Annotated in this window: 30 protein-coding genes and 1 tRNA gene (2 of these 31 only partly in view); 16 read left to right on the top strand and 15 right to left on the bottom strand. The window is 41.9% G+C overall.

What is annotated here, in order from left to right:
- Positions 1-2288, bottom strand: the 5' portion of a protein-coding gene (locus AACM45_RS16475) for an outer membrane beta-barrel family protein (protein WP_339144102.1). The gene continues 133 nt to the left of window position 1, outside the view; 2288 of the gene's 2421 nt are visible here — the first part of the coding sequence; it begins with the start codon at positions 2286-2288; its stop codon lies beyond the left edge, outside the window.
- A gap of 101 nt (positions 2289-2389) precedes the next feature.
- Here AACM45_RS16475 and lepA point away from each other — a divergent pair, with 101 nt between their 5' ends.
- Positions 2390-4186 (top strand): translation elongation factor 4, encoded by a 1797-nt coding sequence (lepA, locus tag AACM45_RS16470; protein ID WP_339144100.1) that lies wholly within the window; start codon positions 2390-2392, stop codon positions 4184-4186.
- A gap of 5 nt (positions 4187-4191) precedes the next feature.
- Here lepA and AACM45_RS16465 read toward each other — a convergent pair whose 3' ends face one another.
- Both AACM45_RS16465 and AACM45_RS16460 read right to left on the bottom strand, forming a co-directional pair.
- Positions 4192-6024 carry a cation:proton antiporter gene (locus AACM45_RS16465; protein ID WP_339144099.1) on the bottom strand — a complete coding sequence of 611 codons (1833 nt, stop codon included), beginning with the start codon at positions 6022-6024 and terminating at the stop codon, positions 4192-4194.
- Between the two features lie 40 nt (positions 6025-6064).
- Positions 6065-8269: an amino acid permease gene (locus AACM45_RS16460; RefSeq protein WP_339144098.1), complete on the bottom strand. Its 2205-nt coding sequence runs from the start codon at positions 8267-8269 to the stop codon at positions 6065-6067.
- 208 nt (positions 8270-8477) lie between these two features.
- Here AACM45_RS16460 and AACM45_RS16455 point away from each other — a divergent pair, with 208 nt between their 5' ends.
- From AACM45_RS16455 to AACM45_RS16405, 11 genes are all read left to right on the top strand, one after another.
- Positions 8478-9341: an MBL fold metallo-hydrolase gene (locus AACM45_RS16455; RefSeq protein ID WP_339144097.1), complete on the top strand. Its 864-nt coding sequence runs from the start codon at positions 8478-8480 to the stop codon at positions 9339-9341.
- A gap of 27 nt (positions 9342-9368) precedes the next feature.
- Positions 9369-11018: a S8 family peptidase gene (locus AACM45_RS16450; RefSeq protein WP_339144096.1), complete on the top strand. Its 1650-nt coding sequence runs from the start codon at positions 9369-9371 to the stop codon at positions 11016-11018.
- Positions 11018-12871, top strand: a complete 1854-nt coding sequence (locus AACM45_RS16445; RefSeq protein WP_339144095.1) for a M1 family metallopeptidase — start codon at positions 11018-11020, stop codon at positions 12869-12871. The genes AACM45_RS16450 and AACM45_RS16445 overlap by 1 nt, the downstream gene beginning before the upstream one ends.
- 70 nt (positions 12872-12941) lie before the next feature.
- Entirely contained in the window at positions 12942-13328 is a 387-nt protein-coding gene (rnpA, locus tag AACM45_RS16440; protein ID WP_339144094.1) for a ribonuclease P protein component, read from the top strand.
- Positions 13312-14937, top strand: a complete 1626-nt coding sequence (locus tag AACM45_RS16435; RefSeq protein ID WP_339144196.1) for a S41 family peptidase — start codon at positions 13312-13314, stop codon at positions 14935-14937. The genes rnpA and AACM45_RS16435 overlap by 17 nt, the downstream gene beginning before the upstream one ends.
- A 255-nt stretch (positions 14938-15192) precedes the next feature.
- Entirely contained in the window at positions 15193-16434 is a 1242-nt protein-coding gene (locus AACM45_RS16430) for a hypothetical protein (RefSeq protein WP_339144093.1), read from the top strand.
- 221 nt (positions 16435-16655) lie between these two features.
- Positions 16656-20681 (top strand): chemotaxis protein CheB, encoded by a 4026-nt coding sequence (locus tag AACM45_RS16425; RefSeq protein WP_339144092.1) that lies wholly within the window; start codon positions 16656-16658, stop codon positions 20679-20681.
- A complete protein-coding gene (locus tag AACM45_RS16420) occupies positions 20671-21072 on the top strand; it encodes a response regulator (protein WP_339144091.1) in 402 nt (133 codons plus the stop codon). Before AACM45_RS16425 ends, AACM45_RS16420 begins: the two co-directional genes overlap by 11 nt.
- A 127-nt stretch (positions 21073-21199) precedes the next feature.
- The gene (locus tag AACM45_RS16415; RefSeq protein WP_339144090.1) at positions 21200-23038 is read left to right on the top strand and encodes a PAS domain S-box protein; all 1839 of its coding nucleotides are present in this window, start codon (positions 21200-21202) and stop codon (positions 23036-23038) included.
- A 103-nt stretch (positions 23039-23141) separates the two neighbouring features.
- Complete coding sequence (locus AACM45_RS16410) at positions 23142-24371, top strand: DNA cytosine methyltransferase (RefSeq protein WP_339144089.1); 1230 nt, start codon at positions 23142-23144, stop codon at positions 24369-24371.
- Positions 24368-24970, top strand: a complete 603-nt coding sequence (locus AACM45_RS16405; RefSeq protein WP_339144087.1) for a hypothetical protein — start codon at positions 24368-24370, stop codon at positions 24968-24970. The genes AACM45_RS16410 and AACM45_RS16405 overlap by 4 nt, the downstream gene beginning before the upstream one ends.
- Here AACM45_RS16405 and AACM45_RS16400 read toward each other — a convergent pair.
- Both AACM45_RS16400 and AACM45_RS16395 read right to left on the bottom strand, forming a co-directional pair.
- Positions 24954-25400 carry a GNAT family N-acetyltransferase gene (locus tag AACM45_RS16400; protein WP_339144086.1) on the bottom strand — a complete coding sequence of 149 codons (447 nt, stop codon included), beginning with the start codon at positions 25398-25400 and terminating at the stop codon, positions 24954-24956. The two genes, AACM45_RS16405 and AACM45_RS16400, sit on opposite strands and share 17 nt — an antisense overlap.
- A gap of 198 nt (positions 25401-25598) precedes the next feature.
- The gene (locus AACM45_RS16395; RefSeq protein WP_339144084.1) at positions 25599-26030 is read right to left on the bottom strand and encodes an RpiB/LacA/LacB family sugar-phosphate isomerase; all 432 of its coding nucleotides are present in this window, start codon (positions 26028-26030) and stop codon (positions 25599-25601) included.
- A 565-nt stretch (positions 26031-26595) separates the two neighbouring features.
- On the opposite strand from AACM45_RS16395, the gene rnr reads away from it, so the two are divergent.
- The 3 genes from rnr to AACM45_RS16380 are packed head-to-tail and all read left to right on the top strand — an operon-like array spanning position 26596 to position 30205.
- Positions 26596-28785, top strand: a complete 2190-nt coding sequence (gene rnr, locus AACM45_RS16390) for a ribonuclease R (RefSeq protein ID WP_339144082.1) — start codon at positions 26596-26598, stop codon at positions 28783-28785.
- Positions 28786-28840: 55 nt separating this feature from the next.
- Positions 28841-29527 (top strand): head GIN domain-containing protein, encoded by a 687-nt coding sequence (locus AACM45_RS16385; protein ID WP_339144080.1) that lies wholly within the window; start codon positions 28841-28843, stop codon positions 29525-29527.
- A 3-nt stretch (positions 29528-29530) separates the two neighbouring features.
- A complete protein-coding gene (locus AACM45_RS16380; RefSeq protein WP_339144079.1) occupies positions 29531-30205 on the top strand; it encodes a LysE family translocator in 675 nt (224 codons plus the stop codon).
- A gap of 279 nt (positions 30206-30484) precedes the next feature.
- On the opposite strand, the gene AACM45_RS16375 is transcribed toward AACM45_RS16380, so the two are convergent.
- The 6 genes from AACM45_RS16375 to AACM45_RS16350 all read right to left on the bottom strand — a co-directional run bounded on the left by AACM45_RS16375 (position 30485) and on the right by AACM45_RS16350 (position 51389).
- Positions 30485-30555: transfer RNA gene (locus AACM45_RS16375), tRNA-Cys, on the bottom strand.
- Positions 30556-30609: 54 nt separating this feature from the next.
- The gene (gene folB, locus AACM45_RS16370) at positions 30610-30966 is read right to left on the bottom strand and encodes a dihydroneopterin aldolase (RefSeq protein ID WP_339144077.1); all 357 of its coding nucleotides are present in this window, start codon (positions 30964-30966) and stop codon (positions 30610-30612) included.
- A 45-nt stretch (positions 30967-31011) separates the two neighbouring features.
- A complete protein-coding gene (locus AACM45_RS16365) occupies positions 31012-31959 on the bottom strand; it encodes a PorP/SprF family type IX secretion system membrane protein (protein ID WP_339144076.1) in 948 nt (315 codons plus the stop codon).
- Positions 31960-31980: 21 nt separating this feature from the next.
- Complete coding sequence (locus tag AACM45_RS16360) at positions 31981-46572, bottom strand: T9SS type B sorting domain-containing protein (RefSeq protein ID WP_339144075.1); 14592 nt, start codon at positions 46570-46572, stop codon at positions 31981-31983.
- 385 nt (positions 46573-46957) lie between these two features.
- A complete protein-coding gene (locus tag AACM45_RS16355; RefSeq protein WP_339144074.1) occupies positions 46958-49132 on the bottom strand; it encodes a PorP/SprF family type IX secretion system membrane protein in 2175 nt (724 codons plus the stop codon).
- Positions 49133-49136: 4 nt separating this feature from the next.
- Positions 49137-51389 carry a T9SS type B sorting domain-containing protein gene (locus tag AACM45_RS16350; protein ID WP_339144073.1) on the bottom strand — a complete coding sequence of 751 codons (2253 nt, stop codon included), beginning with the start codon at positions 51387-51389 and terminating at the stop codon, positions 49137-49139.
- A 260-nt stretch (positions 51390-51649) separates the two neighbouring features.
- On the opposite strand from AACM45_RS16350, the gene AACM45_RS16345 reads away from it, so the two are divergent.
- On the top strand, positions 51650-53335 hold the full coding sequence (locus tag AACM45_RS16345; protein WP_339144071.1) for a glutamine--tRNA ligase/YqeY domain fusion protein: 1686 nt from the start codon (positions 51650-51652) through the stop codon (positions 53333-53335).
- A 166-nt stretch (positions 53336-53501) separates the two neighbouring features.
- Here the strand turns inward: AACM45_RS16345 and AACM45_RS16340 are convergent, their stop codons facing one another.
- From AACM45_RS16340 to AACM45_RS16325, 4 genes are all read right to left on the bottom strand, one after another.
- Entirely contained in the window at positions 53502-54638 is a 1137-nt protein-coding gene (locus AACM45_RS16340) for an FG-GAP repeat domain-containing protein (RefSeq protein WP_339144070.1), read from the bottom strand.
- Positions 54628-55557, bottom strand: a complete 930-nt coding sequence (locus AACM45_RS16335; protein ID WP_339144069.1) for an SPFH domain-containing protein — start codon at positions 55555-55557, stop codon at positions 54628-54630. The genes AACM45_RS16340 and AACM45_RS16335 overlap by 11 nt, the downstream gene beginning before the upstream one ends.
- Positions 55558-55930: 373 nt before the next feature.
- Entirely contained in the window at positions 55931-56746 is an 816-nt protein-coding gene (locus tag AACM45_RS16330; protein WP_339144068.1) for a DUF2911 domain-containing protein, read from the bottom strand.
- 47 nt (positions 56747-56793) lie between these two features.
- On the bottom strand, positions 56794-57671 hold the 3' portion of the coding sequence (locus tag AACM45_RS16325) for an AraC family transcriptional regulator (protein ID WP_339144067.1). Its footprint extends 223 nt past the window's final position; 878 of the gene's 1101 nt are visible here — the last part of the coding sequence; the start codon falls outside the window, past its right edge; the stop codon is at positions 56794-56796.

Here is a 57671-nt window from a genome sequence, read left to right as displayed (position 1 = left end):
TTGTCTTGGTTTAGGTATCTTGAAGTGTAGGTGCCGTTGGCCTCCCCCAAAAGGTCTTCGGCACTAATCGATACCACCGCCCTATTGTTCCATAATGATTTTCGAAGGCCAAATGTCAGATTGGTAATCGGTGATTGTACGAATGATCCGAACAAATATTTAGATAGATGGCTAAATGTAAGCTCCCCAGTTAAGCTGCCGTCGTTTGAGAGTGTCAAATAATTAGCGAGATATACATAAAATCCTTCAATGGAATTAGTGACCTCTTGGTTGCCGCTTTGAACAGCTACAAAGGTTTCATCTTCATAAAAAACCGAGGTGTAGGCATACAAAAACCATGGGTTCAGAATACTTTTGCTAACGGTAAAATCCAAACCGTATGAGGTACTTCCCAACACGTTTTGTGGTAATCGGATTAAGGTCAAAGCTTCATTGTCTTGAAACAACAATGGGCTGATATAATTGCCGTTGTCTCGATAATAAAAATCAAAAAAATACTCACTGTTTAACGTGTAATTGATGTTGAAGTTATTCGAAAAGTTGGGTTGCAAGGTCGGGTTGCCTTCGGTAAAATCATTCTCATTGGAAAACACTCGAAATGGATTGAGATCGTTATATTTTGGTCTTTCAACTTTGCGCCCATAATCAAAAGCGAAACTATGTTTCTCATTGGGGGAATACAAGATATATACACTTGGAAAAGGTTCGAAGAACTCTTGTATATTGGTTTGTCCCAATGTTAAAGAAGTGCCCAAGGCGTCGGTGTACTCGCCTCTGACCCCTAATTTCATAGACCATTTTTCCCAATTCTTGACATAACTGACATAAGCGGCGTAAACTCTTTCATCATATTCAAAATCATCTGCCAAAGCCTCACTTACACTTTCGTCAGATCCTTGAAAGTTTGAAAAATCAATACTACTCCCTGAGGTCACAGATGAGATTTTTGCCCCTGTTTCAAAAGAGGCATCACCCAAAGGTGTGGCAAAATCAAGTTGACCGGTAATGACATCTATGTTTTGGAAAGCGTCGGTCTGAAAACCAAAATCCCTAATAAAGTTCCCTGTCTCATTAAAATATGTCGAGAGAATGTTCTGTCTTGTGGTCTCGTCATATTTGGTATAATGCCCATTTAAGGAAAGTTTTGCCCCTGGTTTCTTTAGTTTATGCACGTATGATAAATCGAAGGCGAGGTTGTTGTTATCCCTTAAACCTGTATTATCTGTAATAAACGTAGAGTCTAACTCGTTTTGGGCATTTCTTATTTCCGTAGCGACGAGCTGGTTCCAATCTTGGTTCTGATTGAATAATAAATTCGTAGTCAGGTTAATTTCATTTTGGTCATCAAAGTCATAATTCAAAGTAGTATTGATATTGTGGGCATCTGAATTACGCACCAATTGATCATCGGTATCCCAACGTGAAAAGATAGTGTTGGTACCATCAATAAAGTTCACCTCTTTATCAGTCTGAAAATCACGTTTCTTAGGATTGTACGTGTAATTGGCAAACACATTTAATTTTTCCGTTTTATAGTACTGGCTTGTTCCAAAAGAATATTTGGGGAAAACTGCCTGGGTATAGGTGGCGTTGACACTTCCTTTATAGCCCGGAACGATATTTTTACTGGTTATGATGTTTAAAATAGGGCCGGACTCCGCATCATAACGCGCCGGTGGATTGGGCATCACCTCCACTGATTTAATATTGACGCCTGATAGGCCTTCCAGCAGATCCCGCACCTCTTGCCCTGTCAATTGTACTTTGCGGTCATTTAAGTAAACACTAGCGTTCTGACCCCTGATTTGAAGCTCTTCTTGGTTGACGATGACTCCTGGCGTACCTTTCAAAATGTCCCAAGAACTCCCTTGTGATACGACCGTATTCTCGACCTGAAAAACCAGCCGGTCGGCCAATCGTTGTACGGTTGGTTTTTTTGCAGTGACCACGACCTCGTCCAAACTTTCTGCCTTGTTGGGTATTATCAATGCACCAAGCTTTACGCTTTTCTTAATGTCGAGGGCCAAGGGTTTAGATCCCCGCCCAATATAACTGGCCTGTACTAAATACAAATTCGGTTCAACATCCTCTAATTTGAAAAATCCGTTATCATCGGCAGAAGTGCCCTTTACAAAGGTCGAGTCTATTGAGCTAAGCAATAAAATATTCGCAAATGGTATCACCTCATTATCGCTGTTGATAACCTTACCAGATATCTCAAAGCTTTGGGCAGATACCCCTAAAAGGGAGAAAAAGGCCACAAAAATAGCAAGTAGTGCGTTCTTCATGGGGGTGTTTGGGTTCTAGGTCAAATCTAAGAAAATAATTTAGACCGCTTCTTTTGCATTTCTTGAGGCACCATGGCAAAAGAACTATATTTGCAGTCTCTATGAAAAAGATTCGGAATTTTTCCATTATCGCCCATATTGACCATGGTAAAAGCACCTTGGCAGACAGGCTTTTAGATTTTACGGGCTCTGTGACCGAGCGTGAAAAACAAGATCAATTACTTGATAGTATGGATTTGGAACGTGAGCGTGGTATTACCATCAAGAGCCACGCCATTCAAATGGAGTATGTTCATGAAGGGGAGACCTATGTACTTAACCTAATCGACACCCCGGGCCATGTTGATTTTTCATATGAGGTCTCACGATCAATCGCAGCTTGCGAAGGTGCACTATTAGTGGTAGATGCGGCACAAAGTATACAGGCACAGACCATTTCTAACCTTTACTTGGCTTTAGAAAATGATTTGGAAATCATTCCGGTGCTTAACAAAGTCGATCTGCCAAGTGCAAACCCAGAAGAGGTAACCGATGATATTGTAGATTTATTGGGATGTGATCCCGAAGAGGTTATACCTGCCAGCGCCAAAACGGGTATTGGCATCGAGGAAATCTTAACCGCGGTCATTGAAAGGATTCCGGCACCAGACGGAAATAAAGATGAGCCTTTACAGGCTTTGGTGTTTGATTCGGTATACAATCCATTTCGAGGGGTCGAGACCTATTTTAGGATTATCAATGGGGAAATCAAAAAAGGGCAAAAAATCAAGTTTGTTGCTACGAATAAAGACTATTCGGCAGATGAGATAGGCACCTTAAAGCTTACCCAGCATCCGAAACAAATCATCTCAACCGGTGATGTGGGCTATTTGATTACTGGTATAAAAGATGCTAGGGAAGTAAAAGTAGGGGATACCATTACCGATGCCCATAACCCCACACAAAATGCCATTGAAGGTTTCGAAGATGTCAAGCCGATGGTTTTCGCAGGGATTTACCCCGTAGATACCGAAGATTTTGAAGAACTGCGTTCTTCAATGGAAAAACTACAATTGAACGATGCTTCTTTGGTTTTTACCCCCGAAAGTAGTGCGGCCCTAGGTTTTGGTTTCCGATGTGGGTTTTTGGGGATGCTTCACATGGAAATCATTCAAGAGCGTTTAGAACGTGAATTTAACATGACGGTCATAACAACGGTACCCAACGTAAGTTACCACGCGTTCACGACAAAAAATCCTGATGAGATCGTCATTGTGAACAATCCCTCAGACTTGCCCGATCCATCTACCCTTGATCACGTTGAAGAGCCTTATATCAAGGCCACCATAATTACAAAATCAGATTTTGTAGGCAATGTAATGTCACTATGTATCGAAAAGCGGGGGCAAATTACCAACCAGACCTATTTGACCACACAACGCGTAGAACTGACATTTGATATGCCTTTGGCGGAAATTGTCTTTGATTTTTATGATCGTTTGAAAACCGTGTCAAAGGGCTACGCTTCTTTTGATTACGCCCCTATTGGTATGCGAACCTCTAAGTTGGTACGTGTTGATATTCTATTGAACGCACAACCTGTTGATGCACTTTCCGCTTTGGTACATTTTGACAACGCCCAGCATATCGGGAAGAAAATGTGCGAAAAACTGAAGGAGCTGATACCAAGGCAGCAATTCGATATTCCCATTCAAGCAGCGATCGGTGCCAAGATTATTTCTAGGGAGACCATCAAAGCTTTACGAAAAGATGTTACGGCAAAATGTTATGGTGGTGATATCTCTAGAAAAAGAAAATTATTGGAAAAACAGAAAAAGGGCAAAAAACGAATGCGCCAAGTGGGTAATGTGGAGATTCCGCAACAGGCCTTTATGGCCGTTTTAAAGTTGAACGATTAGTAGTATTACTCATCGTCTTCATCAAACATTTTACCAAGGTATACTAGTTTATACCCATCGCTGTTAGGATCAAAATCCTTACTATTGGCGGGCATAATCTCGATACTTCCATCTGGGGATTTTGTGAATATGGGAACGATATCACTATCTTTTTGAGTAATTTCAATAAGTTCATCGAAATGTTTTTTATCCTTTAGTTCCACTTCGTGGATTGCAGGATATTTACGGGCGGCATCCGTTAATTTGACGAAATCGTCGGTATGTGAAAAAAGACCTTCTTCGGGATTATTTTCCGGGTCGTTCATTTCGTCGGTATTCACGATTCTGAAGGCACCGTTCTCACCAAACTGTTTTTGAAATTTGTCGATGGCAAATTTATTGATATCTGAATTTCCTGTGAGTGCCATAAGGTATCCCATATCGTTCAGTTCAATATTATCGGTTAAAGAATCAGCGTATATATTGGCCGTCATTGCCTCAATGCCCAATTTTTTCGCCTTATCAATGTTCGTTTGATTATTGTCTATTAACACCACATGACGCTTGTTTTTCTTCAAATAATTGGCAATCAAACGTGAGACTTTTGAAGCTCCGATAATCAACACGCCTTCCGATTTGGTCAAGAAAACCCCGACCACCTTTGCGAATATACGTGCCGTGGTAGCGTTGAGCAGTACCGTGCCCAGAACAATCATAAATACGAGGGGCGTTATATATTCGGCGCCAGGTTCACCCTTGGCCAATAGTTTGGATCCGAAAAGCGAGGCAATACCCGCAGCTACAATACCCCGAGGGCCTACCCAGCCAATGAACATTCTTTCATTCAGCTTCAACCCCGACCCCTGTGTACTCAAGAAAACACCTAATGGCCTAATTAAAAACACCACAATGGCAAAGAGTGCCACGGTCTGCCAGTTATATAACAATTCTAAATCGCTGATGTCGATATTGGCGGCCAAAAGAATAAAAAGAATGGAGATGAGAAGAACGCTTAAAGACTCTTTGAAATACAGTAGCTCTTTTAGGTTGGGTAGGTTCATATTACCCAAGACCATTCCCATGACCACAACGGCCAAAAGCCCTGATTCGTGTGCAAAAACATCCGACTCTACAAACACCAATAACACGACGGAAAGGGAGACCACGTTCATCAGATAATGCGGAATCAGGTTTTTCTTGATTGCGAAAGCCAGTGCGTGCGCGAATGTAAAGCCAAAGGTGGTGCCAAACAGGAGGATCTTTCCGAATTCAATCAATGCCGTTTGGGTAAAGGCACTACCCTCCCCTACACTGATAAACTCAAAGACCAAAACGGCTACCAATGCCCCGATTGGGTCTATTAAAATACCTTCCCATTTCAATACCGTTGAGACATCCTTCTTCAAGGGGATGTTTCGCAAAATAGGGGTTATTACAGTTGGCCCAGTGACAATGATCAATGCCGAGAATAAAAAGGAAATCTGCCAAGAAAGTCCAAAAATATAGTGAGCGGCCACTCCGGCACCAAAAAACGTAACTACCGAACCTACGGTTATCAACTTCGTGATTACCGGCCCTACGTTTTTGATTTCGGCACGTTTCAAGGTCAACCCGCCTTCAAAAAGGATGATACTTATGGCAAGTGAGACGAAATAATAGAGTCCTTCCCCAGGAAAAAGTCCTTTCGTACCATTCCAAATCGGTTCAATAAGTTTTGTTCCATCCTCGGTGTATAATGTAGCGATTGGGCCTACTAAAAGCCCAATCAAAATCAACGGTAAGATAGCAGGCAACTTTAACCGCCAGGCCACCCATTGTGCTATAATTCCTAAAATGATTATTCCCGCTAGTTCAAGCATCAATTTGAGTTTTCGTAAAAATAGTAATTAAAATGGTCGGCTAATGGTCTTTCATGGTCAATCGTAGCACAGAACAAGCCGATCTTTCGGTAAATTTATCCTTACCCGTACCAAACAAAACGCTGATCCAATTGTCTTTTTGTGGTGTACCGAGAATAAGCAGGTCAAAACTTGCCGAGGCCTTTGAGATCGCGGCAATCGGGTCATCATCTTTTTGAATGATCACCATGCTCGATGTATTCACCCCTAGTAAGCGTTTTTTTGAATTTGATTCCATTTCATTGATTGTTTCCCATTCGGTATTATTGGGTACAACATGTAATAACGTCAATGAGGCGTTATAGAATCTACATATTCTATCGGCTACATTAATAAAATTTTGGTCACTCCTGCCGGGCCGTAGTGCCAATAGTACCTTGCCAATATAGCGAACCCCGTCATCTTTGAACAATGCGAAATTTGAGTTGATGTGGGTCAATAACCATCCAATCGGGTTGCTTACCAAGATTCCATTATGCGCCCTGCCGTTCCAACCCATTACCAACCAATCACAATGGGTTTGATTGCTAAGTTCATGAATCGTATCGGATATCTCGTGGGTCACCGCAGCTTCAAAATCCACATCGATATGCTGTGACATTGCCAAACGGGCAACCCTTCGCTCTAAAGATGCAATCCTAGGGTTTTCTTCGACCATGGCATCTAAAAACGTTTGGTTTGGTACTTCAGTAACGTTGACCACTTGAATTTTTTCCTTCTTATTGATCGCTGCACCGATTTCGACCAACATTTCAGGCGATCTTTCATTGCCTAAAAGGGGTACGACCACACCGGCATCCGATGCCAGTTTTCCATCTAAGTTTTGCATCATTTTAGGTTGGTTGCTACGATACACGATTTTTTTATCCCTTTTTCTTTTATATAAGAGATACAGTGCCGGGCGGTGCCCGTACTTTCTTAATATCCCTGTTCGTGTAGCGTTCTTGCCAAAGAAGAAATAAATGACAACACCAAGAACAAAGATGCCGACAATGGCCAACATCGGGCCTGAACCTAAAAGGATGAGCAATGCGATACCACTCAAAATTCCGAACAATTGAACAAAAGGGTAAAGCGGTGAACGATATGGGGGTTTGTACCATTGTGCTGATGTTTCCCTCAGAACGATTACGCATACGTTTACCAATATGAACATCATTACCATAAACGCACTGGCGAGTTTTGCAATTTTCTCTACCTCTAAAAAGAGGATGACCATTGCCATTAAAAAACAAGTCATTACGATGGTTACCACTGGAGTCAAATACTTACTGTGGATAGTGCCCATAAACTCTGGCAGCAACTTATCTATGGCCATTGCAAACGGGAACCTTGAAGCTGCAAGAACCCCGGAATTTGCCATGGATATGAGGGTTATTACCCCAATAAGGGCGGCGATATACCCAACATAGCTTCCCCCTAATATTCTGGCAATGGTATAAATTGGTTTGATGTCGGTCTGCAGTGCTGAAAGGGGAATATTGCCTACCAAAACAAAGGCAACGGAAACATAGATTATGGTCATAATGAATAAGGACAAGATCATCGCCCTAGGCAGATTTTTACCCGGATTTTTGATTTCTCCTGCAATTGCGGCCACTTTGGTTACCCCGGCATATGAAATATAAACGAAGGCAACCGTTGAAAACAATCCCATATTGCCATCGGTCAGAAAGGGTTCTAACAGGTCTGATGAGGTTTTCGGAAGACCGAAAAGCAAAATAAGGGCTAGGGTCACCAAGCTTAGGCTAACAATGAAAATCTGAACTTTACCGACCTTCTTCACGCCCATGATATTCAAAAACAAAATCAGCGATAAGAACAGAACGGCGACATATTTCGTTAAACCAGCATCAATACTTACCAAAATGGAAAGGTAGGCCCCAAAGCCGACCAAAGCAAAAGCACTTTTGAAAAGCAACGAAAGCCATAGCCCAAAGCCTGCGATGGTACCAAATAAAGGTCCAAAGGCACGTTCGATATACACATAGGTTCCCCCTGAAGATGGCATTGCCGTTGCCAGTTCGGACTTTGATAATGCAGCCGGCAAAATGCAGATCGCGGCCAAAAGATAAGCTACCCAAACAGAAGAGCCCGTTTTTGCCGCAGCCAGACCGGGCAACACAAAAATACCGCTTCCCAACATACCGCCAATACTTATGGCAATCACTGAGGTTAATGATAAACTACGCTCTAATTTTTTCAAGTTGGTTTGATCTGAATGCTAAAAATAGGTTTTTTGAACCAATATCCTACACGGCTTCCATTCTACCCATTGATTATGATTTTATAACCCGTTCCCCACATATTGCATGGGTAGATTAGCCGATTTCTGTTAAAAAACGACTAATAATCCAGTGCTTTTGAAGCAATTACAATACGCTTTTCTTATTTTGTGCGTCATTTTGTTTTAGATGACCCTTTACCCCGTAGAAACAGGAAACTTTAAGTTGGATGGTGGCGCCATGTTTGGTGTTGTTCCAAAAACGATTTGGTCAAAGACAAATCCTGCCGATAGTAATAATCTAATTGATATTGGGGCAAGAAGCCTTCTTATTGAAGATGGAAGTCGTCTCATTCTTATCGATACCGGTCTTGGCAACAAACAATCTGAAAAATTCTTTGGCTACTATCACCAATGGGGTGATGCCACCCTAGACGGTTCTTTGAAAAAACTGGGGTTTCATCGTGATGACATTACCGATGTGTTTATGACACACCTGCACTTTGACCATTGCGGAGGTAGCGTGCAGTGGAACAAAGACCGAACCGGTTATGAGCCTGCTTTTAAGAATGCATTGTTTTGGACGAATGAAGCCCATTGGAAATGGGCTACCGAACCTAATGCCAGGGAAAAAGCCTCTTTTTTAAAAGAGAACCTGTTGCCAATGCAAGAAAGCGGACAGCTTCGATTTATCGAAAGACAGGGGCAAAGCTTTCTAAAAAATTCAATTTTAGGGTTCGACATCCTTTTTGTCGATGGCCATACCGATAAACAAATGATTCCACATATCGATTACAAGGGCAAGACCTTAGTCTTTATGGCTGATTTACTGCCCACGGTAGGCCATATTCCCTTGGCATATGTCATCGGCTATGATACCAGACCTTTGATAACATTGGAAGAAAAAGCCTTGTTTCTAGACACAGCAGTAGCAAATGATTTTGTGCTCTTTTTAGAACATGATGCCCATAATGAGCTCTGTACCTTACAAAACACTGAAAAAGGGGTTAGATTCAACAAAACATACACCTTCAATGAAATCTTCAATACATAACTAAAATTACATTCTTAAATACGTTCTATGATACTCACCTATTCAAAGTCTTTTTTCAAATTATGCGCAAGCAGCGTTTTCTTAGTAGGTTGCGGAGCCACAACATTGGTCTCAACTCCAGTAGAAAACATAGATGCCATACCGCTCAAAATCGTTGAGCTTAGTGAAGAAGAAAAAAAGGCATGGGGTCATGCTGATTTAGTGACAGACACCATACCCGGAATGAGTGTTGACAAAGCTTACGATGAAATTCTAAAAAACAAACGTGGCGAAACGGTCGTCGTTGCGGTACTCGACTCTGGTATGGATTTGACCCATGAGGATCTCAATGGTGTCTTGTGGACCAACGATGATGAAAAGCCCGGTAATGGAAAAGATGACGACAATAATGGCTATGTTGATGATATCCATGGCTATAATTTTTTGGGGGAATCATATAACGAGCAGCTCGAGCTTGCCAGAATGCTTCGCTTAAATGTCGGTAGTGCCTCAGATAGGGCAAAAGCCCAATTACAGTTAGACAAAGACTACCCCGAGGCATTGCAAAATAAAAATCGATACGAACAGTACCTTCAAATAAGCACTGCTGCTGATAAAGCCGTTAAAAAAGAGCTAGGTAAAGACGCTTATACCAAAGAAGAGCTAATGGGCCTCAAACCCCAAAGCGAAGAAATGCAACAGTATGTTTCCATAATCAAACAATTGTATCAATTCGATGACAATATTGATGACATCATAGCAGGGTTCGAAGATGGGGTAAAACATTTTAGTGATCAACTGAACTACAACTTGAACAAGGATTTTAATGGTCGTGAAGTCGTAGGTGACAATCCCTATGATTTTAATAGTAGGGGATATGGTAATGGCAATCCTAAAAATCGTTTTGAAGACGAAAGCCACGGTACACATGTGGCTGGTATCATCGCCGCTGAACGCAACAATGGTATCGGCATCAATGGTGTGGCCAAAAACGTTGAATTGATGAGTGTACGTGCGGTACCTAATGGTGATGAGTATGATAAGGACATCGCTTTAGGAATACGATATGCGGTCGATAATGGGGCCAAAATCATCAATTGTAGTTTTGGTAAGTCTTTCTCCCCTAATGCCGAATGGGTGTATGAGGCCATAAAATATGCCGAGGCAAAAGACGTATTGATTGTTCATGCCGCCGGAAATGATGGTAATGATTTAGATGATAAAGAGAACACCAATTTTCCCAATGACCATGAGTACAGCGGTTCAGAGTTCGCTGAGAATGTAATTACGGTAGGGGCCCTGGCTCCATCATATGGTTCCAAAATGGTTGCCGGCTTTTCGAACTATGGCAATGCCAATGTTGATGTTTTCGCACCTGGTGACCAAATCTACTCTACAATGCCAAACAATTCATATGAGTTTCAGGGTGGCACCTCAATGGCAGCTCCCGCAGTAGCGGGCGTCGCTGCATTGGTTCGTTCTTATTACCCGAATCTATCCGCAGCGCAGGTAAAAAAAGTACTGATGCAGTCTGGGTTACAATCAAAGACAAACGTAATCTTGGCAGGTGATGCCTCAAACTCAAAACCGTTTACACAAGTATCGAAGTCAGGTAAAATGGTGAATGCCTTTAATGCATTACTTTTGGCCGAAAGCATTTCGAAAGGAAAAATGACCTTAGATCATAACGCAGAATAATGATAAAGCTAGTTAAGAAAATCGTTTTTGCCCTATTGTGTGGGCTTACAAGTCTAATCGCCCAAAACAACGCCGGTTATTGGCAACAGCACGTTGATTATACCATGGATGTTGCCATGGATGTCAAAACGTACCAGTATTCAGGCACACAAAAACTGGTCTACACCAATAACTCATCTGAAACCCTGAACAGGGTATACTACCATCTATATTACAATGCCTTTCAGCCAGGTAGCGAAATGGATGTTCGGTTGCAAACCATAAAAGATGGTGATAAACGTATGTTGGTAGATGGCAAAAGTAGAATCGCATCCCTTTCAGAAAGTGAAATGGGTTATTTGCATGCAACCGCATTGACCCAAGATGGAATGCCCGTAAAATTCAATGAGGAGGAAACCATTCTTGTGGTCGATTTGGCCAAACCGATTCCACCCGGCGGAAAAACAACCCTTAACATGGATTTCAAAGGACAAGTGCCATTACAAATTCGACGATCCGGACGTGACAGTAGTGAAGGTGTTGCCCTCTCAATGAGTCAATGGTACCCCAAAATGGCAGAATATGATTTTGAGGGATGGCACTCCAATCCATACATCGCCCGAGAATTTCATGGTGTTTGGGGCGACTTTGATGTGAAATTGACCCTTGACAAAGACTACACTGTCGGTGGAACTGGCTACTTGCAAAATCCGAATGAAATTGGTCATGGGTATGAAGCCCCTGGCACCAAGATCAAAACAAAGGGAAAAACATTGACTTGGCATTTCAAGGCGCCCAATGTGCATGACTTTATGTGGGCGGCGGACCCCGAATATGTTCATGATATTGTTGAAATGGAGAATGGTCCAGCTTTACATTTTTTCTACAAAAACAAGCCTGAGCTCGCTGAAAATTGGAAAAACCTTCAGCCAAAAACCAAAGCAGCAATGGAGTTCTTTAGCAAGAATATCGGCAAGTACCCTTATGAGCAATATTCCGTGGTTCAAGGGGGTGACGGCGGCATGGAGTACGCCATGAGCACTTTAATAACAGGCGACAGAAAATTTGGTAGCCTAGTAGGTGTTATGGTGCATGAAATGGCACACTCTTGGTTTCAACATATTCTAGCTACCAATGAGTCAAAACACTCTTGGATGGATGAGGGCTTCACCACTTTTATTAGCAGCTTATGTATGGACCAGATCATGGATCAAAATAAAGAGAATCCTTTTGAAGGTTCTTACAAAGGCTATTACGCCCTTGTCAATTCAGGTAAAGAGCAACCACAGACAACGCATGCAGATAGGTATGACCTTAATTTTGCCTATGGTATCGCTGCGTACAGTAAGGGATCCATATTCTTATCGCAACTTGGTTACGTCATAGGCCAAGACAAATTGATGGAAACAATACGAAAATATTATGACGATTTTAAATTCAAGCATCCCGTGCCGAATGATATCAAACGAACGGCTGAAAAGGTTTCCGGAATTGAGTTGGATTGGTATTTGACCGATTGGACGCAAACGACCAATACCATCGATTATGGCATTCAAAAAATAACCGAAAAAAACGGAAAGACAACCATAACCCTTGAACGTATTGGTCTTATGCCAATGCCCTTGGACATCTTAGTAGTTGATGCGAACGGAAATCAAGAAACCTATTACGTTCCCCTACGAATGATGCGAGGTGAAAAGGAAAACCCTTACCCGAACCTCAAAAGAACCGTTGTTGACGATTGGGCTTGGGCTTATCCGACCTATGACTTGGTCATTGACAAACCTCTTGATGAAATTACGGGCGTCTTGATCGATCCCTCTAAATTAATGGCAGACGTAGATCAAGGGAATAATGTCTACCAACAAAATTAAGCCAAGGGTTAAAACACATCAAAGAATTCACTGTATGTCACTATACGGTGCATTCTTTAACTGATATCAAATGGATTTTTCCCTGGCAAAGAAAGAACGCCTCAAAAGTAAAAAGCACATTGAAAAACTATTTGCTGAGGGAACGCACGTGTCGAATTTTCCTTTAAAATTGGTATACCTGAACACTCATTTTGCAGACAGGGCTTCTTTAAAAGCGATGGTGATAGCCCCCAAAAAAAACTTTAAAAGTGCTGTTAGTCGAAACCGCATCAAAAGGGTGCTCCGCGAGGCCTATCGCCTAAACAAACACGTTGTTTTTAACAACATTGAGGGACATTATGCGTTGGCTATTTTATATCTTGGTAAAGAAATGCCCGATTACGAAATGGCAAACCATAAAATGCAAGGGCTTTTAAAAAGATTCAATGAAGAAGTATCGAATGAGAAAACTAGCTAAAAAACGGCTGTTCATACCTGTTTTTGCCATGGTGTTCCTGTTGGTGGGCACCAGTTTTAAAAGTGATTTTTTTGAGATTGCCAAACAAATTGAAATTTTTACCACACTTTTCAAAGAACTCAACATGAACTATGTTGATGAGACCAATCCGGCTGAACTTATGGATTCGGCCATTAAAAACATGCTCAATGAATTAGATCCCTATACCCGGTTCTTGAACGAACAGGATGTAGAGGAATATAAGATCAAAAATGCCGGGGAATATTCCGGTATTGGAGCCCTTGTCCGTTCTTATGATGACCGCCTTTTGATTATTGAACCCTACAAAGGTTACCCGGCCGACAAAGCAGGCTTAAAGGCTGGCGATGAAATCATTCAAATTGGCGATATCAAGGTTTCCGATTTTGATGATAATGCCAGTGAACTTTTAAAAGGAGCCAATGAGACCAAGGTAGACATTACCTTTAAAAGGCAAGGGCAAACCAAGAACGCTACTATTAAAAGAGAAGGTGTTGAAGTAGACGCCGTACCTTATTACAGTATGGTCGATGACAAAACCGGCTATGTCGTACTCTCTAGGTTCAATAGAAAGGCATCTGCCCAAACTAAGGCAGCAATGCAGGATCTCAAGGGCCAAGGTGCCGAACGGCTAATCTTAGATCTTCGAGGTAATCCTGGAGGGTTGCTCTCAGAGGCCATAAATGTGACCAATCTTTTCGTGCCTAAGGGAGAGTTGATCGTCACTACCAAATCAAAGGTAAAAAAATTCAATCAAGAGTACAAAACCAAAAAACAACCTGAAGATTTAAATATTCCACTTGTGGTCTTGGTAAATGGAAGCAGTGCCTCAGCCAGCGAAATCGTATCGGGTGGTTTACAAGATTTAGATAGGGCGGTGGTCATGGGGGCGCGAAGTTTTGGGAAGGGTTTGGTGCAAAGACCCCTAAAACTGACCTATGGTACCCAGCTCAAAGTAACAATTTCAAGGTATTTTACCCCTTCTGGAAGGTGCATTCAATCTTTGGATTACTGGAACAGGGATGAAGAGGGAAATGCGGTTCGCAATAAAGACTTCAACAAGTTCAAGACTAGAAATGGTCGGATGGTTGAAGATGGTGGGGGTGTTATGCCAGATATCGAAATTGCCTCGGCAAAGTCCAATTCGCTCACGGATGCCTTGGTAAATGGTAACATCATATTCGATTTTGCAACGTACTTTTATTATAAGAACCAATTTGAAAGCACCGCTGAATTTTCGTTTACCAATACTGATTATAACGAATTTAAAAACTTTGTTTCCAGCAAAGATTTTACGTTTCAAACCGAGACCGAAAAACTTTTGGAAGAAGTATTGAACAAAGATGATAGCCTTTTAGGGGGCAATGTTCAAAATAAATACAAAGATTTACTACTGGCCGTTAATCAAGGTAAAATTGAAGCTTTGGATTCTTTCAAAGCTGAAATCTCAAAAAAATTGGAAGATGAGATTATTAAGCGCTACTTCTATCGTGATGGCCTGTATGACTATAATCTAAAACACGATGACGCTATTTTGTCAGCCGTAGCATTACTCGCTGATCAAAACAAGTATCAAGCCATTTTAAAATAATATCCAGCCACTTTTTTTACCTTTTTAGAATTCGAGTTGATACTGGTTTTCCAAAAGGGACTATAAAGAAGCATGCGAGGGCATTGTTATGCCATTTCTTTATTGGTTAACGTCAGAATTTAGAGTACTTTAAACCCTCGAAAAATGAGATAATATTAGTATTGTGGAGGTCAGGCAGTCGGAAGTTTACCGAATCCCGAACCTTAAAGATATCAAGAACGCTAAAGTTTTTTTCAATACCTATTCGAATTAAAAATGCAGTTACCCAAAAAAAGCAGAGTGCATATTTTCAAGAAAATAAAAAGGCTACCGACCAGGCTTCGATTTGTTTGTAAAACTTTTATATTATTCTTTTACAGTCTGGTTGCTAACGCACAAGAACCCCTTGAACTTGGTAAGATCATTGATTCGGTCGCAGTGACCAACACAAAAGATCAAACCTATGCTATTTATTTACCTACATCTTTCGATAAAGATGCCCTAAGTTCCATCGTTTTCGTTTTCGAACCTGCAGCACGTGGTGTGATCGGTGTGAAGCCTTTTGTAGAGGCATCTGAAGAATTCGGCCATATCATCGTTTGTTCGAACAACTCTAAAAATGGACCTATGGAGAAGAGCTTTGAAATTGCCAATGCACTCTTCAACCATATTTTCAGCACCTACGACATCAAAGAAAATGAGATGTACGTTTCGGGATTTTCGGGCGGTGCACGACTGGCCACGGCAATCGCCTCATTAACCAATCAATTTACCGGGGTTATTGCCTGTGGGGCAGGGTTTTCTTCGGTGCCTTCACATACACCATCTACACAAAATTTCAAATATGTCGGTCTTTGTGGTAATGAGGATATGAATTACAGGGAAATGAGGAACAATAAAGTTTATCTCAATAGGATTAAATTTGAACATACGCTAGTAACCTTCGATGGGGACCACAGCTGGCCACCTCAAGCACAAATAACAAAAGCCTTTCGTTGGTGCTATGTCCAAAAAGAGAAAGACCCCAATCTTCTTTTGCCCTATTTGCAAAAAGCCATTTTCGAGACAAGGGAATTGGTGAAGAATGACCATTTCTTACTTGCCGATGAGAATTACGAGAGAATTTTGGGCACGTATAAGACTTTTTTCACGCTAGACTCCATCACTACGGAACACTCACAGCTAAGAAAATCCAAATCATATAAAAAAGCCTCTAAATCTTTGGCCTCATCATTGGAAAAAGAGGAGGGTGTTATGGGTAAGCTGAGGGAACGGCTCAAAAAAGATTTTGCTTCCCCCAAAAAAGCCGATCTTGGATGGTGGGAAAAGGAAATAGCCAATCTTGATGAAGACCAAAAGGATATATCCGAACAGCAACGTAAGATGTTCGCTAGGGTTAAGTTCGGTATTTTCGTCGATATTTATTATCGAAGCCAACCTGATTTTTATAGCTCCAATGAAAGTCAATTGGCCCTTAGCAAAAAGCTACTGTCCATTATTAAGCCGAAGGAGGAGTAATCAAGTTGATGTAACATCGGTTTCCACATTATCAAAAAGCACCCTAGCCGCCCAACCAAAAAACACTTAAGATACCCTTTAAAACGGTACGCACCCTCAAAACAACCCCGAAGATACTGCAGATATGGGGCCGTTAAATAAATATAGGTTTTTACTTACTTTTTTAACATTTATTCCTATTTTTAAAATGATTTATTTTCTTCTAATCCTACAATTTCTAAATGTCTGAAAAACAAGAACCAACCGACCACAATACCGTAGTTTCCAAAAATAAATTTTTAAATTCCTTTTCTATTATTGGTGTTGGGGCAAGTGCTGGTGGATTAGAGGCATTAAAGGCGTTTTTTGATCAGGTCCCCAGTGATTGTAGACATAGTTTTGTCATCGTACAGCACTTGAGTCCTGACTATAAGAGCCTGATGGCCGAACTTCTTTCGAAAAATTCCGCATTGCCCATTCATGAGGTTACTGATAAGACCGAAGTAAAAGGGGGTACGGTCTATTTAATACCCCCCAAAAAAAATATGACCATTGAAAATGGGTTTCTTAAATTATCAAACAAGCCCCAGACGAAAGAATTAAACCTTCCAATCGATATTTTTTTCCGATCACTGGCAAAAGAATGCACTGAGAAAGCCATTGGCATTATTCTAAGCGGAACCGGAAGTGATGGTACCAGTGGTGCCGGTAGCATTAAAGAAAGTGGTGGTATGGTCATGGTTCAAAGTCCTGTACAGGCCAAATTTGACGGTATGCCCCAAAGTGCAATAAATACGGGGCTGATTGATTATGTATTACCTGTTGAAGAACTTCCGGGTGAATTGCTCAATTTTATCGAGCATCCTAATACCGCTGGATCTTTGGAAGAGAAAATCATGCGGGAGGAAACGGTGCTCGTAAAAGTTTTGAACCATGTGAACAATCTGACCAATATGGACTTTGAATACTACAAACGTCCTACCCTAATCCGTAGAATCGCGAGGCGAATGGGGGTCAACAAGCTCAATACACTCTCCGATTATAAAAATTTCTTATACGAAAACCCAAGTGAATGCCATGTGCTCGCTCGTGAGTTCTTGATAGGGGTCACCAACTTTTTCAGGGACCCAGAGGTATGGGAAATCCTGAGGGAAGATTTGATTCCGAAAATCATTGCGGATAAATCACAAGATGAGATCATCAAAATTTGGTGCGTAGGTTCCAGCACTGGTCAAGAGGCCTATAGCATGGCCATTTTGATCAATGAAGAACTTCAAAAACAGGGAAAGAACAATACGGTCAAAATTTTCGCAACGGATATTGAGAAAACACATTTGGATATTGGGAGTAGGGGTGTATATCCTGAAAGTATCATAGCCAATGTATCAAAAGAGCGTATTTCGGCCAACTTCATTAAAAAAGGCGACGAATACCAGATTCGTGAACACATTCGGCGTATGGTCATTTTCAGCCAGCACAACGTGCTGAAAGACCCCCCCTTCAATAAAATGGATATTGCTGTATGTAGAAACCTGCTCATCTATATGCAGCCCGTGGCCCAAAAAAAGGTTATTGGCGTACTTCAGTATTCACTGAAATTAAACGGCGTTCTAGTACTGGGTAGTAGTGAAAGCGTTGGTGAATATAAGAAGGTCTTGATTGAAATTGACCGAAAGGCAAAACTGTTCAGAAACGGTAAGCTTGCAAAAACATTGGGGTTAGAGCCTTTGAACTATCCTGAAATGTCAAAATCGACGAAATCACCATCGCTAAGCGCACAAAAGAAAATCGTAGAGTCAAAGATGGCCGAAATCATGAATGCTACCTTAGCAGAAGAGCTTGATATCGCCACGGTCTTTATCGATGATCAATACAATATCCTCAATGCGTACGGAGAATTTAGAAAGTACATTAGCCTACCCGATAAGGGATTTAGTATCAATTTATTGAAAATGGTGCCCGACCATGTTTCTACGATTATCAGTAGGGCGGCAAAAAAACTCAGAAAAAGTGACAAAGACGAAAAGCACCGCTACAATGCCATTCGATTAAAGACCGAAGATGTAGATACGGTCATCGACCTTTTGGTTTCCTCATTTTCATTTACCCCATCTCGTGATCCCCTGCATTTTTTGCTTGTTTTCATTCCGAATAAAATTGAGAACAACGGCAAACCCGTTCTTGAGGAGTTCAACCTCGATTCAAACAATTTCCATATTGCAGAGCTTGAGTCAGAACTTAAAGAAGCCAAGCACAACATGCAAAACCTGGTACAAGAAATTGAAACCAGCAACGAAGAACTTCAGGCTACCAATGAAGAATTGTTGGCCGCCAACGAAGAACTACAGAGTACAAACGAAGAATTGCAGAGTGTCAACGAAGAACTTCACACCGTAAATGCAGAACTTCAGCAGAAAGTCGAAGACTTGGCCTCTGTCAATGCCGATATGGACAACCTGCTGAAGAGCACTGATATCGGCACCATATTCTTAGATCGAAATATGTACATCAGAAAGTTTACGCCCAAAATCAGGCAGTATTTCAATCTAATGGACAGTGATATCAGAAGGCCAATAGACCATTTCACCTCAACGTTCAAAGATGCGGGCAAGAACATTGTCGCCATTGCCCAAGAGGTCTTGAATTCAGGAAAACACGTTCAAAAAGAAGTGCAAGACATCCATGGTAACTGGTTCTTACAAAAAACGATTCCTTTTTATAACATCAACCAAACCATCGATGGTGTTGTTATGAGTTTCGTTGATATCAATGAACTCAAAGATGTTGAAAACGCTTTAAGGATAAACGAAGAAGAATTCAGAAGCCTTTACGACAATGCTCCCGATATGTTCTTGAGCCTAGACGAATCGGGCAATATAACCTCTTGCAATAAAGAGCTTGTACAGAAATTGGAATATAGGTCACATGAAGAAATAATTGGAAAGAATATTTTAGAGGTCGCTACCGGATTCTCGCAAGAAGAATTGGATTACGATATGGGCGAACTTTCAAAAGGAAACGAACTGCGCAACTTGACCCGTTGTGTGATTACAAAGAAAAAGAAAAAGGTGCCTATACGTGTAAATGCAAAACCCTTTCTCAATGCTGACGGCAGTTTTAACAGTGTCATTGCAAGTTGGCGCGATATCTCAGAACTAGAAAAGGCCGAACGTGCCCTTACCGATAAAAATATGGCTTTCGAACAAGTGCTCGAAGGCACCATGGCGGGCTATTGGGATTGGATGATACAAGAAGATACGGAATATCTTAGCCCAACATTCAAGAAAATGTTCGGGTACGAAGATCATGAAATGGAGAATTCACCAGAAGCCTGGCAAAAAATCATACACCAAGATGATTTGCCCATGGTTCTTGAAATTTTCGAGAAACATGTAGCGACAAAGGGTCAGTTTCCCTACGATTGCGAAGTAAGGTATTATCACAAAAACGGGCATCTGGTATGGGTTTGGTGCAAAGGAAAAGTCATAGAATGGAGCAGTGATGGAAAGCCCGTAAGAATGGTGGGTAGCCACGTGGATATTACAAAACTTAAGGAAATACAGGAAAACTTGAGCCAAAGCAATCAAGAGTTGGAACGTTTTGCCTATGTAGCCAGTCATGACCTGCAAGAGCCCCTTCGAACCATTAAAGATTTTACCGTGTTGTTGCGTGAAGAGTTTTCAGGTGCCATCAACAAGAATGCCGAAACCTATATCAATTTTGTGGTACAGGCATCGAATCGAATGGGTGCCTTGGTAAAAGGTATTCTTGAATACTCTAAAATCGGCAAAAAATCAGGTTTCGAAATGGTAGACTTGAACCAAGTTGTAGAAGATGCCAAAAAAGACCTGATGTTTCGAATAAAGGAGTCAAACGCGACCGTATTGGTTTCTAAACTTCCATCCATAATGGGAAGCCCAATAGAGCTACATTCCCTGTTCTTGAATTTAATCGGCAATGCACTTAAGTTCACTGCCGATAGAAAAGAGCCAGTGGTGACGATATCTTCGAAAAACAACAAAGGTCAGCTGCAGATAAGTGTACAAGACAATGGTATTGGTATCGCCAAAGAAAATCAAAATAAAATATTCGAGGTTTTCAAGCGATTGCACAATTTAGATGACTACGAGGGAACCGGCATTGGACTTGCACACTGCAAGAAAATCGTACAACTGCATGGAGGCACTATCTGGGTTGATTCGGTCATCGGTGAGGGCAGTACTTTTCACTTCACTTTAAACACAAAACCTAGGACAAATGCTCAATAAAATCATTTTGGTGGATGACAATGCCGCAACAAACTTCATTCATAAAAAGTTTTTGGAAAAGGCCAAGGGATCAAGGGAGGTCGTCTCATTTCAAATGGGTCAGAACGCCATAGACTACCTTTCCGATTGTGATAATACCATTCCTGAACTGCTCTTTGTTGATATAAATATGCCTACCATGGATGCTTGGGAGTTTTTAGAACATTTCAAGACTATAGAGCGACCTGAAAAAGACAAGGCGAAAATAATTCTATTGACCACCTCACTAAGCCCCCAAGATGAAATAAAAATTACCGAACGCACCGAGGTTGAGAACGTAATGACCAAACCTCTTGATGTTGCGTCGATCCAAGGTGTTCTTAAAAGATATTTTCCATTACTTTCCCGATGAACTACACGGTTGGAAAATCTTCACAACAAAAACAGCTGAGCTTTACCACAATATCCTAACAATTCACAACAAAATTAATTTTGTAGTATTATTCCTACTATAAATTGGACCAAAATTCAGTTATAGTATGGAAAAACTTATTCAAAAACAGCCCTTAGCCTCTCGTTGGATACATCAGTTACCTTCTTCAAGTGTTTTGTTGGACAACAACTTGAATCTTATCGATGCGTCAACCACATGGTTTAAAACTTTTGGTTTTGACCGAAGTAAGACAATCGGAAAACCCTTCTTGAAACTTTTCGCAAGGTTTGACGAAAGCTGGCAAGACAGTTTCGACTACGCCCTCGAGGGATTAAATGATATTCAAATAATAGATACCCATATAGGTGAAAACGGGGCCGAACAAGATTTCATCTGGAATATCAACCCATGGAAAGATGGCTATGGGAAAAGTATAGGGGTTATCTTAAATGTCAAGGACGTCAGTGAAAAAACCGCCCTCGAAATAGAGCTTAAAAACACCCAAAAACTTTTAAAGGAAAAAGGGGCCATTGCCAAAATCGGAAGTTGGGAATATAATGTCAACAACCAAAAAATGTATTGGTCAAAAGAATTAAAAGAGATTTTTCAGATAGACCATCTTGAGGCCGCCAGCTATAAAAAATCAGTTGCTTTCTTCAAAAAGGGCCATGATAGAAACACCATAACCACACTCTTTCATACGGCCTTGGAAATGGGCAAACCTTGGAATAAAAACCTAAAGCTCACCACAAAAAAGGGCGATACCATATGGGTAAATACCATAGGTAGACCAAAATTCAAAAATGGTAAATGTGTTCGGATAATCGGTACCATTCAAAACATCAATGATTCGTATTCACCTGAAATAAGTACACCGGCAAAAAACGAAGTATCCCAAGATTCGTGGGCTGCTTTTGAGAACTTGCCTATCGGAGTGGTCAAAATTGATTTTCGTTCTGGTGAAGTTCTAGACCTCAACAATGAAATACTAAATGTGCTCGGTTTTCAAAAGCATATGCTCTTGAACCGTAACATTGCCAAATTTCTTTGGTTCTCAGAAGATGAGCAAAAACAATGGTACAAGTCCATTCTAATCAACAAAGCCTTCAATGGACTCGAAAAGCAAGTGTTTTTTGAAGACTTAGACCAAAAATTAGTGTTTCGTTTTAATGGCACCCTTTTACCTGATAATAGCCTATTGGTCAGTTGTGAGAACATTACCTCTTATCAAAACAAAGAAGGCCAGATAAAGGCAGAATTGGATTTGGCAAACGCCGAATTGGACAGGCTGACCCATTTTACCCATATGGTTTCCCATAACCTAAAGGCGCATGCTACCAATCAAGACTTGTTATTGAACTTTCTCAGCGATGAGAAAAATGAGGCAGAACGAAAAAATTTGCTGACCATTCTTTTTAAATCCTCTGAAAATCTGACCAGCAGTATCAAAGGCTTGAGAGAACTTGTAACGATCCGTCATAAGATAAACGAACAAAAAGTGCCCGTACTGTTGAACGATATCATTTATCGAACTTTAGAAAATAACAATGGCCTTGTAAAACAGCACGGGGTCAAGATACATAATGAGGTATCAGAAAAGTTTACCGTGAGGGCGGTACCAGTGTACCTCGAAAATATCGTTTCGAGTTTATTGGTCAACGCCATAAAATTCAAGAACAGCAATAAACAGCCTGTTGTTTTTGTATCGACCCAAGTAGTGGATGACTACTATATTTTCTCCATAGAGGACAACGGTATTGGTATTGATCTCAATAAAAAAGGCGATAAGATCTTTCAGCTATACAAGACGCTTCAAAACATGGACAGTTCAAGCGGTATGGGCCTTTATCTAGCCAAATATCAGATTGAGTTGATGGGTGGTAAGATAACCGTTGATAGCACTTTGGATAAGGGTAGCATTTTCAGGGTTTATTTACCTATCTAGAAAGAAAACGAGTTAAACCAGTAACTTACTTGATAATGGTGTCCGCTTATTTTAGGCGGACATTTTTTTGTTTGGTACTAACGTAATTCACTACTTTTAAATCATGACAAAATTAAGGGTCTGTGAACTTTTTGCCGGTGTAGGGGGGTTTCGTTTAGGCTTGGAAAAAACAAATGGTTTTAAGGTAATATGGAGTAATCAATGGGAGCCTTCGACAAAAACCCAACATGCCTCTAAGGTCTATGAGGCTCGATTTGGTGCTGACCAACATAGCAATCGAGACATTCAACAGGTACCGACCGCGCAAATACCAGACCACGATGTCTTAGTAGGCGGATTCCCCTGTCAAGACTATTCCGTGGCTACTACGCTGAAAAACTCAAAAGGGCTTATCGGAAAGAAAGGGGTGCTTTGGTGGTCTATACATCGTATTCTCAAAGAAAAAACCAATAAACCCAAGTATCTTATCCTAGAGAACGTAGATCGTTTGTTGAAATCACCGGTTACGCAACGAGGGCGCGACTTTGCCATTATGCTTAATACTTTGAACAGTCTGGGTTATGCTGTTGAATGGCGGGTCATCAATGCCGCGGATTACGGAATGCCACAGCGAAGACGACGTATCTTCTTTATTGCCTATCACCACCAAACGAATAGTTTTCAAAAAATACAAAGCGAATCACCTAAAGACTGGGTTTTGAAAAAAGGTGTTTTCGCTTCGGCTTTTCCGGTTTCTGAAACCATCCAGAACCTAACATCATTTGAATTGGACAAGGATCTGTTGAAGATTTCAGAGACGTTCAACAAAAATCAAAACAACGCACCCTTCGAGAATACGGGTCTCTGTATAAATGGAACCGTAACCACGTTGAAGAGCAATCCCGAATATGGGGGTGAACGTATTATTTTATCAGATATCCTACAAAATGGCGAAGTACCCGAAGATTTCTATATTCCCACCAAAGACCTACCTAAATGGGAGTATCTAAAAGGCGGTAAAAAAGAGGTCAGAACCACAAAACAAGGTTTTCAATATAATTATTCTGAAGGCAGCATGGTCTTTCCAGATGCACACGAAAAACCTTCAAGAACCATAATTACCGGTGAGGGCGGCAAATCCCCATCCCGATTTAAACATGTGGTAAGCACTCCGAAAGGTCTTCGAAGGCTTACCCCTATTGAATTGGAACGCCTCAATATGTTCCCCGACGATCATACCAAACTTGATGGCATATCGAATACAAAAAGGGCTTTTTTTATGGGTAATGCCCTAGTGGTCGGTATTGTAGAAAAAACAGGGCGGGCATTACTGAGGCAAATCGAAGAAAGTTGAAGAAAAGCACTTTCAAGAGCGATTTAAGAAAAGAACAGCGGCTTTCTGAATTTGTTGATGCCATTTATTCAAAATTTCTAAAGAATTATCATTTCGAACGCATTTCAAATATCAAGCAGCAATTAATAGGTGTAGATGTCAACTTTATCCATAAAGTTTCAGGACATACCTACCATATAGACGAAAAGGCCCAATTGGATTATCTGAATGAAGACCTGCCCACATTTGCGTTTGAACTTTCATATTTAAAAAGGGATAAAGAAAAAATAGGATGGTTGTTCGATACAAAGAAAAGAACGGATTTTTATGCATTGGTAACGGCCCTATTTGAAGATGAAGGGGAGTTCTCTTCTTGCAAGGTCACTTTAGTCAACCGACAGAAGTTGATTGGTATGCTTTTGGATTTTGGGTTTAACGCCAAAAAATTCCAAAATTACAGATCACTAAATGGGCATGGTAAAATGGAGCTAGAAGGCCTCCATCCAAAAACACAGGGTTATTTATACCATTCCAAAAACAACAAAGCAGAACAACCCTTAAACTTAATATTGAAACTTGACTGGCTGATTGAAAAAAAGATCGCTAGGCGTTTGATTTGAACATCCGAATATGCGGAATGCCATCTTCTAGATATTCTTTCCCTGTTTTCTTAAAACCTAAATCACTATAAAACCGAAGTAAATAAGTCTGGGCGGATAATTCTATCCCCTTTTCTTGAAGTGTCTTAGAAATGTAATCTAGGCTTGCTTCCATAATGGTTCTTCCATATCCATATTCTCTTTCACTCTTCTTGACAACTACCCTTCCTATAGCCGTGTTCTTGAAATAATCCCCCGCTTTGAATATCCTAGTATAAGCGACCACCTCCCCTTTCTTCGAGCCAATAATGTGTATCGCTTTTTGATCTTTTGCATCAATATCTTGATAAACACAGTTTTGTTCCACCACAAAAACCTCACTTCGTAACCGCAAGATGGCATACAGTTCAGAAGTCGTCAACTCATCGAAGTGTTTAATGCTTACCTCCATTTATTGATCTCGTACAATTATATCTGTTATCCCCTTCTTAAAATTCTGCTTGAGTATTATTATTGCCATAAAATTGGTACACATTATTATATCAACAAATTCATAAATGGTATTAAAACCAAATACACCAATGCTACATTTTAAATAATAATGGTTATACAAGCCCTTTCAATGGAAAACGACCTAAATTTAAACCGATTAAGAGCATGGTATCTTCTCTATACGTCTTTCATGGCGTCCGCCCTCAAATGAAGTATTCAAAAAGGTATCCACCATTTCCAATGCTTGTGGCAGGGCAATGAATCGGGCTGGTAAGCTTAGAATATTCGCATCATTATGTGCTCGTGCCAAAGCCGTGATTTCCTTTGTCCAACACAACGCCCCTCGTATCAACTGATGTTTGTTAATGGTCATATTCGCCCCATTACCACTACCACAGACCACAATTCCATAATCGACATTACCTTGGGCGACATCATTGGCTACCGGATGCACAAAATCAGGATAATCCACACTATCCGTTCCATTGGTACCGTAATTAACCACGGTGATTTCCTTTGATTTTAAAAACCCAACTATAGCAAGCTTATACTCCGTGCCTGCGTGATCATTTCCAATTGCTATTTTCATGATATTTCTATTGAGATAGGTTGGCGCAAAGGTAAGACACTTTTATTTTCACGCTGTTCATAAATAGAATTTAAAAAACATACCTTCCTTTAAATCAAGTTATTAAAAAATAGGTGTATTTGTTGATAGCCAGCGGAAAAATACTAATGAAGAAAATTTGTTGTTTTGATTTTTTTTAGCATTACTTCCTTTTCTTCAATATCGGTTAGTCATTCCATCAATTTTTAACCAAAGGATATCAATATCATTTACCTTATAGTTAACATTAAAATGACATTTAGTTATCAAAAAAACTTGTTGATTCCATTTATCAACAAATACTGATAAGTGCCGCAACTAACTGATTTGTAAATTCCTTTGAAGTCAATTCATTGTCAATAAATTTTTTAAAGTAACCTAAGCAACAAAAGATGGCTTTTTTTATTCCGGTAATCAACAAGCAATAATAAGCACCATATTTATTTTAAATTTTAAAAAAAGAAAAATGAATTATTTATAATGTTAATAAGGTTGACATTTTTGTACAGATTTTAATTTGTACTTTTCAAACAAACAAATGTTTTAAATGTCAAAAAAGAAAAAGAGGGCTAGAAGTCAACGAAAGAACGAGATTACAAAGGGCATTTTTGAAGTACTGGAAAAGGAACCCGGTAAAAGCTTTAACTATAAGCAAATTGCATCTAAACTTGGTATAACCGAAGCCCAAGATCGAAATGAACTCATACGCAGATTGGGACAATTGAAACAGAAGGAGCGTATTCGTGAGGTTGAACGGGGTAAATTCCAAAAAATGGCTTCTTTAGAGAAGTCGTATACCGGGCGCGTAGATCTCACTACCAATGGTAATGCCTATATTATTATTGAAGATCTTGAAGATGATATTTTCGTTCCAAACCATAAACTGAATAAAGCATTCCACGGTGATACCGTCAAATTGTCGGTAGCAGCGAAGCGAAAAGGAAAACGACCTGAGGGAACCGTGGTCGATATCGTAGAACGCAAAAAATCAAGCTATGTGGGTATTCTTGAAAAGAAAAAGACCTTTGCTTTTGTAAGACCTACGGATGCTAAAATGTATACGGATATTTTTGTGGCCATCGATAATATAAAAGATGCTCAAGACGGGGATAAAGTCTTGGTGGAATTAGGTGATTGGCCAAAAGATGCTGATTCACCTTATGGAAAGATAACCGAGGTTTTGGGCAAACCTGGGGAACACCATACTGAAATACATTCCATTCTCGCTGAATATGGCTTACCCTATGAATTTCCATATGATGTTGAACAGTACGCCAATACGTTGGATACCACAATAAAAGCAGGGGAAATCAACAAACGTCGTGATATGAGGGAGATATTGACGTTTACGATCGATCCAAAAGATGCCAAGGATTTTGATGATGCCCTATCTTTTGTACCGTTGGAAAATGGTAATTATGAAATAGGAATCCATATTGCCGATGTTTCACATTATGTGTTGCCCGATACCCTTTTAGATGAAGAGGCCTTTAACAGGGCAACCTCAGTGTATTTGGTAGACCGGGTAGTACCCATGTTGCCAGAGGTATTGTCCAATAATGCCTGTTCACTGAGACCGAATGAAGAAAAGTATACGTTTTCGGCAATTTTCGAATTGGATAAGAATGCTGTGATAAGAAATCAGTGGTTTGGTAGAACCGTTATCAATTCTAATGAAAGATTTGCCTATGAAGAAGCCCAGCATATCATTGAGACCAAAGCAGGTAAGATTCCAAAGGAAGTCTCGATTCGAAATGGTGCATATACCGTTTCCGATGCTATTGTCAATGCCACGATAACGTTGGATCGTTTGGCAAAAATAATGCGGAAGAAACGTATGGATTCCGGTGCGATTTCCTTTGATAAAGTAGAGGTTCGTTTTCGTTTGGATGCAAAGAATGAACCCGAGGGGGTTTACTTTAAAGAGGCGAAGGATGCCAATAAGCTGATTGAGGAATTTATGCTTTTGGCGAATAGGAAAGTAGCTGAATTCATTGGCGCACAAAAACCAAAGAAAACATTCATATATCGTGTTCATGATGAACCTGACGAAGAAAAATTAATGGCCTTGAACGGGGTCATATCCAAATTCGGTCATAATGTTAACCTTAAGGATAAAAAGAGCATTAGTACCTCATTGAACCAACTGTTAGAGAATGTAAAAGGTAAAAAAGAACAGAATCTAGTTGATACCCTTACGATACGTAGTATGAGTAAGGCCATTTATACTACGGATAATATCGGACATTATGGACTCGCATTTGAGTATTACAGTCATTTCACATCGCCGATTAGAAGATATCCAGATGTGATGGTACACCGGTTATTGCAACACTATTTAGACAAGGGAAAATCCGTCAAGGAAGAAGTTTACGAAGAAAAATGTAAACATGCATCGAATATGGAGGTCTTGGCATCAAGTGCAGAACGTGATTCCATTAAGTATATGCAGATCAAATTTATGCAAGACCATAGTAATGAAGAATTTATCGGGGTAATTTCCGGGGTCACCGAATGGGGTATCTATGTTGAAATCATAGCGAACAAATGTGAAGGTATGGTGCGTATTCGTGATATTAAAGATGATTACTATAATTTTGATGAAAAGCAATATGCCATTGTCGGGGAACGCTTTAAAAAAGTATACCAGTTGGGAGACGAGGTGGTGGTAATGGTAAAAAATACCGATTTGGTCAAAAGGCATCTTGATTTTTCGTTAATAGGTAAAAGGGAATGATACTTTTTTGGAATAAAATTTGTTTATATAGTTGACAATCAATCAAAAACTGAAAATGATGAACAAACTATATGTCATATTGATGTGGTTTTTTTTGTTTCAAACCACAAGTGCCCAAGATGGGGAAATAACACAAGAACTTCAACCATTTACCGAAGTGAAGGGATTTGATGGGATATCAATAAACCTCATTGAGTCAAATACAAATAAAGCCGTTATCACTGGGGCGAATACGAGAAAAGTAGCCATTGTCAACAAAAACGGTAAACTTAAGATTCGGATGCAAATCGATAAGATTTTTAGTGGTTATCGCACTTTTATCGATTTATATTTTACGGAAGAACTCAAGATCATCGATGTCAATGAAGATGCACGTATTACATCAGAAAGCACCTTTGAACAAGATATATTGGAACTAAAGGCCCAAGAAAGCGGTGAATTGGAATTGAATTGCCAGACCGAACAATTATTGATCAAAGCGATAACCGGCGGAAAGATCACCACCACGGGCTTTACCGATAATCAAGATATCGTCATTAATACCGGCGGAGCTTATTTAGGTAATGGCTTTAAAAGCAAGTTTGCCACAATTTCGGTGAATGCCGGAGGTACGGCAGAACTATATGCCACAAAATATGTAAAGGCCGACGTGAAAGCCGGAGGTTTGGTAAGGGTTTATGGTGATCCTGAAAAAATGGATGAAAAAACAGTTTTCGGAGGTAAAATCGAACGTGTAGAATAAGGGATGATTGAAGATGTACAGGCTGCGATTCCACTGGGCTTTTTATTAAGCTTCATGGTCGGTCCTGTTTTCTTCGTTCTTTTAGAGACAAGTGCGACAAAGGGGTTTAGGGCCGGACTCACTTTTGACATTGGTGTGATCTTCGCCGATATCCTGTTTTTATTGATAGCCTATTTCAGTAGTTTTCAATTATTGGAAAACTTAAGCAACCAGCCCGGACTATATGTTTTCGGTGGGATGATCATTTTGGTCTATGGAATTGTAATTTTCGTAAAAAAAGAGGGTAAAAAAGAAGGGATAAAAGCAAAGAAAGCCACTTATTTGGGTTTATTGGTCAAAGGCTTTCTGTTGAATTTCATTAATATCGGTGTTTTGGTATTTTGGTTGGGTATTCTAATTATAGTAGGCCCCAGTTTGGATAATGAACCCAATAGGATACTTGTTTTTTTCACTACCATGTTAGCTACCTATTTTATGACCGATGTATTTAAGATAATAGCCGCCAAGCAGCTTCGTAAAAAGTTGACCAAAAAAAGGATAGGATTGATTAAGAAAGGGCTGGGTGTGGTTTTGGTGATATGCGGCCTGGTTTTGATTACCAAAGGTTTTCTTCCTAAAGATAAATTCGATATTAAGAAGGGTATCGAGCGGATTAATGAACAAAAAAACCGGCAATAAAACCAGTTTTTTTGGAGTTATCGAGTGCACCGAGGGAGAACCGCTGTCACTCCCCCTTCTTCCAAAAAAACAAAAACCCTCCCATTTTGGGGAAGGTTTTGAGGCATCGAGCGCCCCGAGGCTTCGGGGGAACCGCTGTCTATCCCTTCTTTCAAAAAAATAAAAACCCTCCCAATTGGGGAAGGTTTTGAGGCATCGAGCGCCCCGAGGCTTCGGGGGAACCGCTGTCTATCCCTTCTTTCAAAAAAATAAAAACCCTCCCAATTGGGGAAGGTTTTGAGGCATCGAGCGGATTCGAACCGCTGTACAAGCTTTTGCAGAGCTGTGCCTAGCCACTCGGCCACGATGCCATAAGCGTGTGCAAATGTAGCACACTAATTTCTTGTTTCCAAAATAGACGGAGGCTATTGTTGGCGGCTAAGTATTACCGATACACTTTCAACATCCCCACCAATTGGCGGGTTTATTTTTGAAACGGAAACCTCGGCGCTATGTATCAAGGGAATTTCTAAAAATGCCCGGTCTAAAATCCTTTTGGCGACGTGTTCCAAAAGCTTTGATTTTATGTTCATTTCCTCTTTAACGATATTGTTCAAATGCACGTAGTCGATAGTGTCACTTAATGCATCACTATCCGCTGGTTTTGAAAGATCACTACTAACCTCTAAATCGACCCTATAGTCACTACCAATGATACTTTCTTCCTTCAAGCAGCCATGCCAAGCATGTACCCTAATGTTGTTTAATTTGATTTTGCCCATTTTTCATAGAATAAAGGACAAAACTAACCTAAAGAAAGGGAATTCTTAGTAGGTACAACGACAATTGCTGATGCCTTGAAATAAATCAAGACCTACTGTCAACACGTGCGTACCAGAGCTATAACCAAGAATTTCATTGGTGATTACCTGATAAGAATATCCAAAGTAGAAGTTGTTCTTTTTAAGACCTGCTATAGGTGCAACGTAAAGTGGCGATCCCAATTGATCGTTCAAGAAACGATAGGTAAGCCCTAGGTAATAATAATCCTCGAAATCGTGAAATCTAAATTTTGCATTGACATCCGTTACCGAACGACCATCATTTTCGAACCATTGAAAAAACACCGAAGGCTCAAATTCTATTCTGCTATTCTTATTTTTAAGAAAGCTGTAACCAACATAGGCATAGTAATTTCTAAGGGTATTCGGTTCGAATGTCGGGTTGAATTGTTCTAGGTTTTTGGGTAGGATGTTCGATGCATTCAAGCTGAGGTAAAATTTATCGTAACGGTATAGTACGCCCAAATCGAAATTGTGGTTTACCGTAGAGCGATCATCAGTTGGTATTTGTCCATTTTCATCCCTAAAGTTTTCAACATCAATGCGAAATTGGTTAAAGTTATAAGAGATTCCAAAAGACAAAAACTCGTCTTCATAACGATCTAAGGTCAAGTGGTGTGCAAAAGACACCCTTGCGCCCCGTTGTCGGGTATTCCCATTACTGTCATTGTACATGAGCATACCGATACCCGATCTATCACCAATACGGGCGTCTGCAGCGACGGTTTGTGTGTCTGGGGCATCTTCTATACCCACCCATTGCGTAAGTCCGTTTAAACGCACCTTAATGTGGTCACCGACACCCGCATAGGTGGGCGACATTAAAAAAGGGTTGTCGGCAATGTATTGCGACAATTGGGGTATCGTAAGTTCTTGGCCTTTTACGACAAAGGTAAAAAGCGAGCATAGCAGTATGATTTGGGTCTTTTTCATAACTCTATAGGTTAAGGTTTATCATCGATAGAGGGTAAAGTGACCAACAAATTCACGGTCGTCATTTTCGCCTCTTAGTTTAATGACATACCAATAGTCGCCTGTTGGTAAATCATTGTTTTGATACGTTCCATTCCAGGGCGTATCGTTTATTTCCATTCTATAGAGCTCTCTACCATAACGATCAAAGATGATAGTTAGTACATTTGGGAACGCTTCTAAATTTTGTGGTGACCACGTATCGTTCGTGCCATCACCATCAGGGGTAAAGAAATTGGGAATTTCAATATCTATGAACTCCATAAAAATTTCGGCAGAAACGCTACATCCGTTTTGATCTATCAAGCGTACCGTGTAGGTATCGGTTCTATTGATAAAGAACGTGTTATCCGCACCATTGTCAACATCGTCAAAGAAGAAGGTATAGTCTTCCAATCCACCGCCGGCTACAGCAGTTATTTCATTGATGTTGTTCTGTTCAAGAACCAAGGTCAAAGGTTCAAAATCCTCGATATCAAAATCAATGGTATTCATACACCCATTGGCATGTGCTATGGTCAGCGTGTGTGTACCTGGGGTAAGATTGGTAAAGTCTGACGTAAGTCGCATGCTTGAAGGATCCGTCGAATCCATGGCGTACAACACATCATCCAAAACGGTTTCATCTTCAAAGGTCACCAATAGACTGTTGTCAGGCACTACGCCATTACACACATAAACAGGTGTCACCGATGCATTGAGGTTTACGCCGGGATCAATCTCAACAATGATGTTTTCCTCACAATCTTGGGCATCTTTAACGAAGACAACGTATGTGCCCGCGGCTAGCCCAGTGAACTGAAGTTGATCTTGAACAAAGTCCGTGTCATTATTGGAATTTAAACTGGTTCGATACGGTGCCGTTCCTCCGGTGATGTTGATTTCGAAAGCGCCATCCCCACTACCCGCACAAACTTCATCGAGAACCGTTACGGTCGTGACATCAATTGGGTCGGGTATGGTTATCGTATATTCCAGAACTTCAAAACAACCGTTTTGATCTTGGGCAATCACGGTGTAATCACCCGCGGCCAAGTCGGTGAAAGTGTTTTCAACATCAAATTGGTCAAGGTTTGGTGAAATGGCATATTGATAACCACCAGCTCCTCCTGAAAGTGTTACCGATATGCTTCCATTGGTCTCACCTGCACAAGTTACATTGGTAACGGTCTCCGTGTATGTTAACGGCATGGGTTCCACAATTTGAACGTATTCAGCAGATACCGTGCAATCATTACTGGTAACACTAACATAATACTCCCCTTGTGGCAGATTTCTAAATTCCCCCGTTGGTTGCGGGCCGGCTATGCGTGAACCGATATTCAAAGTACTATCGGTAAATAACTCATATTGATAGTTGCCCATTCCGCCGCCAGCCTGCGCAAAAATGGCTGCCGTACTTTCACTGGTACAGTTAATAAAGGCAGCAGCGGTGTTCATGGCCAAAGTCAAAGGCGCAATGGGGTCTTCCGTAATCTCATTTGAAACGATGGAAGCACAATTGAAGGCGTCCCGCACATAATAGCGATAACTACCGGCATCAATAGTCGTGAACAGATGGGTATTTGGCCCATTAGTTCCATTCATGGGGAAGAAATTCACACCATCCTCACTGTACATGTATGGTCCGGTTCCACCAGAAGCGGTCAATTCCAACTGGGCCTGTGTAGTACAGGTCAAAGGCGCAACACGTAACAATTGTGCTGAAACCTCAGAAGGATTGGTAATCGCCATTATAGGTGTTTCAAATGAACACCCAAAGTCATCTGTAATGGTAATACTATAAAACCCAGCTAAAAGATTATCGAATGTTGCCATGGCTTGTGGTGCAGAGGTCTGTGGCGCGGCACTGCCCGCCAAATCGGAATAGTTGTTTAATCGATATTCATATACCGCTGCAACATTTCTCGCTGCAACCGTAGCCGTTACCGAACCATTGGCGTCTCCAAAACACACCAAAGTACCCGCTGAAATGGTAGCCATAATAGCATCGGGCCGAACTAGTGTTATGACATCGTTGAATACACAACCGAAGGCATCGGTAATGGTAATGGCAAAATCCCCGGCAGATAAATCGGTAAAGATATGGGCTGAACTATTGTTCTGGGTATAGACTTGTCCAGTAGTCGTATTGTTCAAGACAATGGTATACGGTCCTTCACCCCCATTGGCTGAAATCAATAGGCGTCCTTGATCGTTCGTACAACTTACACTTGCCTCTTCACTAATAACGGCAGTAATTGGTGCATCTGGTGCAATTATCGTGATTGCATTGGAATTTTCCACACAGAAAGGAGCTTGTGTTTGTGTAACCGTAACATAGTATACCCCTCCAGGAAGACCTGTAATAGGTGGTAATGTGGTAGCTGTATTTCCCGTTCCAGATTGACCGGCAACGGGGTTGTTCATGATGTCGTAAACCTGATAACTAAAGTTCCCCGTATAATTGGAAACCGTGATATCAAAGCTTCCATCATCAACACCATTGTTCAGACATTCTTCATCCGTAAGCTTTGTAGCCATGACCTGCATCTGCTCAGGCTCTTCGATGGTATGTACGGTATTAAGTATGCATCCCGTATCTAGATTGGTAATTGCAATACTATAATTGCCTGCTGAAAGACCCGTAAATAGTCCCGTGGCATTCGTATCGCTGTAGACAACATTGATACCGTTGATCACATATTCCAAATTTGGTGTCGCTATTGCTGGATTTACGGTCACCCCAACCTGAATCTGGGCATCCCCGCCTGGGTTACAGGTCAATGCAATCAAATCGACGACTGTGGGGTTGGTTATTTCCACAAAAGGATCAATCGTAACATTGGTTGCAACTGCATTTCGACATCCCATATCATCATAGGCATAAATGTCATAATTGCCTCCAGTATAATTGGTTTCAACGTAAACGGGATTGGAACCACTCTGCACAGTGGATGAGGTCATCGTATTTATAAAATCGAAACGGGTGTAGTTGCCAGAACCACCTAAAATGGCCCCAACATCGATGGATATGCTTGCATTGTCCGTGTTGTTTCCGGTAATACAACCAAATTGTACCACATTGGCCGTTACATTTGTTATGGGCTCTGGTTGTGTGATTGTTTGGGTAATATCTTCGGTACAACCATTGGCCGCCGTGACCCTAATGGTATAGGTTGTTCCACCAATAGTTGCTGACAGGCTATCAAAGGTTGCGGTTGTAGCAGTATTGCTTGTTGGCGCAATACTTGCGGCAGAACCATCTATTAGAATGATCTCAAAACCATACGGGCCAATACCGTTATCCGGATTTGCATTTACACTGATAGCTCCATCATTGGCCCCATTGCACGTAACATTCGTGAAACTGTCAATGCCAAGGTTGGGCAAGACGGCATCTTCAAGTCGTTGGCTAATTGTTGTGCTACAGGTATGCCCTGTTGCCGTATCGGTTATGGTGAAAACATAATCCCCAACCAAGGTTAGGTTGGTAAATGTAGCGGAGGCGGATGTTAATAGCGTATCGTCTGCCGGATCTGTAGGCAATGTACCGGGGTACCTTACCTCATAATCAAATGTGCCTGAACCTCCTGTTTGCGTAATGGTAATCGTACCGCCAGAGACACAGTCTATGGTTTTTGTGATGGAAGCGGTCGGTGCAATAACATCATAAAGGGTAACAGCGGTCGTCGTGGCCGCACAAGACCACTGATCTCTAATCTGCACTTCATACGAACCGGCACCAAGATTACTGAAAACAGGCGTGTTTTGAGGTACTCCAAACAGACTTCCGTTAAGTAACAATTGAAAGGTATAGTTACTGCCTTGACCACCGGTTACACCGGTTACTTCTATTTCACCTGAAAAGTCGGTACAGTTTCCTTGGTTGACCTGAATACCCGCGGTAATCGGTTCAGGGTCTTGTAAATTGACATCCGGTAAACGCTGCATACAATCATTTTGGTCTTTGATCCAAACCTGATAATCAAGACCTAAGGGGGCAGGTGCTCCAGATAGCCCGGTAAATCTCGGACTACCAACAAAACTTGTCGTCGTCGGGGCTGGATCACTTGCAAGCGCAACAAAGTATTCATAGCCGCCCCATCCTCCTTGGGCATTTATGATTTCTATGACACCATTGTTCAGGGCACAGGTCACCTGTTCCACTTGGGTATTGCCTGTAATCGGTCCGTTTGGCCCAGCAATACTGAAGTTCTCGGGGTTTGAACAAAACGGATGACCATTTTGGGTAATAACCACATAATAGTCCCCTGCCGCAAGGTTAACTACTGGCGTAGGTCCGGGATTAGGATGGTTTAACACCCCTGTTTGTGGGTTATTGGTTAGCTGTTCAAAAACTTGATAATCAAACCCACCGGTGTATGGGTTAATAGGGTCATTAATGGTAAATGTAACCGTGCCATCCGTACCATCACAAACGACATCCGTCGTAGTCGCAATGATATCAAAATTGTTGGGCTCGTTCACCGTATGTGAAACCGTAATGATACAGTTCGTATTTACGTTCCTTACCTCAAAATCATGGGTTCCCACAGGCAGGTTCGTGAAGGTGTTTGAGGGGTCGAATATCCCCGCAGGAAGCAGCCTGAACTCATAGTTGGCGAGACCTGCTGGTGTACTGGTATCCGTTATGGAACCAAAGGCATTGATAGTAATATTTTCGCCTGCAATACACGAAATTTCCTGATCTACGGTTATGGTAGCCGATAAAAGTTCGTCAAACGGATTTATTCGGGTATTTGCAACGCCCAAACAACCATTGTCGTCATAGACCTCAATGGCATAATATCCGCCAGCCATATTGGTTTCGGTATATGAATCGTTAGAACCATCTTGTACGGTTAGATCGGGTTCAATGGGTGCGGTTAAAGGATCGTCAGTGGTATAGAAATGGTAACGCACGTAGTTACCTGAGCCCCCAGCTATTGATTGTACCGAAATAACGGCGTTATTCGAATTATTGGCTGTCGTACAGTTAAATTCCACTGTTGGGGCCATGGTTACGGCAATGGCAGCAGGTTCATTGATGATTACTGCAGCACTGTTTACACTACATCCATTGGTGGTAGGCTCACCGGTAACGGTAACAATATATCCTGCGCCCGAAGTTGGGGCCAAACCTGTAAAGGTCGCCGAAGTAGGTGTTGAGCTGGTCGGTGAAATGCTAACCGCGGTGCCATCGAATGATGTTATTTCAAAGGTATAAGGTGAAACACCGTTATTTACTGCCGATACGGTAATCGTTCCGTCATTATCCCCAATACAGGTGATGTCAGTATTACTAATGGCATCTATTACCGGGTCGATTCTTGCAGGAACCTCAACAGTAAAGGTTCTAGGGGGGCAGCTGGCCCTATTGTTATCGTATACCTGAACAGTATAGGTTCCGGCAACCGAGGCCAAATCCCAAACAATGGAATTTGCTGGGGAAGGGAGGGCTGTCCTGGTTTGATTTACCGGACCTGTAATTTCGTAATCATATGAACCAGAGCCATCTGTGGCAGCTATCGTTATTTCTGCATTCGGTGAAGCCGTACAGTCCAATAACTTGGTTGGTGTGGCAGTTGCTTGTAACGAAGGATATATTTCCGCGGTATCGGTATCAGTACAACCATTGGCATCAATGATGGAAATCGCATAGGTACCAACGGCTACATTGTTGAAAGTACCCCCATTATTTACATAGGTTACACCTCCGTCAATGGAATACAAATACGGTGCAGTGCCTCCAGAAGCCGAAACGGTAATACCAAAAGGCGTCGTACAATTAGTGGTTGCTACGGTTGCCGTTGGGTTTTGCGATATCGTTATGCTGACCGTGTGTGATGGTAATGTCGTTACCGGACAAGCAAACTGATCTGCAATTTCTACAAGAATATCGAATGGTGTTGCTGTGGCATCCATTAAATTTGAAATGGGTACTTCAATCGGGTTGTCCGTTGTTGTAATATCCGCAATAAAATTGGTGCTGCTTAAGGTGTAGGTATACGTTCCACCGCCACCCATCGGGTTGTCAATTTCGATTAGCCCGGGATTTGCACAGGTAATCTGACGAATGACATTAGGGGTGAATGTTATGGGATCCAACTCGTCTAGATATACATTTTCACTACCGATAACACAGTTGTTGGGTGCCGCTCCCCTAATTTCTACAAAATATTCCCCTGTGCCCAAACTGGCAGGGGTCGGAACCACAAAGGAATCACCTGAGGTAAAACCGGTTTCCGTTCCAGAGGTTATTAATACGGGAGGCCCAAAAGGAGCCACATCATCCAATCGGTAAAAGTCCCAATCGAAGGTTCCACCAAGCTCTCCTATATTGGTTTCCGTTACGGTATAGGTAATTTGACCGTTGGTCAACCCGGCACATGTTGGGGTCACATCGGCAGTAATTTGAACAGGGGGTGGTGCGAGCGTGTTCACATTGACGATACTTTGTCGCACACACTGTGGAGGCCCAGAGGCATCCCTCACATAAAAGACATAGGTTCTACCTGGAATAAGACCGGTAAAAACATGATTTCCTGGAGTCGGGGCGGTCCATGTCGCGGAAGTAGGATCAAAACCGGCGGGATTGTCCGTATAGGTATATTCGTACGGGGAGAGACCAGCTGTTCCCTGTACGGTTACCTGTAGTTCATTACAATCAATGACAATAGCATTGATATCGATGTTCAGATTGTCTAACGGATAAGGCACTATAAACGGAGGAAAGTCCGTTTGGCAAACCGTATTTCCAAAGCCGTCTATCGTTCTCATGGAAGGATTGACCGTATCCCCTGGATTGAATCCTGTTATTTGATCGGTTGTTCCAGGGTTGGAACTATCCCCTGGCCAGGTAAGACCACCATCGGCACTAAATTCTATGGTACCCAAGGTCGTTGGGTATGCCAAAAACTCAATGCCGAAATCATTAACATTTCCAGTACAATTTCCTGGAACAACACCTTGAACGGTTGCCGTTAACTCATCTGGGTTAGTAATCGTTACAGGGGTCTGGGTGTTTGGGCAACCATTGGCATCCGTGACAATAATGGTATAGTCACCGGGCATCAGGTTTAAAAAGTCTTGCGAATTCCCAACGACGTTGGTAAGGGTCTGGTCAGAAGCCCCCCCATTGTCCAAATCAATGATTTCTATGGTGTATGGGTTGTCACCAGTAGCGATTGCTATGGAAATGGAACCGGTACCGTCATGACATTCAGGGTCTGTTGGGGTAGGGGTATAGGCCAATGTTACCGCCGGATTCACCGTTACGGTTTCCATATAGTTACAAGCATCGGGGGCGACCGCAAAATTGTCTCGAACATAGACATCATAAGCACCATCATTGCCGCTTGTAATATCCAAAAAGTTTGAAGCCACAAAATCACCGAAAACAGGTATGTTTCCGGTAGGCATAAAGGCATATCGATAATCACCGTCCCCGCCAGTTGCGGTAACCGTTATACGACCGTTATTACATGAACTAATATGGTCTATGGCGACTGTTGCATTCAAGTTCGGATTTAAAACAGTGGTCTGTAGGTTGGAGCCAACAGGGCAACCAAACTGATCCCTAACCTCAACATCATAACTTCCGTTGGAAAGACCACTAAAAGTGTATGTTGTAGCGTTTATGGGGGATGGGGTTATCCATGGGCCACCATTTAACCGAAACTGATAGTTTCCATTGCCATCGGTAACATTTACCACAATGGAACCATCATTATTGCCCGAGTAGCAAGCCGTGGGAGTCAAATCAAAAACAATGGTATTTGGGTCAGTGACCACTATGGCGGCATCAATAGCATCGATACAGCCATTACTGTCACGTACACGAACGACATAACTTTCCCCAGTATTGTTGGCCGGTAGACCTGTAAAAGTATCACCGGTTTGGTAAGGGGTAACGATAGAAGTGATGTTAAAAGGTCCTGCAATGGGCCCGTCATTGATTTCGAGCTGATATTCATACGTTGGTGTTCCCCCAACCGTTGTGCTAGCATCGATAGTCGCCCCAACATTATCACAGGTTATATTTTGGGCCAGTACGGCCCTTGCATCCAATGCACTTGGCTCAACCAATATTTGACTTAGGTTTTCGGTACAACCAGCAATCGGGTTATCGACATCCCTCACCACAATGGTGTGCGTTTGTGCGTTAAGACCCGTGATTTGTTCAGGTGTACTAAAAGGACCAATAAACGCCCCGCCATTTAGGCTGTATTCGTAACCTCCTGCACCATAGTTGTCGGCATCAATGGTAATTGTACCCGAACCATCTCCGAAGCAATCTAAATTTTCAAATGCCCTAATAGAAGCTTCAAAAGCGAAACCATCTTCAACAATGACGGTGGTATCCACATGGCAATCGGGACTATAGGTTACCCTTAGGGTGTGTATGCCAACAGCTACGTTGTTAAAGATATTGGCGGAGGCCCCGGTCTGACCAGGTAGCACCCCATCTAAAATATAAGTATAAGATGCATCAAAAGGTGTAATGGTTACTTCACCGGTTCCATCACAATTATAATCAACGGTATAGGCAACAGTTGGCGGTGTGGGAAGCGGAACGATGATTACATCTGGCAATGTGATTTCGCAACCTGTCGCGTTGGCATCCCTTACCCTGATAGAATAGGTTCCGTCGCTTAGATTAGTAAACACATGTCCGCCAGTTGTACTTGCGGTCCATGTGCCGCCATTTATGCTATATTGATAATTGCCTGAACCGCCTGTTGTAGGCGTGACACTTCCAACGGTTATTTCACCCAATTGGGCACAAGTGTAATCTTGGGTCTGTGTCGCTTCCGCAATAATTTCATTAGGTTGGTCTACAAGCACGCTTTGGGCAGCTGACTCACATAAATTCGCATCGCGAACACGTACTTGATAAGTTCCGGTCACCAAGTTTGGAAAGTTATTTCCGGTAACATAGGTGCCCCCGTTGTCAATGCTGTAGGTATAAGGCGCGTTTCCACCAGAGACCCCTGTGATTGCGATGGCACCATCTGAACCCCCGAAACAACTTACATCGGTTGGGGTTGGTGTAAAGGCGAGCACTGCATCTTGGCTGACCACGATGGTATGGAATTGCTCACAATAACCGGAAACGGTATCTCCTGCGTTATCCCTGACGTAAACATCATAGCTTCCTGGTGCAAAACCGGAAACAGGGTTTGTGGTGTTAAAACTTGAATCCGTTGGGGTATTTCCACTCGGCACAACGGAATACACATAATTTCCATCACCACCATTGGCCGTTATGGTAATATCGGTATCCGTATCGCAGACCGATATATTGGGCGCGGTAGCGGAAACAGTTAATTCTGGATCAATGGTAACCGTTTGGGTTGCCAGTGTAACCGGACAGCCAGATTGATCTCTAACATCAATATCATATGTGCCACTTGCCAATGCGTTAAACGTATATGAGGTAGCCGTTGTTGGCGTTGGTGTCAACCATGGCCCGGCATTTATCCTAAACTGGTACCCCCCATTTCCATTGGTCACGTCCACTTGAATACTGGCCGTGTTCCCACCGGCATAACAAACTGTCGGGGTAACACTGAAGGCGACAGGGTTCATGGGCGCAATGATCAAAGGGGTATCTATTGTATCTTCACAACCATTGGAATCCCGCACACGAACCACATAAGTACCGTCGCTCAAACCCGAGAAGACACGATTGTTGCCGTTATTTAAAAAGTCGAATGCACCTATTACCACACCACTACCATCTTCCAATTGATAGTCATATGTGGGCGTGCCACCAGAGGCATCGGCGGTTATTGTGGCAGTATTGGTACAGGTGAGCGCCGTCGTAATGCTGGCTGTGGCGGTTACGGGAGAAGGTTCTGATAGCGTGGCCGTCACCGAGGTAGTACAGGTGGTTTCATCTGCTTTTCGAATAAGGACGGTTTGACTGCCCGCTGCGAAAACAGCATTTGTGGTTACCGGTGATGTCGTCGAATTTATCCATGTAGTTCCCCCATCTTCGGAGTATTCGAAACCTGCGGTAGCATCAAAATTCTCTACTTCAAAGGTAATGGTACCATCACTTAGACCATTACATGAGATATTTGTGGTATTCAGTAAGGAACTGGCAAATACACGGCCAGGCTGGACAGTGACCGGTGTATCTACGGATAATTCACAAACTTCAGGGATTTGGAAGATCTCAATATCGTCTAATGCTAGATCGTTGCCATTGTTACCTACTTTTTCGGTTCGTATGACAAAGTCTAGGTTGGTATTGGCACCCGGATTAAGGTCTGTAGTAAAAAGCACCCAATCGTCAGGGCCTGTGTTCTTTGCGATATCCCCTGTTCGAATTGATTCGATGACCGTGCCTCCTGGATCTACGATTTCAATGGTCAAGTCGGGGTCTAATATGGTACTGGTAGATACGACCAGATTGAAAATGTATAAGGAAATCCGCAAGGGGCGGTTTGGTATGACATCATTGATCGGTTTGGTATAAATAATTTGACCCGGACTTGGAGTGCCCACATTGATAACCAAAAATCGACCATCTGTATCTGAAGGGTCCGTATGGTCATTGGGGCTTATCCATGCGCCAAAAGGGGCAACAATACGGTTGGTAACACTATACTGAAAATCGTTGATACGATTATTGGTATCTCCACCACCAGCAGTACTCGTCGTCTGGTCTTCGTAGGCATAACCCCGAGTATCCGGACTTGGTATGGTACCGTTTCCAACGCCAAAGTCCTCACTTAAAAGCAAGCTAGGTGAAGGTGGGATCTGTGAAGCGTAATATGTGGTCACGGTATAGGTTCCCGGTGCAACATCGGTAAAGACATTACTCGTGGGATCTGGTGAATTGGGTACACCATCGAGTTCATAACGATAATCATAGCCACTAATGCTCGGTGTTGCGGTTATGGTTCCCGTTCCATCACAGTTATAACTTACCTCGGGGGTCAAGGCCACGTCTGGCGGCATAGGCAGGTCTTCGACGGTTACGTTCATGGCAAAAGAACAAGAGGCATCCCTGACAAAAACCGTATAATCGCCCGGAAGCAACATACCAACTGAACTAGTGCCCCAAGTAGCCCCGCCATCAAAGCTATATTCATAAGGTGCGGTTCCCCCAACAACGTTCGTGATGCGAACCTCCGCCCCACCACTCGGATCACAGGTAACATCCCTTGAAACCCCAGCAGAGGCACTTAAAGGAAAGGGCTCGTCCAAAACAAAAGGCAAGGTTACATCGCACCCCGAATTATCAAGAACACGAATATCATAAGAACCGGCAGTCAAGCCGACAAAGGTTTCCGTAGGTACGTAGGTGGCACCATTGTCGATACTGAATTGAAAAGGCGCAATACCGCCTGAAATGTTTATGGTGATTTCACCATCAGCATCACCACTGCATGAAGGTTGGGTCTCGGTTATGGAATCAATGGACAACACCCCGTTTTCGTCAATGGTCTCAATATTTGAAAAACCAATACAGTTATTGGCATCTACCACTATAAACTCGTAATCACCGGCCTCACCAGAGGTGAAGGTAAATACATTTGAAGTTTCAAAAGCACTTGATGGAATCGATGATGGGTCGGGGTATAGGTCGGTGCCATCAATACTCCATATGGCATAAAAATAGCTTGATGGATTGCCGTTGGCAGCTGTTAGGGTGATTTCCCCATCGTTACAACCAATGTCCGCTGTAGTCAACGCTGCCAAAGTAGGGTCCGGTGTTCTTGACACCGTTACATTTTGTACATCAATACAGCCATCATCGGTTCTGGTAATGACAAAATAATCCCCTTCGTTTACATTGAAAACATGGGTGTTGTCCAATTGTGCGGTCTCATCATCCACCAACGTACCACCGGGGTGCAATCCTTGATAAGGATCATTGGTGGGTGGAGTAGGCGGTGGGGTACCGTCGTCTAAACGCAATTCATACGAATAATTGGGAAAAACATTTAGTGCTGCCACCTGAATGGAACCCTGGGTGTTACAGGTTGAAGGGGTAATGGTAATATCGGTGGTCAGGTCCCTATCTAAAATACCCTCTTCTTCGGTGCTGAATATACATGCCCCTGCGATAGGATCTCCATTAATATCAAGTTGGGTAACATCAATACGGTATACGCCATTGTTTGAAATATCAAAACTAGGCCCTTCACCAGCGGCGAAATCAACGAGAACGTTGTTGTTTGCTACATCGAATAAACGGTACCCATACCCAGCACCTAAATTATTAATGGTAATATTTCCCGGAGTATTACAAACAATGTCCCGAGTGGTGTATTGAAGGTCTAAGGTGTTCTGGAACACATTAAAATAGAATCGGCTAAAACATCCATTTTGATAATTGATCACAAGGCGAAACTGACCTGGGCCAGAGGCTAGAAAATCACCTCCCGTAGCTACGGTATTCCAAGTACAGGTATTGTTTTTATTGGCACAATCGGCCGTTGCAGCAGTACAGCTTGCTTCATCCAACTGCTCCCATTCGATACTATCGGCATCGGGAATATTTATTTGAATAAGCTCGGTATCATTTTGACCGCATAAAAAGATCTGTGGTAATTCGTCACCATCGTTTGGACAAACTACGATTTCACCATCAACGGTATTTGAAGGGTCATTGATCAATGCCGTAATGGGGTTGCTTTGTGTAGCACCGAATAAGGTCACCGTTATGGTCTCTTGAAAACCCTTACATGGGTCAGCAACCATTTTGTCTACTAAGTATACCCCTATTTCATCTACGACGATGGTACTTGGGTCATTGTCGGCGTCAGCGTCGGTAATGACGGTATCACCCGCATCGATAAGCCCATCGGCATTTTCATCGCGATACCATACATAAGAATCAAAATTGTCCCCAGCATCCAACAGTACGGTTTCCCCACACAATTGAACACTCCTTGAGTAGTTACAATTTTCAAGATCGTCCAACAAAAAGTTGGTGGCCCCGGGCGTTACGAATCCGCAATTGTCAAAATCGGATACACTGGGATCATCGGTAATGACCGCGCTGTTCAACTCTCCTTGATATGTCGAATAGGCTAAATTTTCTATTAAATCGGTACAGGCATCTATGAAATCAAAACAGTTTTCCGCCACTCGCACACGCATTCTAATAGTGTAGGTAGGTCTGTCTTCTTCTATTAAATTGTCAGGTATGGTAAACACGACCTCCCTAGTTGCGGGATTGTAAGTGTAGGTAACCCCTGTGGGCAGTACCATATTGGTCTCATCGAGGGTCACATTAATGGGCAGTACATCCCTAATGGTGTAATTTATTCCGTCGTCGTTTCCAATATTTTGAAAAGACAGCACATAATCCAAATATTGACCGAGGTTGACCCCAGCACCAGTAATATCATTACCAGCAATATCTTCGACCCTTTTTTCTAAAATGATGTTGGGTTCTATAATCTCTACCGTAAAGACCGTAAGAAAGGGACCGTAACCATCCCCTGACGAGGTAAATCTCAGGGTTGCTCCGGTCTCGTCATTCGGCATGACCGAATTAACGGGGTTGTCAAGGTTAAAGACATCGATGTCAGTACCTAAGGTATTCGTGCCGAAGGGGGTTCTCGTCGGAACTTGGGCCCCGTCCGTTGTGATCGTTGAGTTGAAAAAGTTGTTGTCGGGGTTCAATGTCGTGGACAACTCAGAAAATGAGGCAACCGAATTAGCCTTAATAAAAAAGCGATCGTTATTGATGCCCCTATCACCTTCAAGAGCCGCCACACCTACCCTAGCCCTAACGGGAAATGGATTGGGAAGGGTCCTAAACCCATTTACCGCAACATCCACATTGCCCACGGATCCAGAAAGTCCGGCATACCCATCAAAAGTGGAGATAAATTTTCCGGATTCATTTGGGTTTTCATAAATGACCACTAGTACCCAACCAGCAGAACTGGAGCCATTTCTTCTACCTCGCGTGGCCCTTATGTTTGCTGCCGTGTACTCCCCATTCGGATTGGCATTTGACCGAATTAAATCAGTAACTTCCTTATAACAGATTACAGGGGCGTCTTTAAAAAAACTACCCGTAGATGGATTTATTCCGTCGAAAATAATAGCATCTTCCTCCCCTGGTAAATCGGGATCGTTGTCAGCGACCAAGTCAACATAATTACCGCCCGGTACTTTAAATTTGATTTCATTCCATTCCTCTATTCTTGGGGTACCGTCGAATTGTGCCCCACCATTGGTACTGCGTTCATTAGGGTAGGTACCTGCCCAATATAGGCCCGCATAACGAACCTGTGAACAAGAGGGATCGGCAATATTAAGCTCTGCACTACTTGAACTGAAGGTCAATGGGTCTGAATCAATATCAATATACTCCATCCATAGCGAATTGTTGTTGGCCGTGCCATTGTATGGCGTATTGGCCTCACTAGGATTTGATTCAGAAGCCCGGTTTAAGATATTGTTTCCAACAAAGATGATATCTCCCCTAATTTCAATATTATCCCCATCTAGACGTGGGGTGAAGGGAACGACTTCTTGGGCATGGGAATGAAAAACTGCACAGAAAAGTATAAAAACACCAAGAAAAATGCTTTTTATATCGAGAGGTAACTTCATTTGGTCAGTAGGTTTGAACAACACAGTATAGTTTGGCTTACATCTCAAAATCAATGGTCACATAGGGGGTTCAACCTTTGATACATCGAGGCAATAACAAAGATGCCCCAAGTTGTGGAGGTGTAGAATTTAATGTTGTGGTGTGTACCGTTTATGTTGTGAAACAATGGTTAGATGGAGTTTGATTGTGCCAAATACCTGGTTATAAGAGCAGTGGCATAATAGGTGCTCGTGGTGAAATGTAAACCATAGCACAAAGTGCAACATTAAATTCTAAGCGTTCAAAACGAATACCTATTTGAATTATAGGATGTTGCCAAAGGTCTTTAAGAAGAAGGCCTTCAAACCGTTTTAACTGCAATGACCTAGCCACTTTGAAAAGTACCTATGCCATATGATGGGGCTTTACGCGCATGATCCAAATCTGGTCGTTGTAGGCGTCATTTAGTTTGGAGTAATATGATACCAAGGCGTTGGTCCATTCTTGGTGCCTTTTCAAATAAACATACCGATAGTTATTTTCTGGATTGATAAAATAACTGGCATTAAGGCCCTTGGCATTTAGTTGCTTTACAAAGCGATTGGCGTTTTCTGGTTTTGCAAACACATTGGCGATAATGTAAAAGCCAGAGCCCAACCCGTCGATATCATATGTTTTATAGGTCAATGCCCGATTGTTCTTTGTGGTGGTATCTTGAACGTTTTTCTGTAAGGTATCATCACCATACTGAGAATCGGTATTGGTGTTCGATGCATAGGCATCTTGGTCATAAGAGCCTTGCACCTTCATTACCCAAGTGTCTCCGTTGTAGGTTCCGTCGAGTCCGGTTTTGTAGGCATTTATGGCGTCTTTTTTGTTTTGGAAATCTTTCAGGTATACGTAATTCATACCATTCTTTGGATTGGTAAAATAATCAGCTTCAATACCTTGGGCTTGCAGCTTATCGATGAATTTTTGCATGTATTTTTTACCCTTATAGACATTGGCTATTAAGTAATGCCCACTGTCGATGTTGGGTATACTAAAAGACTTAAAGCGCGAAACCTTTTTTGTACCATTCGTTATTTTATCTTTCTTGGCATGTTCCGTTTGTACTACTTTGGAAGAAGCTTGCACAGGGGTGTCCATATCTTTCAAAGTGTTGATTTTTTTAGATGCCCTTGTACTGGTTGAAATGGTGTTCGCCAAGGTTTCCTCTTTTGCGGTGCGGGTCGGTAGAAGGTCTTGATCTTTAAGTTTGATAATCTTTTTGGATGCAGTGGTATTCGTTAAACCCGTATTGGCCAATGGTGCCTGTTTCGGATTGTTGATAATGTCCATACTATCGAGGTTGGCAAAATACATTTGCTTGGCACGTTGTTCAAGTTCAGGGTTTTGGCCGTTAGTCTCCCTACGGACCATTCGCATGACAGTGGCAAAGCGTCTCTCTAAATCACCTTTCCTAGATTTTTCGATAGAATCTTGACGAAAAAGTAACTCATCAAGAATGCTATTGTTTTCAGCAAGTTTCTCTTCGAGTTCGGCGATTTTAAGGTCTTTTTCAGTCAGCGAAAGCTCTTCGATTGGAATATCCTTTTCTTCGTTACTGACCAAATCAGTATCGTCTTCAAGGGTGACACGATCTTCGGTCAAGTTTGGTGTAAAGGAATAGGCCAATGAGATTTCATGGTTAACACCGAAATTCTCAAAATTGTTGGAAAGTCCCTTTTCTACCGTATAACCCAGAGAGATACGTTTATTCAAGTTAAAACCGATACCGGCAGCAGCGCCATAAAAGTCATCATACCCGGCTTGCAACCACCCCAATTTTGGAACGTCAAGAATCAAACTTCCACCAAGGGAAAAATTGTTTTCAGGTTCTGACCTGACCCTGGCCAAGGGCATCAGTCGAGCACTTTCTAGAAGACCTGAAGAGTTTTTAAACTGATGGGTATATTGTAAATGACCGGTAAAGGTCTTTTCATTGAAATCGGTTAAAGACTCACTGGTCTTAAGATTGTAATCAAATAGGTTATCGGCCAGTACACCAAAGTCAAAAGCGCCATACGAAATATTAAACCCAGGTTGAAAGGTAATAAGGGCACTATTGTCTAAACCGTTCAAGGTTGGGTCATCATCAATCGGGTTGGCCCTACCTTGGTTGAAACCACTATTGTAATACGAGAAATTTCCACCGAAAGTGAAATTGCTTTTATCGCTTAACTTTATACCATAAGCATAGTTGGCCAGTAGACCGAAGTTGTCGATCAACCCCTCGCGCTGGGTATAAAGACTTAAACCGACACCACTACGATCACCGATCCTACCACTATAACTTAAAAAATAGGTCTGATTGTTGTCGTTAAAAGAGACCGATTGGTTTCTGTGAAATAAATTGATGTACGACTTGTCTTCCCTCACGGTCGAAAACGTGGGGTTTAATAAGAACCTATTGAACTTGACGAGGTTCTGGGTAGGAACATCATAAGCTATAAAAGGCGTCTCTTCTTGTGCAATCAATTGTGGTCGATTGACAAGTGCCAACAAGACGGTTAGTAGTAGGTAGGTGTACTTTTGCATGGTTTTAGCGAATCACGGTTATGGTACCCTGTCTTAGGGTTTCTCTAACGTTCTTGATTTTATAATAGAATATTTGGTTCTTTTTGGCGAAGCCGACGCTTGATTGTGGCCAGTTGTTCTGATAACCGGTTTCGTTGACCACCTCTTCACCTTGTTCATTGAATATGATGACGGAAATGTCGTTATTTCTAGAATAGGTATTAGGGATGATCCAGAGGTCATTGATACCATCCCCATTGGCAGTAATAACGTTCGGTATTTCAAAATTGTCTCGATAGGTTACATTGACCACCTGACTGATTTGACATTCCCCAACACTTGCTAGCAATAAGTAGTCGCCTTCTTCGGAAAGGGTTACGTTGTCAGTACTTGAGATTAAATTATTGCCTTGGTCATACCATTCATAATTAGCAGCGCCACTAGCGGTAATCGTTTGCGATTCGCCTTGTGGAAAAAGCAACTCATTACCAGCATCTATCTGTACTATGGACTCATCAAAATTCGAGACCGTTATCTCGTTTGAAATGATAGGGCAACCATCAGTCGATAGGGAAAGCCTATAGATACCGACACTATTGGCAATAACTTCGGTTTCATTAGTGGATATGGTCTCTCCATCGCGGGTCCAAGTAAAGTCTTGTCCAGTTAAATCGATGGAAGGGGTAATTACCAAGGTAACCCCCTCACACAGTTGGGTACCCGTACTTGATATGGATAAGGATCCTTCAGGTGCCAATCTAACGCTCAGTGGGTTTGATGTAGCATCAAAAGTCGTGATATTGCCTGTTATGGTATAAAATCCATTGTCAGAGGCATTGTTGAGTGCAAGTTCACTTGAGGTCAAACCGGGCAATTCGACATCGTCTTTATACCATTGGTACGTAAGTTCATTTCGTAATGATGCGGTAACATCAGAGCGTATGCCTTGGTCATCTAAAGCATTGATCTGCGAGACGCCCAAGGTGACCGAAGTGTTCGAACAATCACTATACTGTTCGGTATAGTCTATGAGCACCTCAAAACTGGATGGAAGTACAACAACGGTTTCTTCAGAATTTTTTGCTGGTAATGTACAGGCTCCCCCGGTTTGGGTGACGGCCACATAATAGGTTCCTTCTTGGGTTGCATTATAAGTGGCCGAAGTTGCCCCTGCTATTTCAGTGGCATTGCGGTACCATTGATAGGTAGGGGCCAAAGCATCGGTGGTTACGCTTAAGGTCTGTGAACTACCTGGCAACAGCACTAAGTTGGCATCATTTGCCCTATTGACCATATAGCTGCCTGCGCTGGTAATATTTACGGAACTGGATTCTTCTGCACAAATGCCCGCACCCTCGATCCTTACGGAATAGGCACCCTCAAAATCAGTAGCACTGCCATCAACGGTATAGTTACTGTTATCCACTGTTGGTGAGGTTATGGCCGTACCATCCCTAAACCAGGTATAGAGATAACCCATCCCCGAAATGTTGGCTTCTAAAATAGTGCTTTCACCAGAACATAATGTGGTATTGGCAGGGGGGTTTATGGCAATACCTTGAGGCGTGGTGATTTGAATCTCTATGGTATTTGACAAGGTATTTGCTGAACCTGAGCAGTTAATACCATAGTCAATTTCTACATAATACATGCCAGATTCCGTTACATTCAACACATTTGATGTTTCAGAAAGGGGCGTACCACTACGATACCAGCTAAAGCGATAGGTGTCGACATCTGGCACGTTGTGTGTAGCAAGCGTGAGGCCACTGCCATCGCATACTTCTAGAATACCACCAGGCGGAATGTTACCATTTCCATCTTGACTAATAAGAATCGGATTGTTGTAACCAATAAAGTACATCGAAAAAGCATCTGATTCCGGACTTGTTTCTGCCGGGCTAGTGCTTCTTACCCGAAAACGATAGTTATCGCCTTGAACGTCTGAAGGAAGCGCAAAACTGAAATCAAAGTCGAATTCCGTGTTTTTGTCCGATACACGGTCTAGTTCCCTAGCGGAACTAAAGTCGCCATCGGCATTCGAAAGTTCCAAGATAAATTCGTTGTCACCGTCCACCAAGGGTGGGTTCCAAGTGAAGTTCACATAGTACTCGTTAAAACTCGCTGAGGCGCATGCTGCAGTCCATGCAGAATTTCCTGCCAAGTTAGGATTGTCGGCAGGGGTAGGTTTGTTCAACACTTGAGCTGTCGCGGTGGGTGCCAAAAAGGCACAAACCGCTAGTGTTAAAATCACGCCATAAGATGAAATTGTTTTCATAGGCATTGTAAGCTTTGGGGTCAAGCAAAAAGGTTGTTTTGTTGTAGGTCTTTCGGCTTGAGGTTTTTGAGTTTGTTTAAAACCTGGTTTTCACTAAGTTTTATCTAATAACAAATATTACGATTATGCCTAGGCCGCAAAATTTATTGTTGTAGGGCGAACAAAAACTGTTGTGAAATAACTTTATTTGTATGGAGTATTGAGTGGATTACGTGTAAAACAACGCATTTTTCCTACTTTTGCCCGATATTGAAAACGCTATGTCAGAGACTAAAAAAGCATTGAATTTTATTGAGCACATCATTGAGGAAGATCTTGAAAAAGGGTATTCAAACGATGATTTGAGATTCCGTTTCCCCCCAGAACCAAATGGGTATCTACATTTGGGCCATGCGAGTTCCATTTGTTTGAATTTTGGCCTGGGTGAACGTTATGATGCCCCCGTGAATTTGAGGTTTGACGACACCAATCCCGCTAAAGAGGAGAAAGCCTATGTAGATGCCATAAAACGCGATGTGGAATGGATGGGGTTTACATGGGAAAAAGAGTGTTATGCCTCCGATTATTTTCAAGAGTTGTACGATTGGGCGGTGCAATTGATAAAAGAGGGAAAAGCCTATGTGGACAGCCAATCTTCAGAGGCTATGGCCGAACAAAAGGGAACCCCTACAGAACCTGGTGTTGCTGGGCCTTATCGCGATAGGTCCGTAGAGGAGAATTTAGATTTGTTCGAACGAATGAAAAACGGTGAGTTTGAAGAAGGAATGCATGTGCTGAGGGCAAAAATCGATATGGCATCACCGAATATGTTGATGCGGGACCCTATCTTGTACCGTGTGCTCAAAAAAGCGCACCATAGAACAAATACCGATTGGTGTATTTATCCCATGTATGATTGGACACATGGTCAGAGTGATTATTTGGAACAAGTGTCACACTCGCTTTGTACCTTGGAATTTCTACCTCATCGAGAACTGTACGATTGGTGCTTAGACCAATTGGTATCAAAAACCAAGCTTAGACCGAAACAGCGCGAGTTCGCCCGTAGAAACCTCAGTCATACGGTTGTAAGTAAAAGAAAATTATTGAAATTGGTGGAGGAAGGCCATGTTTTTGGGTGGGATGACCCCAGAATGCCAACGATATCCGGACTTAGAAGGCGAGGTTACACGCCTGAGGCAATTCGCAACTTTGCCGATACCGTGGGCATTGCGAAGCGGGAAAATCTAGTGGATGTCTCTTTATTGGAGTTTCATGTTCGCGAGCATTTGAATAAAATCACACCAAGGGTCATGGCAGTATTGAATCCTTTAAAAGTAGTGATTAGCAATTACCCTAAGGATGAAATGGAATGGCTCGTTGCAGAGAATAGTCCAGAAGACGAATCACTTGGTTCAAGGGAAGTTCCTTTCTCTAGGGAAATCTATATCGAAAAGGAAGACTTCAGGGAAGAGGCGAATAGAAAGTTCTTTCGCCTTAAACTGGGCGGTGAGGTTCGTCTAAAAAATGGTTATATCATCAAGGCCGAAAGCTGTACAAAAGATACCGAAGGGAATATTATTGAGGTACAATGTACGTATGACCCAAAAAGCAAGAGCGGCAGCGGTACGGAGGAAAGCTTGAGAAAAGTTAAGGGAACCCTGCACTGGGTATCGGTAGCGCATGCGATAAAAGCTGAGGTTCGAGTATACGACCGCTTGTTCACCGATGAAAACCCTGATGGCCATAAAGACCGTGATTTTATGGAATTTATAAATCCGAACTCTTTAAACACCATAACGGGATATTTAGAACCAAGTCTGAAGGATGCAAAAGTCGGGGAGCGATTTCAATTTCAACGTTTAGGATATTTTAATGTCGATTTGGATTCAACTCCAGAAATTCTGGTTTTTAATAGAACGGTAACACTTCGCGATACTTGGGCAAAAATCCAACAAAAGAATTAGGAAACGGATTTGTGGGAAAAATAGCGCTATTGAAATTACTTATCCCTAAAAATATGTCAATCGGTATTTTCTATTGAAAAAGACCTTGTTTTAAGGGCCGTAACCAACTGTTCGAGAAGTGCCCAGTAAACATTGTGCTAGACTAAAATCAATAAAGCAGAGGGCCTTATTGGTCTTTTTTCATCTTACCATAACGATTTAAATAGTATAAATTCAAATCCTCTGAATTTGCCTCCAAAATATCCAGAAAACCGTCACCATTGATATCTGAAAGATGAATATCGTAGGTATCCAATTTACGATCTTTCGCCAAAGCAACTTTTTCGAAGGAATTCTTACCAAAATTGATGTAGGCATAATTCACCTCATCGCTATTTGCATTTAAAATATCAATTTTTCCGTCATTGTTTAAATCGCCTACTGTAATACTTGCCGTGTGATAATCGTAAGGTTCATAAAGAATGCTTTCTTGAAAATCCGTTCCATTACCCAAATAGATATAATTGGCGCCACTAAGATTTCCAACGGCAATATCCATATGGCCATCTGTGTTGAAATCGGCAATGGCAACCGAACGGGTCTCATCTTTTCCTGTACCGAACGGAATTTTTTTATTGAACACTAATTTTTCGGTCTGCAGATAGACGTAGTTTTGTTGCTGATCGCGATTGGCAAGCACCAAATCCAATTTTCCATCTTTATTCATATCCGCTACTTCGATATCAATCGTGGCATCTTCTATGCCGCCGAAAGGGAGGGTCTTTTCAACCCCACCTTTTCCATCATTGATGACAATTTCATTGGTGCTTCCACGATTGGTAAAAAGCACATCTAAATCACCATCACCATCGAGATCGCTGAGCGCCACATTTCTTGTTGGGGTCTTATCGCCACCAAGGGCACCTATGCGTTCAAAAATACCTTTGCCATCGTTTCGATACCAAATATTCGGATGCCTATCGTTTCCGGTAACGATGTCGAGGTGACCATCACCATCAAAATCGCCCAATTCGGCAGCATAGCATGAAGACCATTCCCCGTCTAAAACCCTAGAGGTTCTGAATACCCCATTGCCCACATTGTAAAATATAAAGTTGGGCGTTGGCCAATGGCGCCCCTCGGCAGTAACAACATCGATATCCCCATCTCCATCAACATCACCAGTTGCGATTGAGGCTGTGCGGTTTTCTTGGGCACCCAGACTTAAAAACGCACCACCAGGATTAAAGAATGGACTTTCTTGAGCACCAACGATAACACTTGACAAAAAAGCAATGAGGAAGATACTTAACTTAGGCATCATCTTTTTTGGGGTTTGATTTTTTCATGGACTCCCCTATCATATTACTCGCCGTAAATGAAGCCACCATATTGTTCAACATATCACTGCCAGCCTGCGGTGAGTTGGGCAATAAAATCAAATTGGTATTGGTTTCCTCTCCAATAGACTGTAAAGTGTCATAATGTTGTGTCACCACGATAAGTGCAGATGCCTCTTGAGAGTTAATACCCACTTTATTCAAGACTTCTACCGATTCTTCAAGCCCCCTAGCGATTTCTCGACGTTGGTCTGCGATGCCCTGGCCCTGAAGACGTTTACTTTCGGCTTCTGCCTTTGCCTTTTCTACAATGAGGATCCTTGCCGCATCACCCTCAAACTGGGCTGCAATTTTTTCACGTTCAGAAGCATTGATACGGTTCATTGCCGCTTTCACCTGTGCATCGGGATCAATATCGGTAACAAGGGTCTTGATAATATCATATCCATATTCAGACATATATTCTTTTAGTTCACGTTTTACGGCGATGGCGATATCATCTTTTTTAACAAAGACATCATCTAATTTCATTTTGGGTACTTCGGCGCGTACGACGTCAAAAACAAACGAGGTAATTTGATCGTGCGGATATTCCAATTTGTAAAATGCATCGTATACTTTTTCACGAATCACCACAAATTGCACTGATACTTTTATTTTCACGAAAACATCATCCAAGGTTTTGGTTTCGACCATCACGTCAAGTTGTTGGATCTTTAGGGTCAAACGGCCGGCAATACGGTCTACCAACGGAATTTTCATCTGAAGGCCTGATTGACGGATGCTGTTGAACTTTCCGAAGCGTTCAATGGCAACCGCAGTTTGTTGTTTAACGATAAAGAAGGAAGAAAATAAAACGACGAGTCCGAAAAAAATAATCGGGATTAGAATAAAATTACCCATAGCATAGTGTTTTTAGTTTACGTGTTTAAAATACGAAAGACAGTAATAGATAGGTAGCTTTTGAGGTAGAATTGTTACAAATTCTAAAAGTGTTGCTCGTTTGGGGACTAGATTTATCGGTTTCAGGGTTGCTTTCGGGCAATACGCACCTTGAGGCAACCAAATTCGAACGGCTACCATCAAAACCTGATCTTTATGGTTTGGTACTTTAAAGAAGCGGAATGAAAGCATGGACCTTTTAGGCATTGGTAACATCTGATATCTTAGAATATCTTGAAATACCAAAGCCTATATCCGACAAAAAGTTTTACGCTTAATCCAAAAAAATCAGTGTTTAAAATACGCTACTGGTCATAGCCGATATCGTGCCACTTTAGTCAGAAAGATTATCAATAATTCTTTGACTCAACCTCACCAAATCATTATTTCCAGCGTTCTGCGACAATTTTTTAGAACGTTTGGCTGCCGTAACGGCCTCCTGATTCCTATTGAGATCCTTTAATATTAATGCCTCTCGATATACCTGAAAAAATAAGGCATTATCACTTTTGGTGACTTTTCTAATGTAGCTTAAAGCAAGTGGTAAATCGGTTTGGGTTTCATGTAAATAAAGGGCGGCTTGAAAGTAATCAAAATCAGAGGGTCCTTTTAATACGGTATCAATATGGGCTAAAATGGCGTTGTGTTCAGCCAATGTAATAGGTACTTCTACCTTATAGTTTGCCCACTGTAATACTAAATTTGCACCACTTAAGTCAATTGCTTCAAAATGAAGGGAAAGTGTTTCCATGGCATAATCCAATCGTTGTATAGGCACCTTGATTTCAAATATGGGTTGTTTCACTAAAAAGTTAGTGTACGACAGAGGTTGATAAGGATAAAAATGAAAGGTCCATGATGTCTTTTGCGGTGTGGACAACAGGGCATAAGTTCCCTTTGGCAAGGATTGACCATTCATTACGATATCGTTGGAAAATTCGATTTTTGTGGTCGCATTTGCCCCAGTCCTCCATTTTTCACCGAAAACCAATATCCCATCATCTCCGAATAACTCCCTTCCGCGCAAACTTGGTCTAGAATAGGATAGAATAGCTGTGGTCAATCCAATTTTTTGTGAGATTTCTACTTTTGGACTTAAGGCCGGTAATTTGATTTGAGCATATCCTGATATACCAAGGAAGAGTAACATAAAGCTAAAAACGTATTTTGACATAATTTGATGGATGTAATGCGTAATTATTGTGATTTCTTGAGGTAATACGATGGCGGACAGCTCATAATCTGCTTAAACGATTTATTGAAAGTGGATTTAGAATTGAATCCTGCTTCTTGTGCTAGCCCTAATAGCGTTTTCTGTTGTGCATTGGGCGTTTTCGTTAAGCGTATAAATTCGTGAATACGGTGGTAATTCACATATTCAAAAAAGCTCATCCCCACTCTTTCATTAAGCAAACGTGATAATTCGGGGGCATTGATATCCATAAGTTCAGCCAACTCTGATTTTAGCAGTTTTGCATTCAAGTAAGGCTTTTTCTGCACCATAATTTCGTCCAATTCCAGTTTCAGCCTATCCAAATCGGCAGTTGAAAATTTGGATCGTGTATATTTTATGGGTTCTTGAAATTGACTGAACCAAAAAATGGAAGGAGCTACCATTTGATAATAGGCAATAAACAAAACGATTAAGGCCACTGCCAGCCAAATGAATTCCCGAGATACGATTTCCAATTGGGAATACGTGCTAAAACTTATAAGATAGACGGCCAACCAAATCGATAGACAGATGCCAATCGCTATCAGAAAGTTTCTCACAAAAGCAATGTTCAATAGATAGCTCGCTTGCTCTTGTAAGGCTTTTTTCAGTTTATTGAATTTTAATACACTGAGAACGAAATAGCTGATATTCACGGTAAGCCCAAGGCCAACCAAAATATGCACCACCCTAAATAATTCACCGCTGCCAACGCGTTCTGCAATGACCTCTTGAGACGGAATGATATAGTAAAAAGTAACAATTAGACTATAGACCACGCCCGGTACGTAATGAACTACATCAAAACCCGAAAAGCGTTTCCCTGAAAGCGTCGATTGAACAAACAGGTAGACCGTTGGCC

It is taken from the genome of Croceitalea sp. MTPC5 (assembly GCF_036985505.1).
Classification (GTDB): Bacteria; Bacteroidota; Bacteroidia; order Flavobacteriales; family Flavobacteriaceae; genus Croceitalea.
Note: the sequence above shows the minus strand (reverse complement) of the source record. Positions and strands in the feature narration are given on the sequence as shown.

Bases quoted from the DNA above. Each gene is read 5' to 3' on its own strand.
- AACM45_RS16335 (WP_339144069.1), bottom strand. From the start codon at position 55,557: ATGGGTAATTTTATTCTAATCCCGATTATTTTTTTCGGACTCGTCGTT.
- AACM45_RS16400 (WP_339144086.1), bottom strand. From the start codon at position 25,400: ATGGAGGTAAGCATTAAACACTTCGATGAGTTGACGACTTCTGAACTG.
- AACM45_RS16340 (WP_339144070.1), bottom strand. From the start codon at position 54,638: ATGATGCCTAAGTTAAGTATCTTCCTCATTGCTTTTTTGTCAAGTGTT.
- folB (WP_339144077.1), bottom strand. From the start codon at position 30,966: ATGGGCAAAATCAAATTAAACAACATTAGGGTACATGCTTGGCATGGC.
- AACM45_RS16345 (WP_339144071.1), top strand. From the start codon at position 51,650: ATGTCAGAGACTAAAAAAGCATTGAATTTTATTGAGCACATCATTGAG.
- AACM45_RS16360 (WP_339144075.1), bottom strand. From the start codon at position 46,572: ATGAAGTTACCTCTCGATATAAAAAGCATTTTTCTTGGTGTTTTTATA.
- AACM45_RS16350 (WP_339144073.1), bottom strand. From the start codon at position 51,389: ATGAAAACAATTTCATCTTATGGCGTGATTTTAACACTAGCGGTTTGT.
- rnr (WP_339144082.1), top strand. From the start codon at position 26,596: ATGTCAAAAAAGAAAAAGAGGGCTAGAAGTCAACGAAAGAACGAGATT.
- AACM45_RS16430 (WP_339144093.1), top strand. From the start codon at position 15,193: ATGCAGTTACCCAAAAAAAGCAGAGTGCATATTTTCAAGAAAATAAAA.
- AACM45_RS16330 (WP_339144068.1), bottom strand. From the start codon at position 56,746: ATGTTACTCTTCCTTGGTATATCAGGATATGCTCAAATCAAATTACCG.
- AACM45_RS16465 (WP_339144099.1), bottom strand. From the start codon at position 6,024: ATGCTTGAACTAGCGGGAATAATCATTTTAGGAATTATAGCACAATGG.
- AACM45_RS16355 (WP_339144074.1), bottom strand. From the start codon at position 49,132: ATGCAAAAGTACACCTACCTACTACTAACCGTCTTGTTGGCACTTGTC.
- lepA (WP_339144100.1), top strand. From the start codon at position 2,390: ATGAAAAAGATTCGGAATTTTTCCATTATCGCCCATATTGACCATGGT.
- AACM45_RS16435 (WP_339144196.1), top strand. From the start codon at position 13,312: ATGAGAAAACTAGCTAAAAAACGGCTGTTCATACCTGTTTTTGCCATG.
- AACM45_RS16450 (WP_339144096.1), top strand. From the start codon at position 9,369: ATGATACTCACCTATTCAAAGTCTTTTTTCAAATTATGCGCAAGCAGC.
- AACM45_RS16455 (WP_339144097.1), top strand. From the start codon at position 8,478: ATGACCCTTTACCCCGTAGAAACAGGAAACTTTAAGTTGGATGGTGGC.
- rnpA (WP_339144094.1), top strand. From the start codon at position 12,942: ATGGATTTTTCCCTGGCAAAGAAAGAACGCCTCAAAAGTAAAAAGCAC.
- AACM45_RS16385 (WP_339144080.1), top strand. From the start codon at position 28,841: ATGATGAACAAACTATATGTCATATTGATGTGGTTTTTTTTGTTTCAA.
- AACM45_RS16415 (WP_339144090.1), top strand. From the start codon at position 21,200: ATGGAAAAACTTATTCAAAAACAGCCCTTAGCCTCTCGTTGGATACAT.
- AACM45_RS16425 (WP_339144092.1), top strand. From the start codon at position 16,656: ATGTCTGAAAAACAAGAACCAACCGACCACAATACCGTAGTTTCCAAA.
- AACM45_RS16380 (WP_339144079.1), top strand. From the start codon at position 29,531: ATGATTGAAGATGTACAGGCTGCGATTCCACTGGGCTTTTTATTAAGC.
- AACM45_RS16445 (WP_339144095.1), top strand. From the start codon at position 11,018: ATGATAAAGCTAGTTAAGAAAATCGTTTTTGCCCTATTGTGTGGGCTT.
- AACM45_RS16410 (WP_339144089.1), top strand. From the start codon at position 23,142: ATGACAAAATTAAGGGTCTGTGAACTTTTTGCCGGTGTAGGGGGGTTT.
- AACM45_RS16395 (WP_339144084.1), bottom strand. From the start codon at position 26,030: ATGAAAATAGCAATTGGAAATGATCACGCAGGCACGGAGTATAAGCTT.
- AACM45_RS16365 (WP_339144076.1), bottom strand. From the start codon at position 31,959: ATGAAAAAGACCCAAATCATACTGCTATGCTCGCTTTTTACCTTTGTC.
- AACM45_RS16420 (WP_339144091.1), top strand. From the start codon at position 20,671: ATGCTCAATAAAATCATTTTGGTGGATGACAATGCCGCAACAAACTTC.